Source organism: Streptomyces sp. NPDC051315, assembly GCF_044455165.1.
Taxonomy (GTDB): domain Bacteria; phylum Actinomycetota; class Actinomycetes; order Streptomycetales; family Streptomycetaceae; genus Streptomyces.
In genome coordinates, this window is record NZ_JBITEN010000024.1 from 57,672 (window position 1) to 113,361 (window position 55,690).

Consider the following 55,690-nt stretch of genomic DNA (forward strand, 5'->3'; position numbering starts at 1 on the left):
GAGATCGAGGAGGTGGCGGCCACCCGCCCGGAGGCCGTCGCCAAGACCCCGATCGACCCGATCGACGGTGTGGACGAGGCGAAGGCCCGCGAGATCGTCGAGGCCGCGAAGTTCCCGGCCGAGGTCGCCGACAAGGTCGTGAACGTCCTCGTCAAGCTGTGGGACACCTTCATCAAGTCGGACGCCCTCCTCGTCGAGGTCAACCCGCTGGCGAAGGTCGCCTCCGGTGACGTCCTCGCCCTCGACGGCAAGGTGTCGCTCGACGACAACGCCGAGTTCCGCCACCCCGAGTACGAGGAACTCCACGACAAGGCCGCGGCCAACCCCCTCGAGGCCGCCGCCAAGGAGAAGGGCCTCAACTACGTCAAGCTCGACGGCGAGGTCGGCATCATCGGCAACGGCGCGGGCCTGGTCATGTCGACCCTGGACGTCGTCGCGTACGCCGGTGAGAACCACGGCAACGTCAAGCCGGCCAACTTCCTGGACATCGGCGGTGGCGCCTCCGCCCAGGTCATGGCCAACGGCCTGGAGATCATCCTCGGCGACCCGGACGTCAAGTCCGTCTTCGTCAACGTCTTCGGCGGCATCACCGCCTGCGACGAGGTCGCCAACGGCATCGTCCAGGCACTGAAGCTCCTCGAGGACCGCGGCGAGGAAGTCACCAAGCCGCTCGTCGTCCGCCTCGACGGCAACAACGCCGAGCTCGGCCGGCAGATCCTCACCGACGCCAACCACCCGCTGGTCCAGCGCGTCGACACCATGGACGGCGCGGCCGACAAGGCCGCCGAGCTGGCCCACGCCGCCAAGTAAGCACTCAGGACGAGGACACCAACACACCATGGCTATCTGGCTCAACAAGGACAGCAAGGTCATCGTCCAGGGCATGACGGGCGCCACCGGCATGAAGCACACCAAGCTCATGCTCGGTGACGGCACCAACGTCGTGGGCGGCGTGAACCCGCGCAAGGCGGGTCAGACCGTGGACTTCGACGGCACCGAGGTACCCGTCTTCGGCACCGTCAAGGAGGCCATCGAGAAGACCGGCGCCAACGTCTCCGTCATCTTCGTGCCGGAGAAGTTCACCAAGGACGCGGTCGTCGAGGCCATCGACGCGGAGATCCCCCTCGCCGTCGTGATCACCGAGGGCATCGCCGTGCACGACTCGGCGTCGTTCTGGGCGTACGCCGGCAAGAAGGGCAACAAGACCCGGATCATCGGCCCGAACTGCCCCGGCATCATCACGCCCGGCCAGTCCAACGTCGGCATCATCCCGGGCGACATCACGAAGCCGGGCCGCATCGGCCTGGTCTCGAAGTCCGGCACGCTGACGTACCAGATGATGTACGAGCTGCGTGACATCGGCTTCTCGACCGCCGTCGGCATCGGTGGCGACCCGATCATCGGCACCACGCACATCGACGCGCTCGCCGCGTTCGAGGCCGACCCCGAGACCGACCTGATCGTCATGATCGGCGAGATCGGCGGCGACGCCGAGGAGCGGGCCGCGGACTTCATCGCGAAGAACGTGACCAAGCCGGTCGTCGGCTACGTCGCGGGCTTCACCGCGCCCGAGGGCAAGACCATGGGCCACGCCGGCGCCATCGTCTCCGGCTCGTCCGGCACCGCCCAGGCGAAGAAGGAGGCCCTCGAGGCCGCCGGCGTCAAGGTCGGCAAGACGCCGACCGAGACGGCGAAGCTGGCGCGGGAGATCCTCGCCGGCTGAGTCTCCCGGTCCGACACCGGTGGGCCCGTCCCCTCTGCGGGGGCGGGCCCACCGGCGTGTCCGGGGGTGCTCGGCGTGTCCGGGGCCGCCCGGCGTGTCCGGAGCGTGTCCGGTGTGTGCGGGGGCGCACCGTGCGACGACTGCGGCCGGCCCGCCGGAGGCCGGGTGTCACCGTGGTTCCGGCAGGAGCCTCTCCGGGCCGTGGGCCGTCTGCGAGCGCAGCCTCGCCCGCAGGGACAGTTCCGCGGCCGACAGCGGGCCCGGGGCCGCCTTCGGGGGAACTCCCCCCACCGTCGCGCCCGGGGGCACCGGGGGCTCGTACCGGGTGGGGGCGGTGTACAGGGTCAGGGAGATCGCGCCGATGAGGGCGACCGTGAAGGCGATGGCCGCCCGGGTCCAGAAGCGGGCACGGCGTTCGCCGTCCATGCGGACGGCGGGCGGCTTGGCGGCGCGCAGGCGTTCCGCGGAGGCCATCTGCGCCAGGCGGCGGTGCAGTTCCGCGGGGTCGGCGAGGGCGGGGAGGCGGGCGGCGACCGCCTCACGGGCGCGCAGCAGGCGGTTGGCCGCCGCCGGTGTGCTCGCCTCCGTCTCGGCCGCCGTCTCCGGCAGGTCGAGGCCGACCCCGTCGTACAGCACGAGGGTGCGGCGGTGGGGCGGCGGAAGGGCCAGCAGCGCGTCCAGCAGCGCGCGGTCGGCGGCGGAGGCGGGCGGGGGCTCCGGGTCGCGGTAGCGGGGGCGGAACCGGTGCCAGGGGGAGAGGGCGTAGTCGTGCGCCGCGGCCCGGACCCAGCTCGCGGGATCGGGGTCGACGGCCACCTCGGGCCAGCGATGCCAGGCGATCTGGAAGGCCCGCTCCACCGACTCGCGGGCGAGTTCGCGGCGGCCGGTGAGGAGGTAGGCCTGGCGTACGAGGGCGGGGGCGCAGAAGGCGTAGAGGGCGTCGAAGGCCTGAGCGGGGGACAGGTAGGGGGAACGGCGGGGGGAACGGCGGGGCGGGGGCGAGGCGCGTTCGGGTGCGCCGGGTGGCGCGGGGGCGGAGGCGGTCGTGAGGTGCCGCATGCGCTTCTCCGGACGGGCCGTCACCGCCGGTTCTCCCCCCGGCCGCGCCAGTGAGGCCAGCAGGGCCGCGTACGCCTCCCGGGCCCCGCCCTGGGGAGTCCTGCGGCCGGACTCCCACGTGCGCACCAACGCCCGGCTGACGCCCAGTCGCGCGGCCAGCTGAGCCTGCGTCAGCGAGGCCGCCTCCCGCAGGCGTCGGCGTTCCGCGGGCGGGGGGAGCGGGGTGTCGGGGTTGTGTGTCACCGGACACCCCTCCGGACGGAAAAGTACATAAACGTATATTGAGCGACACAGCGGAGCTTCGCCTGTTACGACGGAAAAGCGCGTGTCGTTGGCAGAGTGACGGGCGTGATCCAGATGACCGCTCGCCGACCGCCGTCGTCCCTGCTCACCCTGCTCACCCGGATGCGCGGCCCTTCGCCCGGACTGGGTTCCAGCCTCCTGGGCGGGGTGCTGGCGGCCGGGCTGGGGCTCGCTTCGTTCGCCGTGCTCGTCATGGTGATGTGGATCAGTTCGCCTTACCCCGACAGCGGCCCGGGGGGCGCGCTGCATGTCGCCGCCGCGCTCTGGCTGCTGGCCCACGGGGCGGAACTGGTGCGCACCGACACGTTGTCCGGGGTGCCGGCACCGGTCGGTGTCACGCCGCTGCTGCTGCTCGCCCTGCCGATGTGGCTGCTGCACCGGGCCGCGCGGGACGCGGTGTACGGCGGGAAGGAGGACGCTCCGCTGGTGGGCGTGCGGACGGCCTGGGCGGGGGTCGTGGTCGGGTATCTCGCCGTCGGCGTGGGGGCCGCGGTCCATGCGGCGGGGGGTGTGCTGCGGCCCTCGTGGGGGTGGACGGCTGTGTGTCTGCCGGTCGTCGCGGTGACGGCGGCCGGGGCCGGGGTGTGGACGGCGTACGGGCGGCCGCGCGGGCCCGGCGGCGGCGCGCTGCTGGTGCTGCCGCGGTGGGCGCGGCAGCTGGTCCTCGGCGCGCAGGGGCCGGAGTGGGCGGGGGCGGGGGCGCGGGCGGCGGCGGCCGGGGCGGCGGTGCTCGTCGGGGGCGGGGCGTTGCTGGTGGGGGTGTCCTCCCTGTGGCATCTGTGGGTGGCGCGGGAGGCGTTCCTGCACCTGACGGAGGGGTGGTCGGGCCGGTTCGCGGTGATGCTGCTGTGTGCCGCGCTCGTGCCCAATGCGGCGGTGTGGGGGGCGTCGTACGCGCTGGGCCCGGGGTTCGTGCTCGGCGCCGGGCATGTCGTGGGGCCGCTGGCGTCGGACCCGGCGCCGTTGTTGCCACCGTTTCCGCTGCTCGCGGCGGTGCCGGAAGCGGGTGCCGGGGGGCCGTGGAACTGGGCGGCCGGGGCGGTGCCGGTGGCGGCCGGCGTGGCGCTGGGCGCGTTCGTGGGGCGGGTGTCCGTGCGGCGGTCACCGTGGTGGGCCGTGGGGGTGGTGCTGCTCGCGGCGCTGCTGTGCGGCGGTCTGATGGGGGTGCTCGGGGAACTCGCGGGCGGCCCGTTGGGCGTGGCGGCGCTGGCCCGGTTCGGGCCGGTGGGCTGGCAGGTGGGGCTGGCTGCCGCGGCGTGGGCGGTGGCGGTGGGGGTGCCGGCGGTGCTGGCGGTCCGGGGGTGGCTGCGCCGGAGACCCGCAGGGGCGGAGCGGGAGGGCGTCGTCCCGGTGCCCCTGCCCGCGCCCGTGCAGGCACCCCCGGAGGACGACTTCGGATCCGAGCCGTACGACTTCGCGCGGGTGGAGGCCGAGGAGGCCACGAAGGCGGTGTGGTACCGCGACGAGGCGCGCGAGACCCGCTGGGCGGTCCTGCGGGAGGCGGCGGACCACGGCAAGGCGAACGAAGGGCAGGCGAACGAGGGGCAGGGGAACGAAGGAGAGGGGAACGAAGGGGAGGGGAACGAAGGGCAGGGGAACGACGCGAAGACCCCGGACGGCGACGGGGGTCAGGGCGGCGGGGAACCGAGGGAACGGGAACCGGGGTCGCGATGACCGGCGCGATGACCGGCGGTGGCTCACCGTCCCCGCCGGGCCCCGTCACCGACCCGCGCCGGACCGGGCTCTCGGCTCAGCCCTCCGGTACCCGCTCTCGCCCGTCACCGCCGGCTCAGCCCTCCGGTACCGGCTCGCGCCCGTCACTACCGGCTCAGCCGGCTCAGCCCTCCCGTACCGGCTCCCAGCCTCCGGTACCGGCCCCGGCCCTCAGCCCTCCACTCCCAGGACCCCTCGCAGCTCCTTCGGCAGCAGCTCGCTGCACGACTGCTTCGCCTCGTTCGTCAGCGCGTCGCTCGTGCACGTGTAGTAGTCCCGGTAGACCAGCTGGGCGGTGAAGGTCACCGCCACCAGGACCAGGGCCAGGGACGCCGTGACCAGGCCGCTGACGGCGGCGGTCGTCTGAGGGCGGCCGGTGGGCTCGGGGGCGGGCGGGCTGTCCGGGTCCGGGGTGCGGGGCTTGGCGCGCAGGGCGCTGATGCCCCAGTTGAGGGCCAGGGCGCCGAGCAGCAGGGCCACGTACGGCCAGCCGAAGAGGGCGAAGAAGAAGGCCCACATGCCGCACAGCAGCGCGTACCGGGCGCGACGCTGGGCGGGGTCCGTCGGGTCCCAGCGCGGCGGAGTCGGTCCGGGGCCGCCGGGGCCGCCGGGGCCGTTCTCCGGGCCGCCGCCGGGGCGCTCGCCGAACCCGCCGGGCTGGCGGCCTGGCTGCCGGTCGCTCCACTGGCTGCCCCAGGGGGAGCCGTCGCCACGGCCACCGCCGGAACCGCTGTCACCGGGGGACGGGTGACGGGGCTGCCACGGACGGTCGGGGGCCCCCTCGGGGGGCGGCGCGAAGGGGTTGTCGTCCCGCTGGTCGTCCCGCTCGTCGCCGTTCTCGCGGCCGGAGGGCGCGTCGGGCGGGGAGGCTGGGCGCTCCCGCAGCAGCACGGCGCCGCGCTCCCCTCCCTGCGGTGACTGCGGGGGGAGCGTGAGGAGTCGCAGACTGCGGTCCGGCATCAAATGAGCGTCTTCCCCTAAGTGATCACGGCGGTGATTCAACGGATACGGCTGTCTGGTGCGAGCGGTTGCTACGAGAACGCTCCGCGCAACGACCGCGTTCCCGACCCCGCTCGCCCCAGACGCTACCTTCCGGCCACGCCCCCGTCCCGTGGGGGCCGTCCGGTGTGCCGGTATCGTTGCTGACGGTCGGCCGCTTCGTAGACTTCCCCGTATCCCGGGGCGCGAAGCATTCGTATGAATGTACAAGCGGTGTGCGAGCGTGGTGCTAGGGCGCCGGCCGACGTAACAGAACGCTTCCCCGAGAAAGGGCCCCGCCGTGGCCGCCAAGCCCGTGGCCGAGCCGGTCAAGCGCCTCGTCGTGCTGGTCTCCGGATCCGGTACGAACCTTCAGGCGCTGCTGGACGAGATCGCCGCCACCGGAGCCGAGACCTACGGCGCCGAGGTCGTGGCCGTCGGCGCCGACCGCGAGGGCGTCGAGGGGCTCGCGCGGGCCGAGCGCGCCGGGATCCCCATCTTCGTGCGGAAGGTCAAGGACTACGGCACGCGTGAGGAGTGGGACGCGGCCCTCGCCGAGGCCGTCGCCGCCCACGAGCCCGACCTCGTCGTGTCCGCAGGGTTCATGAAGATCGTGGGCAAGGAGTTCCTGGCGCGGTTCGGCGGACGGTTCGTCAACACCCACCCCGCCCTGCTCCCCAGTTTTCCCGGTGCCCACGGCGTCCGTGACGCCCTCGCGTACGGCGCCAAGGTCACCGGCTGCACCGTCCACTTCGTCGACGACGGCGTCGACACCGGTCCGATCATCGCCCAGGGCGTGGTGGAGGTCCGGGACGAGGACGACGAGAGCGCACTGCACGAGCGCATCAAGGAAGTCGAGCGAAGGCTGCTCGTCGAGGTCGTGGGGCGGCTCGCCCGCAACGGCTATCGCATTGAGGGACGAAAGGTAGTTATCCAGTGACCGCCGACAGCACTGTCACGGCCGAGAGCACCCAGCGGGCCATCCGTCGCGCGCTCGTCAGCGTTTACGACAAGACCGGGCTCGAGGAGCTCGCGCGCGGGCTGCACGAGGCCGGTGTCCAGCTCGTCTCCACCGGCTCCACCGCCTCCCGCATCGCCGCCGCCGGCGTCCCCGTCACCAAGGTCGAGGAGCTCACCGGCTTCCCCGAGTGCCTGGACGGCCGCGTCAAGACCCTGCACCCCAAGGTCCACGCCGGGATCCTCGCCGACCTGCGGCTCCCCGAGCACCAGCGGCAGCTGGAGGAGCTCGGTGTCGAGCCGTTCGACCTCGTCGTCGTGAACCTCTACCCGTTCCGCGAGACCGTCGCCTCCGGCGCCTCGCCCGACGAGTGCGTCGAGCAGATCGACATCGGCGGTCCGTCCATGGTGCGCGCCGCCGCCAAGAACCACCCCTCGGTCGCCGTCGTCACCAGCCCCGAGCGCTACGGCGACGTCCTCGCCGCGGTCGAGGCCGGCGGCTTCGACCTGGCCACCCGCAAGCGCCTGGCCGCCGAGGCCTTCCAGCACACGGCCGCCTACGACGTGGCCGTCGCCTCCTGGTTCGCCTCCTCCTACGCCCCCGTCGACGAGTCGGGCTTCCCCGACTTCCTCGGCGCCACCTGGGAGCGCAAGAACACCCTCCGCTACGGCGAGAACCCCCACCAGCCCGCCGCCCTCTACGTGGACGGCACGGGCGGCGGCCTCGCCGAGGCCGAGCAGCTGCACGGCAAGGAGATGTCGTACAACAACTACACGGACACGGACGCCGCGCGCCGTGCCGCGTACGACCACGACGAGCCGGCCGTCGCGATCATCAAGCACGCGAACCCCTGTGGCATCGCGATCGGCGCGGACGTCGCCGAGGCGCACCGCAAGGCGCACGCCTGCGACCCGCTGTCGGCGTTCGGCGGCGTGATCGCCGTGAACCGGCCGGTCAGCAAGGAGATGGCGGAGCAGGTCGCCGAGATCTTCACCGAGGTCATCGTCGCGCCCGACTACGAGGACGGCGCCCTGGAGGCCCTCGCCAAGAAGAAGAACATCCGCGTGCTGAAGGCTCCGGGTGCCCCCGCCAACCCCGTCGAGGTCAAGCCCGTCGACGGCGGCGCGCTGCTCCAGGTCACCGACCGGCTCCAGGCCGACGGCGACGACCCCGCCACCTGGACCCTGGCCACCGGTGAGCCGCTCTCCGCCGACGAGCTGCGGGAGCTGGCCTTCGCCTGGAAGGCCTGCCGGGCCGTGAAGTCGAACGCGATCCTGCTCGCCAAAAACGGCGCCTCCGTAGGCGTCGGCATGGGCCAGGTCAACCGGGTCGACTCCTGCAAGCTCGCGGTGGAGCGGGCCGGCGAGGAGCGGGCCCGCGGCTCGTACGCCGCGTCGGACGCCTTCTTCCCGTTCCCGGACAACATCGACGTCCTCGGCGCGGCCGGGGTCAAGGCCATCGTCCAGCCCGGCGGCTCGGTCCGTGACGAGCTGGTCGTCGAGGCCGCGCGGAAGGCCGGCATCACGATGTACTTCACCGGGACCCGGCACTTCTTCCACTGAGCCACCCCGCCGACAGCGCAGGGCCGTGCCCCTTCCCCCTTCGGGGACGGGGCACGGCCCTGCTGTCGTGCGGGCGGGATCAGTGGCGCGGGCGGCGGAACCAGTCCGCGCTGACCCGTTTCGCGCAGAAGACGATCGCCACGACGGCGACCGCCATGAGGAGCAGGCCGAGACCCCAGTACGCGAGCATGAAGATGCCGGTGACGATCGCGAACGAGGCGTAGACGATCGAGCACACCCGCACCGCGTTGCCGCCCTTGGCGTACTGCAGCACCAGCACCACGCCGAGGACGGCGTACACACTGGCCAGGCAGAGGAAGAAAACGACGACGCCCTTGCCGAGGTCCGCCCACCTCTCCGCCTCCGCGTCGCCGGTGACGCCCGCCTCCTCCATCACCCTGTCCCACTGCGTCAGGTAGTAGAGGTACGACCCGGCGATGACGCCGTGGGCCAGGGCGATCACACCGACCAGGATCTGCGCGACCCGGGTCAGCCGCGGCATCTCCACCGGCCCGCCCGGATAGCCGCCCTGGAACTGCGGATCCCCACCCGGGTACTGCGGGTACGGCTGCTGCGGATAGGGCTGGTGCGGGTGCGGCTGCTGCGGGTACGGCGGGCCCTGCGGCGCGCCGTAGCCCTGCGGGGGCGCGCCCGGCGGCGGACCCTGCTGCGGGTAGCCGTATCCCGGGCCGGCCGGGGGCTGCGGGGGCGCCGGGGGCTGCTGGGGCGGCGGCCCGTAGGGGTTGTGCGGCTCGCCGAAACTCATGGCGGTCCTTCCTCCGTTGGGTTCGAGTGCGGGGACGACGCGCGGCACGGTGCGGAGGAAGTGTGTGTACAGATGCGGTCCGTCCCCCCGGTACTGCCCGCGGCACTGTGCGCCAATCGTTCTTCAGTGGCCGGTTTGTTGTCCAGCCGCTTTCGGCACGAAGTTGTGCAGGTGCAATCCCGCCGGTCGCACCCGGAACGGGCATCGGGCCGGGCCGGGCGGGGGCCTCGGCGCCGGGGTCACCCGGATTGGAACCGGGAGGCCGTCATCCGGGAGGATGGGTCCATGACCGCCCAGATTCTCGATGGCAAGGCCACCGCAGCCGAGATCAAGTCGGATCTGACCGCCCGCGTGGCGGCGCTGAAGGAGAAGGGCGTCACGCCCGGCCTCGGCACGATCCTCGTCGGGGACGACCCCGGCAGTCAGAAGTACGTCGCCGGCAAGCACCGCGACTGCGCGGAGGTCGGCATCGCCTCCCTCCAGCGCGAGCTGCCCGGCACGGCCACGCAGGAGGAGATCGAGGCGGTCGTACGCGAGCTGAACGAGGATCCCGCCTGCACCGGTTACATCGTCCAGCTGCCGCTGCCCAAGGGCATCGACGAGAACCGCGTCCTGGAACTGATGGACCCGGACAAGGACGCCGACGGCCTCCACCCGATGAACCTCGGCCGGCTCGTGCTCAACGAACCCGCGCCGCTGCCCTGCACTCCCAACGGCGTGCTGACGCTGCTGCGCCGCCACGGCGTCGAGATCAAGGGCGCCGAGGTCGTCGTCGTCGGCCGGGGCGTGACCATCGGCCGCCCGATGCCGCTGCTGCTGACCCGGCGCAGCGAGAACGCCACGGTGACCCAGTGCCACACGGGCACCCGGGACCTCTCCGCGCACCTGAAGCGGGCGGACATCGTCGTCGCCGCCGCCGGTTCGGCCCATCTGATCCGGGCCGAGGACATCAAGCCGGGCGCGGCCGTCCTCGACGTCGGCGTCTCGCGCAGCGCGGAGGGGAAGATCGTGGGCGACGTCCACCCGGACGTCCGCGAGGTCGCCGGCTGGATCTCCCCCAACCCGGGCGGGGTCGGCCCGATGACCCGCGCGCAACTGCTCGTCAACGTGGTCGAGGCGGCGGAGCGCAGTGTCGGCTGAGCCCCGGGAGATCCCCGGCGAGAGCGAGGAGATCGAGGTACGCGACCCGGTCAGCGCGCCCGACGTCGACGGGGTGCCGCGCCGCGCCACGCGCCGCTTCCCGCTGTTCACCCGGGACACCGCGCGTCCCGAGGGCGGCGGCCGGGCCGCGCCCGGTGACGCCCCGGCGCCCGCCCGCCAGTGGCCGGTGCTCGCCGTCCTGGGCGTGGTCGCGCTCGGCCTGCTGCTGACCGCGTTGGACCAGTTCCGGATCGGCACCATCCTGATCGGCGCCGGCCTGCTCGCCGGCGCGGTCCTGCGCTGGCTGCTGCCCGGCGTCGGCCTGCTCGCCGTCCGCTCCCGCTTCACCGACATAGCGACCTACGGCGTGCTGGGCGCCGCGATCGTCCTGCTGGCGCTGATGGCCCAGCCGGACCCGTGGCTGCAGATCCCGTTCCTGAAGGACACCCTGCACTTCACGGTCGACAGCTGACCGCACGGCACGACCGGCGGCCCGTCCTCTCCCCCGAGCCAGGACGGGCCGCCGACGCGTTCCACGCTCCCGCACGGCCGACGGCCTGTTCAACGGCTGTCCGCCCGCTGTGGCACAGCGGTGACCGTTCCGCCACCGTGTACGCGCCCGGCCACAGTCCCCGCCCGCCCGGGAACCGGCCGCCCGCCGGACGTCGTCCCCCGAACGGGCGAAGGGGAGGACCGAAGGGAAGCCGAGTGATGGGGACGTGGCAGCCGCTGCCGGACGACCTGCCGTCGGAGGTACGGCACTTCGTGGAGCAGCTGCGGCAGCTGAAGGACACCACGGGCCTCAGCCTGGCCGCGCTCGGCGCCCGCACCGCGTACAGCAAGTCCTCCTGGCAGCGCTACCTCAACGCCGTCCAGCCGCCGCCCCGGCAGGCCGTCGCCGCGCTGTGCCGGGTCGCGGGCCTGGCGGGCGCGGACGCCGAACGCCACGGCGTGCGCTGGGAACTGGCCGTCGAGGCCTGGCCCAGGCCCGCGCCACCGCCCCCGACGGCCGCGGCGGATTCGGGGTCGACGGGGGCCGCCGAGGACTACGAGGACGACCCCACGCTCCCCTGGTGGGACCGTCCGGAGGAACCACCACCGCACCGGCCCGCCGGACGGCGGCTCCTGCTCTGCGCGGTCCTGCTGCTGCTCCTCCTGCTGGCCGCCGCGGTCGGGGCGGCCGTGGCGTCCGGCTGAGCGCTAACGTGGCCGAAGGGGACGCGGCGGAGGAAGGGGGGATCGATGCCTCGCTGGAAGGACCTGCCGGACGAACTCGACCCGCGGGTCGGGGAGTTCGCCGGTCAACTGCGCCAGGTCGTGGACCGCGCCGGCCTCACCCTCGCGCAGCTCGCCGACCGCACGCACTACGGCAGGGCGTCCTGGGAGCGGTACCTCAACGGCCGGCTCCTCGCCCCCAAGGGCGCGGTCGTCGCCCTCGCCGAGGTCACCGGCACCGACCCCGCCTCCCTGGTCACCCTGTGGGAACTGGCCGAGCGTGCCTGGAGCCGCGCGGAACTCCGGCACGACCTGGCGTCGGAGGCCGTACGCCTCTCCCGCGCGCGGACGGTGACGGCCCCCGGGCCCGGCGTCGCGGGCGCCGCGGGCGGGTCCCCGACGCTGCCGCCGGTGCCGGGGGACCCCGGCGGGGCTCCCCCGGAGGAGGCCGGTCCGCCCGTGCGCCGCCACGCGCGGCGACCGGCGCTGTTCCTCGCCGGCGTGGTCGGCGTGGTGATCGCCGCCTGGGGCGCCTTCCTCCTCACCGACGGCGGCACCCCGAGGGAGAGCCGGACCGCCGCCGAGCCCTCCCCGTCCGCCACCCCCGGCCCTTCGCTGCCGCCCGGCGTGCTGTGCGGCGGCGTCGACTGCACCGGCCAGGACGCGGAGCGGATGGGGTGCGGCGGCGACCTCGTGACCACCGCCGCGAGCGTGACCGTCGGCACGACCCTCCTCGAGGTCCGCTACAGCAGCACGTGCGGCGCGGCCTGGGGCCGGATCACCGGGGCCGGTAGGGGCGACATGGTCCGGGTGACGGCGGGGGCGGTCCGCCACAGCGGTGACATCACGACCGCCGGCGACACGATCGCGTACACCCCGATGGTCGCGGTGAGGGAACCGGGGGAGGCGCGGGCCTGCGCGGTGCTGGCGTCGGGACGGCAGGGCTGCACGCCGTGACGAGCGGGGCCGTGCGCCCTGACGACAGGACGAGCGAAAAAAACCGGCGTGCACAGGAATACCGTCCCGTGGTGCGGGCACGCGAACCGTACCCCCACGGGAGTCCGGCAAGACCCGGCACCCCCACCCGGCGGCCGCCCGTTCCCCCTCTCCCGGATCGGCGGCCGCCGCTTCGTGTGCGAGGGAGCCGTCCGCGTCGCCCCCTCTGTGGGGCGGACCACACCTCACCCCGGACGTCCGTGATCCCGGATGCGCGATAGCCTGACCGCTGGATGGATCTCTTGGCATCAAGAGATCGATCAAACGTCCGGGGCAGGGACGCCCCACCGCCAGCTGTCATACGGAGAACGCCATGACCCGCACTCCCGTGAACGTCACCGTCACCGGCGCGGCCGGCCAGATCGGTTACGCCCTGCTCTTCCGCATCGCCTCCGGCCAGCTGCTCGGCGCGGACGTGCCGGTCAAGCTGCGCCTGCTGGAGATCACCCCGGCGCTGAAGGCCGCCGAGGGCACGGCCATGGAGCTGGACGACTGCGCGTTCCCGCTGCTCCAGGGCATCGACATCAGCGACGACCCGAACGTCGCCTTCGACGGCGCCAACGTCGCCCTCCTCGTGGGCGCCCGCCCCCGCACCAAGGGCATGGAGCGCGGTGACCTCCTCGAGGCCAACGGCGGCATCTTCAAGCCGCAGGGCAAGGCCATCAACGACCACGCCGCGGACGACATCAAGGTCCTCGTCGTCGGCAACCCGGCCAACACCAACGCCCTGATCGCCCAGGCCGCCGCGCCGGACGTACCGGCCGAGCGCTTCACCGCGATGACCCGCCTCGACCACAACCGCGCGCTGACCCAGCTCGCGAAGAAGACGGGCTCGACGGTCGCCGACATCAAGCGCCTGACCATCTGGGGCAACCACTCCGCCACCCAGTACCCGGACATCTTCCACGCCACGGTCGCCGGCAAGAACGCCGCCGAGGTCGTCAACGACGAGAAGTGGCTGGCCGAGGACTTCATCCCGACCGTCGCCAAGCGCGGTGCCGCGATCATCGAGGCCCGTGGCGCGTCCTCCGCGGCCTCCGCCGCCAACGCCGCCATCGACCACGTCCACTCCTGGGTCAACGGCACCCCCGAGGGCGACTGGGTCTCCATGGGCATCCCGTCCGACGGCTCCTACGGCGTCCCCGAGGGCCTGATCTCCTCCTTCCCGGTCACCACCAAGGACGGCAAGTACGAGATCGTCCAGGGCCTGGAGATCAACGAGTTCTCCCGCGCCCGGATCGACGCCTCCGTGAAGGAGCTCGAGGAGGAGCGCGAGGCGGTCCGCTCGCTCGGCCTCATCTGAGTCCTCCCCCTCCGGTCCCCGGGCGGCACCCGCCGCCCGGGGACCGGTGCGTTTCCGGCGCCTGCCGACCCCTACGGGCCGGCCACCACCTTCTCCGCCAGGTCGAGGAACGCGGTCAGCGTGGCCCCCCGCAGCCGGCTCAGCTCACGGAACCGCGGCGAGGCCAGCGCCTTGTCGAAGGGGACCGGCACCACCTGGTTGACGCTGACGCCGAGGTGCCCGGCGAGGGCGAGCGGCACCCGGCGGGCCGAGGGACCCTCCACCTCGGTGACCACGATGATCGCCTCGTCGGCGAGCCGCCAGCGCCGGGCGTCGCGCAGCCGCTGGAGCACCCGCCGGGCCGCGGCGAGGAACCAGTCGGCGGTGCCGCAGCACAGGATCAGCCGGTCGGTCAGGTCCAGGACGGTGTCGGCGGAGGCGTCGAGCCGCTGGGGCGCCCAGTCGGTGAGGACGAACGAGTAGTAGGGCTCGGTGCGGGCGAGGACGTGCTCGTAGGCCTGGGCGTGGACGAGGTTCGGGTTGGAGTGGCCCGAGGGGTGGGCGGCGACTTCGAGGCCGGAGGGCAGGCGGGTGGTGAGGGACCGGACCTCCGCGTAGGAGGGGTCGGCGGGGAGGCCCGCGAGATCCCGCACGGTGGCCGGGTTGCGGTGGGTGAGGAAGCGGTCGAGGCCGCCCTCGTGGGCCGCTCCGTCGAGGGCCAGGACGGGTTCGCCCCGGACGGCGGCGAGGAGCGTGCCGAGGACCATCGTCGTCGTGGCCCGGCCGCCGTAGTGGTAGGCGCCGACGAGGGTGAGGCGCTTGCCGTGGCGCAGCGGGGCGCGCAGCCGGGCCAGGCGGGCCTCCGCCTCGCGGCGGGCGCCGCCGAACCGGGGCAGCGGCAGGTCGCGGATGCCGGAGGGCGTGACGGCCGGCGGGAGGGCGAGCGGGACGCGTTCCGTGGGCCGCGCGGTGACCGAGGACGTCGGCGGTACGGTGCGTTCGACGCGGGACTGGGCTATGTAGCGGGCGAGCACGTCGGCGACGTCGCCCGCGCTGGGACGTGCGGCCGGGTCCGGGGCGAGGCAGCGCAGGACGAGCTGCCGCAGCCGGGTCCAGGTGTCGCCCTGCCAAAGGTGCATGCCCTCGGGGCGGCCCGGCATTTCCCAGCCCGCCTTGCTGCTGACCAGCTGGAGCAGTTCACCGAGCGCGCGCACGTTGTCCTCGGGTGTCGGCAGAGGCCCCGCCCCCGCGTACGACCCGTCCACGGCGCAGTCGGACAGGTCGGCCAGGACCACCGAGCGGCGCAGTACGACGATGTTCTCGGCGTTGAGGTCGGCGGGCACGAGCCCGTGCAGGTGGCACAGGGCGAGGGCGCTCGCGAGGTGCCAGCCGACGACCAGCGCGGTGATCTTGTCGAAGGGCGCGGCGCCCTCCGCGTGGGCGGTGTTGAAGATGTCCGCGAGCCGGGGCGGCCGGGGCTGTCCGCCGGGCGCGCCGACCGGGGCCGCCGCCAGCCAGGGCGGGTCGTCCCGGACCCCGGTGGCGAGCAGCGCGGACGCGTACTGCCCGCCGAGCCGGCGCAGCGCCTCGGCCTCGACGTCGATCAACAGGGCGTTGTCGGCGGGCAGATCGGGGCGCGGAGTCCGCACCAGGGCGAGGGAGCCCTGCTCGTCGACGCCGTCGTACTCCATCAGGCGGCGCAGGCGCCGACGGCGGCGCAGCCGGTACGGGCCCAGCCGCCGGGGGTCGCCGTCGGTGAGCGGGCCCCAGCCGTCCGAGGGCGCGAGGCCGTGGTCCCGGCCGCTCTCCAAGCCCTGGGTCTCCCGGTCGAAGGAGACCCCGAAGCGGGTGAGGAGCCTGCGCTCCACACTGGTGAACGGCCGACTCGAGCCGAAGAGCCGCGCCGGGCCGTCCGGGTGGGCCAGCCACGCCGGGAAGTCGGGGGAGCGGCCCGCGAGTTGCTCCAGCCGACGGCCGATCCGGCGACTGGTCCGCAGGAGTTCGGCCTGCGGGACCGCGTCCAGGAGCACCAGCCGGGACGCGTCCGAGAAGTCGAAGACCTGGTGCTTGGCGGGGAGTGGACCGGGCACCGGCGCGGGATGCGGCCGCATCAGGCCGCCGAGGAACACCTCCGCGAGATGGGAGGTCCGGGCCCGCCACGGGACCGCCGTCTGCACGAGCCGCATGACCGGCACGGTGAGCGGCGACACGGCCGCCAGATGGGCGGCGAGACGGTACGCCTCCGGGGTCGCCGCGTCCCGGAAGTGCTGGGCGTCGCCCGGCTCGCCGGCCGGGTCACCGGGCCCGTAGCGGCCGGGCCGGCCCAGCAGGGGCAGGGAGACGGTGGCACCGGGGGAGGCCAGGAGGTGGGCCCAGTCACGCAGGGAGGCGGGTGTCGGTTCCAGGACCGGGACCGGGACGCCGTCGAAGGCGGCGAGGTCGGCGGGCAGCACCGGGTCGGTGATGTCCCAGGAGGCGTTGGCGCCGCCGATGCGCCGGGTGGTGGCCTGCCAGCGTTCGGCGTGGATGCCGGAGCCCTCCCACAGGTCGGGCGGCAGGGTGTGCAGGACGGCGGTGGGCCCGCGCGAGGCCCACAGGGACAGCAGCCGGTGCAGGGCACCGCTGCGCCAGGCGGCTCCCATACCGTCGCTGACGACGAACACGAGGGTGTGCCCGGAGGGGTCGCTGACCGTGCTCAGCGGCACGGGCGTGCTGTCCTGCCGGAAGGGACGGGCGTGCAGCCGCGGTTCGTGCGCGTCGCGGGTGTCGAGGCCGAGGACACGGCTGGTGGCGAAGGCGCCCAGTCGCTCCAGGAGAGTGCGCAGTTCGGCGCCGAGGCGGTGCCACAGGAGCATCGACAGGCCGTCGTCGACGAGCAGCACCAGATGCAGCCAGCGCTCCTGCACCGGCCGTTGCACCACGTCGGGCAGCTGGGTCTCGGCGAGTTCGGCGGCGGTGCGCTCCTCGTCGATCTCCATGCGGTGCGGGCTGGCGCGGCGCCGCCTGAGCGGCCGCAGCGCCCGGCCGAGGACGAGCTCCCCCGCGAGGGCCTTGTCCTCGGGGATGCGGACCGGCATCGCCCGGCCCGGGTCGGGGGCCTGCCGCAGCCGGATGTCGGGCATCGAGGCCGCCGGTGTCTGCCGGGCCGCCGCGTACAGGGAGGGCGCGGTGAGGTCGGGCAGGTCGGGGTCGTCGGGTTCCGGCACGGGTGGTGACGGGTCGGCCGGGTCCGGCGCGGGCTCGGTCGGCTGCGCGGCCGCCGGCGGTTCCGCGAACCCGGCCCGGTTGAGCGGGGCGGCCGGTCCGGCGGGCAGCCGCCGGGCCAGCCACAGCACGTCGAGCACCTGGTCGGCATCCAGGTCCTGCCCGCACGCGCGCAGCACCCGCAGCGCCTCCGCGAGCCGCGCCCCACCGCCGCCCCGGCCCCCGGTTCCCGGCCCCCCGCGCCCGTTCATGGCCTCACATGGCCCCGGTGAGCTGGTGCAGTACGGCGTCCAGCAGACCCTCGGCGTCCAGGTCGACACCGCCGGTGCGCAGGAAAACGGCGTTCAGGAGCTGGTCGGTGGCGAGTTCGCCGGGGGCGCGGCGGCGCAGGAACGCGTCGATCAGGTCGTCGGCCTCGCGCAGTGCCTCCTCGCCGAGGTGGGCGCTGACGATGGCCCGCAGCCGTGCCTCGTCGGGGACGGGCAGGTCGAGGCGGACGCAGCGGCGCAGGAAGGCGGGCGGGAAGTCGCGCTCGCCGTTGCTGGTGATGACGACCACCGGGAACTCGGCGCACTGGACCCGCCCCTGGTGGACGGTCACGGCTCCCCGGTGGTCGGCGGTCTGCACGTCGACGTCGGCCATCTCCTCGGGCAGCCGGGTCAGTTCGGGGATGTCGAAGTAGCCCTCCTCGAAGACGGTCAGCAGGTCGTTGGGCAGGTCGACGTCGCCCTTGTCCATCTCGTCGATGAGCAGGGCGCGCGGGGTGGCGGACGGGACCAGTGCGGTGCCGAGCGGGCCGAGCCGGATGAACGTGCCGATGGACGGCTCGCCCTCGCCCCGGTCGCGGCTGAGGGTCGTCTCGCGCAGTCGGCCGATGGCGTCGTACTGGTAGAGCGCCTCGCGGACGGTGGAGCGGCTGTTGATGGACCAGCGCAGCAGCTCGCCCAGCCGCAGTTCGTGGGCGACGGCGCGGGCGAGGGAGGACTTGCCGGTGCCCGCCGGGCCGGTGACCAGCAGGGGGCGGCGCAGGTGGAGGGCGGCGTTGACGACGTCGGCGTGCTGCGGCTCGATCAGGTACGGCAGTTCGGGGCGGACGGCCGGAGTGGGGCTGAAGCGGCGCCACGGCGGGGCCGAGGGCAGGTCGACGGCGCGCGGGACGCCGTCGCCGCGGAAGAGGCGCCAGCCGGCCTCGGGTGCGGAGGTCATGCGCTCTCCTGGGGTTCGGTCAGGTGCAGCCGGGGCACCGTGCGATCGGCGTCCGCCCAGGCGAGGACCGGGCGGCCGGGGAACTCCGGAGCGCGTGTCCCCCTGGCGTTGGCCCGGTAGACGCGGACTCCGTCGGGCAGTTCACGGGTGGCGACCTGCGCCATGTGCTGGACCACGTGCGAGGACGTGGCCGTTGTGTCGCGTCCGCGGTCCCACACCACCACCGGTATGCCCACGGCGAGACAGATCTGAACGATGGCGTCGCGCGGGCCCGGGGGCACGTCGACGGAGACGCGGACCGTGTCGAGCCGGCCCATCAGCTCGTAGTACACCTGGTGCGGGTCCTGGGCCGGATCGGACACGATCAGCGTCTCCCCCGAGTCGAGCTGCCTCCACCGCTCACGCCAGTCGGGGAGAAAACGCTCGTGCCGGTGCAGGAGTTCCGGGCAGTGCACGACCAGCGGGAACTCGACGCCGAGAACACCGGGCACGACCTCGCCGGGGGCCTGCGCGGCCCACTCGTCGACGGGCAGATCGAGGTCGGCACGGTCCACCAGCACCTCCACCAGTGGCCGGCCGCCGTCCGACGCCGTGGGGGAGAGGGTCTCCAGGACCCGCAGGAGTTCGCGGGCCGCCTCCGACGCCGAGTAGGTGGCGGAACTGTCACTGGACACCTGGCGGGGCCCGGTGCCCTCGTCGCACCACACCCGCAGCCGGTGCCGCCCCCGCTCGGCGCGCGTCACCCGGGCCAGGACCCGCACCCGCCGGTCCCCGGCCCGCAGCAGCCGGGCCCAATCCTGCGCGTCGGAGCGCCGCTCACGCAGTGCCGCGAGGGGGATTCCGAGCCGCCCGGCCACACCGTCCGACCACAGCCGCAGGTCCGCCTGCCGGGGCACCGGGCACAGCGCGGCCACGTACTCGACGACCCGCAGCAGCACCGGCACCCGGGGCCCGCCGTCGTCGGAGTGGCCGTCGCCGGGCAGGGTCTCCAGTCGGTCGAGCAGGACGTCCAGGGTCTCCCCGTCGTACGGCGCCGCGACCCGCTTCGTGGCCTCGCGCACCGCCTCCGGCACCCGCGCGAGCACCGGCCGCTCGACCCGGCGCAGCAACTGGTGCAGCCGCCGGTGTTCGCGCGGCGACAGCAGCAGCGGCGTGTCGGACAGCCGTCCGGCGACCAGCACGCGGTCGGCGGCGCGAGGGTCCCCGGGCCGCAGGAGCTCGGAGAGGGCGGCCAGGGCACGCGGCTGGGCCAGCAGGAAGTCCGCGAACTCCTCCACCGTCGGCGGTGTCACCGGGCTGCCCGGCGCGACCCCGCACGCGTGGGCGAGCCGGCGGGCGGTGTCACCGAGGGTGTACGGCGACGGAAGGGCGTTGCGGATCGCCGACCCGAGCATGGCGTGGGCGGGATCGTCCGACTCCTCCGCTCCGGCCGTGTCCCCGGCATCCAGGGCGCCCACGGAGCGCAGCTCGGCCGCCACCCGCTGCCAGGGGATGCCCCAGCTGCGCCGGATCAGGTGCTGCGGATGGTGCGGCACCGGATCCCCGCCGGGCCCGCACTCCGGCATGAAGTGCGCCGCGACCAGCCCCACGACGGCCCCTTCTTCCTCCGACCACAGGGGACCACCGCTGTAGCCGGGGCCGACCGCCATTCCGGTGCTCTTGCCGTCGAGGTAGCCGATCGGCCCGTCCAGCGCGGCGACGTGGAGATCGGCGAAGGTCGCGCCGCGCCCGCTGCCGTGCCAGGCCCGCACCTTCTGCCCCGGCGCCATGGCCGTACGGCGATGCGGCGCGGGCACGCTGCCGGGCGGGGCGTCGACCCGCAGCACGGCGAGGTCGCCGAGCCATTCGTCGTCGCCGTCCCGTACCGGTCCGCCGTCACGCGCGCGGGGCGCGATCCAGTGCACGACGCGCGCGGGGAACCGCTCGCTCCGCCACGGCCCCTGCAGGTCGACCAGCACCTCGTCGAGCCGGGGCACCCGCGGCTCGAACATGGGTCTGCCCAGGGCGTCGTTGACGACGTGTGCGCACGTCAGCACGGTGTCGACGGCGAGGACGATCGCCCCGCCCGCCGTCCGGCCGTCGCCGGACCGGCGTACGGAGGCGACGCACGGCCCCGTCCCGTCGCCGTCGGGGGCCTCCACGGGCCTGAACCACCCCACGGTTCACTCCGCGCCGGACGCCGGTTTCCAACTGGCGGTCACGGTGAGGTGCGCCTGCCCGTTGCCGCCGACGATCCCCAGCCGGAGGTCCTGCCCGACCTGCACGCCGAACGTGACACTCAGCTCGTCCGGCGGGTCCGGCACGCCCCGCACGGAGTCGTGCACCTCCTGGAGCAGCGGCCCGAGCGGTCTGAGCGCCCCGCGCAGCGCCCCGGCCGCGAGACTGGCGACGGCTCCGCCGCCCGCCGCCACGGGGACGGCTCTGCCCATTCCCTCCGGGCGGTCGTCGTCCCGGGGCGCGGGGGCGCCCGCGCCGGGCGCGAGGAGGAACCTGACGGGCGTGCCGTCCTCTAACTCTGTGTTCATAGCGGTGGACACGACAGCATTCTGATCGACGTCACGGGGGCGAACCAGGCCTTCGCCGAAGAAGGTGACGTGTCCGGCGCCGGCGAGCCCCCGCCACGGGATCCGGGCACCGGGCGTCCGCCGTGGCGGAACGGCCCGTGTCACGCCACGGGCTCCCCCGGGAGCTCCGACGGGCCTGGCCGTGGGGCGCTGACGGGCGTGGCGGTGGGCCGCTGCCGGGCGTGGTCGTGGGCGTGCCGACCGCGTCTTCGACGGGCCTGGCCGTGGGCCCCTGACAGGCCCGAATGTGGGTCTTCGACGGGCCCGGCCGTGGGCCCCTGACAGGCCCGACCATGGGCCGTTACAGGCCCGACCGCGGCCGCTGCAGGCCCGGCCGTGGGCCTGCGGCGGCCCGGTCGTGGTGGGCCTCAGCCGCCCAGCAGCTTTTCTTCGATCTTCTCGATGTCCACCGTCTCGTCCGCCGACGGCGTCTGTGACGGAACCGGCTCGTCGTAGTCCGTGATGGTCAGCCTCCTGTCGGTGCCGTCCACCCTCTGCGCGGCACCGACGAGGCGGTGCGGGGAGTCCGAGGTGACGTACAGCGTCGTCGGCCTGCCGTCCTCCTCGCCTTTCAGCGGGATCACCTCCGTGCCGTCGAGCGTCGTCTCCTCGCCCTTGGTCATGGACGCGCCGTCGGACGACAGACCGGACGAGTCCAGTTCCTCCTGAACAGAGTCCAGGTCGCACATGCCGGCCGTGTCCTCGAGCGCGGCGTCCCGGGTGGAGGCGTGGACATAGCGGTTCTTCACGAGTTCGGCCACCTCCTCGCCCTGGCCGCCGGGGAGGTGCGACGTCCAGAACGCGGTGTCCGGCTTCACCCACACCTCTTCGCCGCGCTTGACGATCTGGAGGCTGCCGCCGTTCGAGCCCATCTCCACCGTGCCGACGCAGTTGCCGTCCCGGTCGAGGAACAGGTCCATCCCCGTCGGCTCGGTCCTGCTGCCGGTCGCGTCCGCGCCGCGGTCCGCCACCCTCAGCCGGGCGGACTCCGCGTCGGCCAGGCTGTCCCCGGCCCGCTCCGCCAGCTCCCGGGCGGTCAGATCGTCGGCGTCGCTCGCCGCCGCCGGGGCGGGGCAGAGGAGAAGCGCGGCGCTCGCCGTCGCGCAGATCAGCGTCTTCCCGGGCATGACGTCACCTCCGGAGGTGAGGATCATTCCTCAGCCTACGAATCGCCCCATGTGTCCGCATGCTCAGTGACGCGGGGCACTTTCGGCCACCGATTGCGCATGCAATCGAGGTCCGGGGGCAGGTGCTCACGATCCCGATGAGTGACACCCGTGTGACACAGGGGCACTGAACAGGAACGGAAGGCAAAGCCCGATCATGGCGGACACAGCAGAACTCCAGGCGCGGAAGACCATCCACGCGGACGGGGAATGGCGCGAAGCCGTCTCCGGCGCCACGCGCGAGATCCTCGACCCCGCGGACGCCGTGCCGTTCGCCGTGGTCGCCGAGGGTGACGAGAAGGACACCGATCTGGCGGTCGCGGCGGCCCGCCGGGCCTTCGACCACGGCCCGTGGCCCCACACCCCGGCCGCCGACCGGGCGGCCCTGCTGCGCCGCGTCGCCGACCTCCTCACCCGTGACCGCGAGCGGCTCGGGCTGCTGGAGAGCCGGGACGCGGGCAAGACCGTCGAGGAGGGCCGCGTCGACATCGACTGTGTCGCCGACGCCTTCCGCTACTTCGCCGACCTCGTCGCCGCGGAGGCCCCCGGCCGGGTCGTCGACGCGGGCTCGCCCGACGTCCACAGCGTCGTCGTGCACGAGCCGGTGGGTGTCTGCGCGCTGATCACACCCTGGAACTACCCCCTGCTCCAGGCCAGTTGGAAGATCGCGCCGGCCCTCGCGGCAGGCAACACCTTCGTCGTCAAGCCGAGCGAGATCACCCCCCTGACCACGATCGCGCTCATCGACCTGCTGGCCGAGGCCGGGCTGCCCGCCGGGGTGGCCAACATCGTCACCGGCCCGGGGCACTCGGTCGGAGCCCGCCTCGCCGAGCACCCCGACGTCGACCTCGTCTCCTTCACCGGCGGCCTGGTCAGCGGCACCAAGGTCGCCCAGGCGGCCGCCCCCACCGTCAAGAAGGTCGCCCTCGAACTCGGCGGCAAGAACCCCAACGTCGTCTTCGCCGACGCCTGTGCCACGGAGGAGGGCTTCGACACCGCCGTCGACCAGGCCCTCAACGCGGCCTTCATCCACAGCGGCCAGGTCTGCTCGGCGGGCGCCCGTCTGATCGTCGAGGAGTCCGTGCGGGATCGTTTCGTCGCCGAACTCGCCCGCCGGGCGGGCCGTATCCGCCTCGGCCGCGGCACCGAGGACGGCGTCGAGTGCGGCCCGCTCGTCTCCGAGCAGCAGCGCGCCAAGGTCGAGGCGTACGTCGAGTCCGCCCTCGAGGAGGGCGCGGTCCTGCGCTCCGGCGGCAGGCGCCCCGAACCCTCCGCGCAGCGGCCCGCCACCGGCTACTTCTACGAGCCGACCGTCCTCGACCACTGCCACCGCGAGATGAGGGTCGTACGGGAAGAGGTGTTCGGACCGGTCCTCACCGTCGAGACCTTCCGCACCGAGGACGAGGCGGTGGCACTCGCCAACGACACCGAGTACGGCCTCGCGGGCGCCGTCTGGACCGCCGACGCGGGCCGCGCCCGCCGGGTCGCCGGCCGCCTGCGCCACGGCACCGTCTGGATCAACGACTTCCACCCCTACCTGCCGCAGGCGGAGTGGGGTGGCTTCGGCAAGAGCGGAGTGGGCCGCGAACTGGGCCCCGCCGGACTCGCCGAGTACCGCGAGACCAAGCACGTCTACCAGAACCTCGCCCCCCAGCCGGTCCGCTGGTTCGCCGGCTGATTCCCCTCGTCCCCCCTCACCTCATGTCCCAGCGCCGGCCCCACCTGGAGTTCCCCCCATGTCCCACAACAATCACGTCTACGACTATGTCGTGATCGGCGGCGGCACCGCCGGCTCCGTCATAGCCTCCCGTCTCACCGAGAACCCCGACGTCACGGTCGCCGTCATCGAGGGCGGCCCCAGCGACGTCGGCCGCGACGACGTGCTCACCCTGCGCCGCTGGATGGGCCTGCTCGGCGGTGAGCTGGACTACGACTACCCGACCACCGAGCAGCCGCGCGGCAACTCCCACATCCGGCACAGCCGGGCCCGCGTCCTCGGCGGCTGTTCCTCCCACAACACCCTCATCGCCTTCAAGCCGCTCCCGTCCGACTGGGACGAGTGGGAGGCGGCCGGCGCCGAGGGCTGGGGCGCGGTCCCCATGGAGGCGTACTACGCCCGGCTCCGCAACAACATCGTCCCGGTCGACGAGAAGGACCGGAACGCCATCGCCCGCGACTTCGTCGACGCGGCGCAGGCGGCGCTCGGCGTCCCCCGCGTCGAGGGCTTCAACAAGAAGCCGTTCGACGACGGCGTCGGCTTCTTCGACCTCGCCTACCACCCCGAGAACAACAAGCGGTCGAGCGCCTCGGTGGCCTACCTGCACCCGGTGATGGACGAACGCCCCAACCTCCGCATCCTGCTGGAGACCTGGGCGTACCGGCTGGAGCTGGACGGCACGAGGGCGCGGGGCGTGCACGTCCGCGCCAAGGACGGCGAGGAGTTCGTCGTACGGGCCCGCAACGAGGTGGTGCTGTGCGCGGGCGCCGTCGACTCGCCCCGGCTGCTGCTGCACTCCGGCATCGGTCCCAAGGCCGACCTGGACGCGCTCGGCATCCCCGTCGTCCACGACCTGCCCGGCGTCGGCGAGAACCTCCTCGACCACCCCGAGTCGGTGATCGTCTGGGAGACCCACGGCCCGATCCCCGAGAACTCCGCGATGGACTCCGACGCGGGCCTCTTCGTGCGCCGCGACCCCGAACACGCGGGCCCCGACCTGATGTTCCACTTCTACCAGATCCCCTTCACGGACAACCCGGAGCGCCTCGGCTACGAGCGGCCCGAGTTCGGCGTCTCCATGACCCCGAACATCCCCAAGCCGAAGAGCCGTGGCCGGCTGTACCTGACCAGTGCCGACCCGTCCGTCAAGCCCGCCCTCGACTTCCGCTACTTCACCGACGAGGACGACTACGACGGCCGCACCCTCGTCGACGGGATCCGCATCGCCCGCCAGATCGCCAGGACCGAGCCGCTGGCGAACTGGCTGAAGCGCGAGGTGTGTCCCGGCCCGGACGTCACCGGCGACGAGGAGCTGAGCGAGTACGCCCGCAAGGTCGCCCACACCGTGTACCACCCGGCGGGCACCTGCCGCATGGGCGCGGCGGACGACGAACTCGCCGTGGTCGACCCGCGGTTGCGCGTGCGCGGCCTGGAGGGTCTGCGTATCGCCGACGCCTCCGTGTTCCCGACCATGACCGCCGTGAACCCGATGATCGGGGTGCTGATGGTCGGGGAGAGGGCGGTCGATCTCATCACGGAAGGGTCCGCCGGCCCGGTGGGGGGTGGCGCGCGATGACCACCCTCCCCAACGCCCCGGTGTTCTCCGTCGAGGGCCTGTGGAAGGTCTTCGGCCCCAAACCCGAACGCGTCCCCGTGGACCCGGAGCTGGCCGCCCTCCCGGCCGCCGAACTCCGCGCCCGCACCGGCTGCACGGCCGCCGTCCGGGACGTCTCCTTCGACGTGCGCAGGGGCGAGGTCTTCGTCGTGATGGGCCTGTCCGGCTCGGGCAAGTCCACGCTGGTGCGCTGTCTGACCCGGTTGATCGAGCCGACGGCCGGCATGATCGCCGTCGACGGCGAGGACGTCCGCGCCATGGACCGCACCCGGCTGCGTGAACTGCGCCGCCACCGCGCCGCCATGGTCTTCCAGCACTTCGGCCTCCTCCCGCACCGGACGGTCCTCGACAACGTCGCCTACGGCCTGGAGATCCAGGGCGTCGGCAGGTCCGAACGCCGGGCGCGGGCCCAGGAGGTCGTCGCCAAGGTCGGCCTGGAGGGCATGGAACAGCGCCGCCCCGGCCAGCTGTCCGGCGGCCAGCGCCAGCGGGTGGGCCTCGCCCGCGCCCTGGCCGTCGACCCCGAGGTCCTCCTCTTCGACGAGCCGTTCAGCGCCCTCGACCCGCTCATCCGGCGGGACATGCAGGAGGAGGTGGTCCGCCTCCACCGCGAGGAGGGCCGCACCATGGTCTTCATCACCCACGACCTCAACGAGGCGCTCAAGCTCGGCGACCGCATCGCCCTGATGCGCGACGGGCGGGTCGTCCAGCTCGGCACCCCGGAGGAGATCGTCGGCTCGCCCGCCGACGACTACGTCCGCGAGTTCGTCCGTGACGTCCCCCGCGAGCAGGTCATGACGGTCCGCACGGCCATGCGCCTCCCCGCCCCCGAGGAGGCGGCCACCGGCCCGGCGGTCTCACCCGACGCCACGGTCTCCCAGGCCATCGAGGCCGTCGCCAGGGCGGGCACCCCGGCCCGTGTGGTGGACCAGGGCCGCTGCGTGGGCGTGGTGGACTCGGACGCCCTCCTCGGCGTCGTCGCCGGAACCCAGCCGGACATCCCCGCTGCCGGAACCCAGCCCGACCCGCCCGCTGCCGGGAGCCGGTCCGGTGACACCCGTGCTGCCGGGACGGAGCCCGGCGACGCCGCGGCCCCCGGAACGGAGCCCCGCAAGGAGGTGGTCTGATGGCCACCGTCACCGCTCCCGCCGTCCGTGTCTCCCTGCCCGGTTTCCTGAAACACCGCGCCGTCCACAAGCTCCTGGTGCTCGCGGTCGTCGCGGCGGTCCTCGTGCCGGTGGTCACCGCCCGCTGGGCCGGGGCCGCCTGGCCGGACGCCCTCACCGTCGACCTGTCCGACCCCCTCACCCGGGTCAGCGACTGGATCATCGACAACCGGGACAGCCACCCCCTGTTCGTCTACTTCCTCGGCCACGTCAGCAACGCCGTCGTCCTCTCCGTACGCGCCGTCTACCTGCTCCTGCTCGCCGTGGGCTGGGCCGGCGTCACCGCGCTCGGCGCGCTCGTCGCCTGGCGGGTCGCCGGGGCGCGGCTCGCGGCGGGCACGGCCGCCGCGTTCCTGGCCTGCGGCCTGCTCGGCATGTGGGTGCCGACGATGCAGACGCTCGCCCTGATGACCGTGGCGGTCCTCGCCTCCGTCGTCGTGGGCGCGCTCCTCGGCCTCGCCGCAGGCCTGTCCGACCGGATGGACCGCGCCCTGCGCCCCGTCCTGGACACCATGCAGGTGCTGCCGGCGTTCGCCTATCTCCTCCCCGTCGTCCTGGTCTTCGGCATCGGCGTCCCGGCGGCCGTGCTGGCCACCGTCGTATACGCCGCCCCGCCCATGGCCCGCCTCACCGCCCTCGGTCTGCGCGGCGCCGACAGGGAGGTCCTGGAAGCCGTCGAGTCGCTCGGCGCCACCGCCCGCCAGCGGCTGGTGACCGCCCGTATCCCGCTGGCCCGCAGGGAACTCCTCCTCGGCCTCAACCAGACGATCATGATGGCGCTGTCCATGGCGGTCATCGCCTCGGTGATCGGCGCGGGCGGTCTCGGCGACCGCGTCTACCAGGCGCTGGCCTCGGTCGACGTGGGCGCGGCCCTCGCGGCCGGCATCCCGATCGTGCTGCTCGCGGTCGTCCTGGACCGGGTGACGGCCGCCGCCGGGCAGCTCGGCGACGGCGGCCCGGGGGCCCACCGGCGGCCCGCGTACTGGCTGTACGCCCTGCTCGGCACCGTCGCCGTGGCCCTCGCGGGCCGGCTGACCGGCCGTCTGGAGTGGCCCGACGCCTGGACGGTCGCCATCGCCGAGCCGGTCAACCGGGTCGTCGACTGGATGACCGACCACCTCTACTCCGGTGTCCCCGTCGTCGGCGGCACCGCCGACTGGGCGGGCCGCTTCACCACCTGGGTCCTCGACCCCCTCCGCGACGGCCTGCAGTGGCTGCCCTGGTGGGCGGTGCTGCTGCTGGTGGCCGCGGCGGCCTGGCTGATCGGCACCTGGCGCACCGCGCTCACCGCGGTCCTCGCCATGGCCGCGATCGGTGTGCTCGGCGTGTGGGAGCCGAGCCTGGACACGCTGTCCCAGGTGCTCGCCGCCGTCGCCGTCACCCTCGTCCTGGGCTTCGCGACCGGTATCGCGGCGGCGCGCAGCGACCGCTTCGAGCGGATGCTCCGCCCCGTCCTGGACGTCTTCCAGACGATGCCGCAGTTCGTGTACCTGATCCCGGTCGTCGCGCTGTTCGGCGTGGGCCGTGCCCCGGCGGTCGCCGCGGCCGTCGTCTACGCCCTGCCCGCCGTCGTCCGCATCACCACCCAGGGCCTGCGCCAGGTCGACCCGGCCGCCCTGGAGTCGGCGCGTTCGCTCGGCGCGACCGGCGGCCAGCAGCTGCGCCAGGTCCAGCTGCCGCTCGCCCGCCCGGCGTTGCTGCTCGCCCTGAACCAGGGCGTGGTGCTGGTCCTCGCCGTCGTCATCATCGGTGGCCTGGTCGGCGGCGGAGCCCTCGGCTACGACGTCGTCTTCGGCCTGGCCCAGGGCGACCTCGCGACCGGTCTGGTGGCCGGCGCCGCCATCGTCTGCCTCGGTCTGATGCTCGACCGGGTGACCCAGCCGGCCGACCGGCGCGCGAAGAAGGGAGCGTGACATGCGACTTCGCACCACCGCCGTGGCGGCGGGACTCGTGCTGCTGACCGGCTGCGGCGCCGCCGACATGACCAAGCAGGCCTCGCCCTTCGCCAACGCGCAGGGCGCGAAGACCGTGACCCTGTCCGTGCAGTCCTGGGTGGGGGCGCAGGCCAACGTCGCCGTCGCCCAGTACCTGCTGGAGCACGAGCTCGGCTACCGCGTCGACACCGTCCAGGTCGACGAGGTGCCCGCCTGGGACGCGCTCAGCCAGGGCCGCGTCGACGCCATCATGGAGGACTGGGGCCACCCCGAGCAGGAGCAGCGCTACGTCGACGACAAGAAGACCATCGCGCGCGGCGGCGACCTCGGGGTGACCGGGCACATCGGCTGGTACGTCCCGACCTACCTGGCCGAGCAGCACCCGGACATCACCGACTGGAAGAACCTGAACAAGTACGCGTCGCTCTTCCGCACCGCCGAGAGCGGCGGCAAGGGCCAGCTGATGGACGGCTCCCCGTCCTACGTCACCAACGACAAGGCGCTGGTGAAGAACCTGAAGCTGGACTACCAGGTGGTGTTCGCCGGCTCTGAGGCCGCGCAGATCACCCAGATCAGGCAGTTCGCCAAGGAGAAGAAGCCCTTCCTGACGTACTGGTACGCCCCGCAGTGGCTGTTCGAGAAGGTCCCGATGACGGAGGTGAAGCTGCCCGCCCACAAGGAGGGCTGCGACGCCGACCCGGAGAAGGTGGCCTGCGCCTATCCGCACACCCCGCTGGAGAAGTACCTCAACGCGGACTTCGCGAGGACCGGCGGCAGGGCGGCCGCGTTCCTGAAGAAGTTCCGGTGGACCACCGAGGACCAGAACGAGGTCTCCCTGATGATCGCCGACCAGAAGCTCACCCCCGAGGAGGCGGCGAAGAAGTGGGTGGACAGCCACCCGTCCACGTGGAAGGCGTGGCTGTCCTGACCCCTACCCCAGCCGTGCGGCGATCTCCCCGAGCGCCGCGGCCGCCCGGCGCTGGAGCCCCGGTCCGAAGGTGACCCGGGTGGCCCCTCGCGCGCCCAGCTCGGCGGGCGAGGGGCCCTCACCCACCGTCGCGAACACGTTCACCGGCCCCTGGATCCCGGACCGCAGCAACGGCAGCACGGCGGCCGGGGCGCCGATCGGGTACACGCAGTCGGCGCCGGCGGCGACGTAGAGCGCGGCCCGCTCGATGGCCCGTTCCGGGTCGGTGACGCCCCGGACGAAGGTGTCGACGCGCGCGTTCACGAACAGCTGGTCCGCGGCCGCCGACCGCACCTCGGCGAGCCAGTCGGCGTGGGCCCGCGCGTCCTTGAGGACACCCCCCTGGGAGTCCTCCAGGTTGCAGCCCACGGCCCCCGCCTCCAGCAGCCGTTCGACCAGCTCCTTCGGCGGCAGGCCGTAACCGTCCTCGACGTCCGCCGACACCGGTACGTCCACGGCCCGCGCGATCCGCGCGACCGCCGCGAACATCTCCGCCGCCGGGGTCTGTCCGTCCGCGTACCCGAGGGAGGCGGCGACCCCCGCGCTGGGCGTGGCCAGCGCGGGGAAACCGGCGTCGGCGAGGACCCGGGCGCTGGCCGCGTCCCAGGGGCCCGGTAGGACCAGCGGATCCTCGGGGGAGGGACGGCGGTGCAGGGCACGGAACGTCTCGGCCTTGCTCATGGACGGTGACCTCCCGGCGGGATCCGGCGCGAGACCATCACCCGGTTCCAGTTGTTGATGGCGGTGATCAGGGCGACGAGGTGGGCGAGCCGGACCCCGTCGAAGTGCCGGGCGGCCTCCTCGTACACCGCGTCCGGCACGAACCCTCCCCCGGACTCCGTCGGGGAGGTGCCCCCGGTCAGGACCGTCACCGCCTCCGTCAGCGCGAGCGCCGCCCGCTCCCGCCCGTCGAAGACGTCCCCGGCCTCCTCCCAGACGCTCACCAGGTCGAGCTGCTTCTGGCTCACCCCGTGCTCGCGGGCGAGGGCGAGGTGCATGTCGAGGCAGAAGGCGCAGCGGTTGAGCTGCGAGGCCCGGATCACGACCAGCTCGGCGAGGCCGGGATCACCGAGGCCCTTCTTGGCGGCGGCGCTGAGCGCGGACATGGCCCGCGCGACGTCCGGGTCGAGCAGCGCGGTACGCGGCATCGTCACGCGTGCTGCCCCGGCTCGTAGTGTCCCGGCACCAGCCGGCAGGTCACCCCGAACCGGTTCCACGCGTTGATCACCGTGATCGACGCGATCAGCTGCGCCAGTTCGGCCTCCTCGAAGTGCTTCGCCGCCTTCTCGTACACCGCGTCCGGCACGAACCCGTCGGTCAGGACGGTCACCGCCTCCGTCAGCGCCAGCGCCGCCAGCTCCTTCCCGGTGTAGAAGTGCCCGGACTCCTCCCACGCGTTGAGCTGGACGATCCGCTCGACGCTCTCGCCCGCCGCGAGGGCGTCCTTGCTGTGCATGTCGACGCAGAGCGCGCAGCGGTTGATCTGCGAGGCGCGGATCCTCACCAGCTCCAGCAGCTTCGGGTCGAGGCCCTTCCGGGCGGCGGCGTCGAGCCGGATCATCGCCTTGAAGACGTCGGGGGCCAGCTCGGCCCAGGCCAGGCGGGGGGTGTGTTCGGGGGCGTACTCCACGGTCGTCGCGGTGGCGTCGTTCGTCGTCATACCGTCGACCCTAGGAGCGAGGCAGCCCACGGGTATGGTCCATTTCCATGGCGAAACCATGGGCCACTCTGGGGGTCGACCTGCACGTGGAACCGACCGGTCCCGGGCTGCGCCGAGGCCTGACCGACGCCCTGCGCGAGGCGGTCCGCAGCGGCCGCCTGGCCCCCGGCACCCGGCTGCCCTCCTCCCGCGCCCTCGCCGCCGACCTCGGCATCGCCCGCAACACGGTCGCCGACTCCTACGCCGACCTGGTCGCCGAGGGCTGGCTCACCGCCCGGCAGGGCTCCGGAACCCGGGTCGCCGAACGCGCGGTCGTCCCGCCCGCCGGCGCGGCCCCCCGGCGCCGTGAGTTGCACCGGCCGGCGTACGACCTGCGTCCCGGCTTCCCCGACCTCGCCTCCTTCCCGCGGGCGGAGTGGGCCAGGGCCGCCCGCCGCGCCCTCGCCGCGGCCCCGAACGAGGCGTTCGGCTACGGCGACCCGCGCGGCCGCCTCGAACTGCGCACCGCGCTCGCCGGCTACCTCTCCCGGGTACGGGGCGTGCGCGCCGCCCCCGACCGGATCGTGGTGTGCGCCGGGTTCTCGCAGGGCCTGAGGATCCTCGGCACGGTCCTGAGGGCGCGCGGTGTCCGCACCGTCGCCGTCGAGTCGTACGGCCTCGACGTCCACTGGACGCTGCTGAGCCGGGCCGGGCTGCGCACCCTCCCGCTGCCCTTCGACCACCTGGGCACGGATCCCGCGCCGTTGACGGACGAGGGGGCCGTCCTGCTCACCCCCGCCCACCAGTTCCCGATGGGTGTGCCCCTGCACCGCGACCGGCGGGCGGCCGTCGTGGACTGGGCGCGGCGCACCGGCGGACTGGTCCTGGAGGACGACTACGACGGCGAGTTCCGCTACGACCGCCAGCCCGTCGGCGCCCTCCAGGGCCTCGACCCCGACCGCGTCGTCCACCTGGGCACCGCCAGCAAGTCCCTCGCCCCCGGCCTGCGGCTGGCCTGGATGGTGCTGCCGCCCGGGCTCGTCGAGGAGGCCGCGGCGGCCAAGGGCGGCATCGACACCTGTGGCGTCGTCGACCAGCTGACGCTCGCCGAGTTCATCGTCTCCGGCGCCTACGACCGCCACGTCCGCTCCGCGCGCCTGCGGTACCGCCGCCGGCGCGACGCCCTCGTCGCGGCCCTCGCCGAGCGCGCTCCCGCGGTGCGGGCCACCGGCGTCGCCGCCGGACTGCACGCCGTGCTGCGGCTGCCGTCCGGCACCGAGCGCCAGGTGCTCCGGGCAGCCACCTGGCAGGGCCTGGCGGTCGACGGCATCGTCCGCTACCGCCACGCCGACGCGGACGTCGAGCCGATGGACGCCCTCGTGGTCGGGTACGGGACACCGCCGGACCACGCGTGGACGGGCGCCCTGGACGCGTTGTGCGCGGCACTCCCCGAATGATCGCTCCGTGCACGGCGGCCGCGTCCCGGACGAGGTCCGCGCCGGGGCGGCGCCGGTCCTCCCCGCACACGCTCCCGCGGCCGGACGGCACCGTGCCCCGGCCATGGGAGCGCGGCCGTCCGGGGGCCCCGTGCACGCGCCCTCCCACCCCTCTCTAGGCTGACCGCCGGAAACACGCACCTGGCGACGGTGACGACGGGGAACGGGGAGACGGGTACATGGCGGACACAGGACGGCGACTGCGCTCCAGCACGGTCGTGCTCGGCGGAATGGGCGTCGTCGCGGCGACCCTCACCTCCTGCGGCTCCGACCCCGACCGCCGCTGCGTGGACCGCGACAGCTACGACTACGTCTACGGCTACAAGATCGTCGCCGACAAGAACTGCTCGTCGTCCGGCTCGAGTTCGTCGAGCGGCGGCCGCAGGAAGACCGGCACCGGCACGAGCGGGACCATGGACGCCGCCTGGTACTACGACGCCGACGTCAGCTCCGGCTACGCCGACGACGGCACCTTCAGCCGCAGCGAGGCCGTCGACCGCGGCGGCTTCGGCTGCTCGGGCTCCGGCAGCGGCGGCGGCTGAGCGGCCCCCGGGACGTACGCCATGGAACGCCGCACCATCGAGCCCCGCCCGGACTGGCAGCGGACCGTCGAGGAACAGGGCCTGATCTACCCCCTCACCCGCCACCCCGACGGCACCCTGCGGCCCTACTGGGACGAGAGCGCCCACTACGTCTTCACCCTCGACGAGGTCGAGGCGCTGGAGGAGACCGTCGAGGAACTCCACCGCATGTGCCTCGCCGCGGCCGCCCACATCGTCGAGACCGACCGCCTCGCCGACCTCGGCATCACCGACCCGCGGGTCGCCGCGGCGGTCACCGAGGCCTGGCGCCGCCGCGCCGAACTCCCCTCCCTCTACGGCCGGTTCGACCTGCGCTACGACGGCGGCGGCCCGGCCAAGCTGCTGGAGTACAACGCCGACACCCCCACCTCCCTGGTCGAGGCGGCGAGCCCCCAGTGGTTCTGGATGGAGGAACGGTTCCCCGGCGCCGACCAGTGGAACTCCCTCCACGAACGCCTCGTCGACGCCTGGCGCAAGCAGGCCCGCCTCCTCCCGCCCGGCACGCCCCTGTACTTCGCGCACTCCACCGCCGACGAACTCGGCGAGGACCTGATGACGGTCGCCTACCTCAAGGAGACCGCCGAGCAGGCCGGCCTGGACACCGCCTGGATCCCCATGGAGGACATCGGCTGGGACCGCCTCTCCGGCCGCTTCGTCGACCACCGGCTGCGCTTCATCCGCAGCTGCTTCAAGCTCTATCCCTGGGAGTGGCTGACCACCGACCGCTTCGCCGGGCACGTCCTCGACACCCTCGACAACGGCGGCGGCACCGGCACCACCCTGTGGATCGAACCGGCCTGGAAGATGCTGCTGAGCAACAAGGCCCTGCTGGCGATCCTGTGGGAACTGTTCCCGGAGCACCCCAACCTCCTCCCCGCCTACCTCGACGGCCCCCGGGAACTGGCCACGACCACCGGTTACGTGGCCAAGCCCCTGCTCGGCCGCGAGGGCGCGGGCGTCACCGTCCACGAACCCGGCACCGCCCCGGTCCCGCGCCAGGAGCCCTGCTGCTACCAGGAGCTGGCCCCGCTGCCCGCCTTCGACGGCAACCACGTCGTCCTCGGCGCCTGGGTGGTGGAGAACGAGTCCGCCGGCCTCGGCCTGCGCGAGTCCTCCGGCCTGATCACCGACGAGTACGCCCGCTTCCTGCCGCACGTGATCCTGTAGGGGCGCCGAAGCTCCCGGAGCGGGTGGTCCGTCGACGGCGAGGCCCCCCGGAGCTGGTGGTCCGCCGGCGGCCGCAGCCCAGCGAGCCGGTGGCCCGCCGCAGCCCACCTGAGCACATGCTCCTCCGCACGATCCGCCGGGCCGACAGGCGCCCCGGATCGACGGGCGCCCCGGTCCGGCGGGCGATCCCCCCGGCCGACGGGCCGCCCCCCGCCGTCCTCCACCGGCCCGGCCCCTCAGAGACCGAGGACGGACCGCAGCTGGTCCAGCCCCCAGTCCAGGTCCTCCTTCGAGATCACCAGCGGCGGCGCGATCCGGATCGTCGGCCCGTGGGTGTCCTTCACCAGCACCCGCCGGTCCACCAGCCGCTCGGAGACCTCACGCCCGGTCCCGAGAGCGGGCGCGATGTCGACGCCCGCCCACAGCCCGCGCCCCCGCACCCCCGTCACCCGTCCGGTCCCGGCCAGCGCCCCCAGCTCCCGCAGCAGGTGCTCCCCGAGCTCCGCCGCCCGCGCCTGGAACTCGCCCGACCGCAGCATCGCGATCACCTCCAGCGCCACCGCGCACGCCAGCGGATTCCCGCCGAACGTCGACCCGTGCTCCCCGGGCCGGAAGACGCCGAGGACGTCGGCGCGCGACACCACCGCCGACACCGGCACGATCCCCCCGCCCAGCGCCTTCCCCAGCACGTACACGTCCGGCACGACCCCCTCGTGCTCGCACGCGAACGTCCGCCCGGTCCGGCCCAGCCCCGACTGGATCTCGTCGGCGACGAACAGCACGTTCCGCTCCCGCGTCACCTCCCGCACCGCCGGCAGATAACCCGCGGGCGGCACCAGCACCCCCGCCTCGCCCTGGATCGGCTCCAGCAGCACCGCCACCGTGTTCTCGCTCACCGCCGCCCGCAGCGCCGTCACGTCCCCGTACGGCACGATCTCGAAGCCCGGCGTGTACGGCCCGTAGTCCGCCCGCGCCTCGGGGTCGGTGGAGAAGCTGATGAGCGTCGTCGTACGGCCGTGGAAGTTGTGGGCCGCGACGACGATCTTCGCCATCTCCGCGGGCACGCCCTTCACCCGGTAGCCCCACTTCCGGGCCGTCTTCACCGCCGTCTCCACCGCCTCGGCGCCGGTGTTCATCGGCAGCACCATCTCCATCCCGCACAGCTCGGCCAGCTCCGCGCAGAACGCGGCGAACCGGTCGTGGTGGAAGGCCCGGGACGTCAGCGTCACCCGCTCCAGCTGGGCCTTCGCCGCCTGGATCAGCCGCCGGTTGCCGTGTCCGAAGTTCAGCGCCGAGTAGCCCGCGAGCAGATCCAGGTACCGCCTCCCCTCCACGTCCGTCATCCAGGCGCCGTCCGCGGTGGCGACGACCACCGGGAGCGGGTGATAGGTGTGCGCGCTGTGCTGCTCGGCGGCGGCGATCAGGGTTTCCGTGGCGCTCACGGGGCCTCCAGGAGTGCGGCTGAGGTGCGGCTGCGGTGCTGCCGTCCTCCCTTCCTAGCGTCGCTCGCATGGTGGACGCGGCACCTTCGCCGTTCGGCGCGCCCGGTAGGCTTTCGGCAGGCCGTGACTGGCGCGCTGGGATGGGACGGACCATCGGGGAGCGGCCTGGAGTGACGAGTGCCGTGCGCCTGGGCCAGACCGAGAACCGTGACCGCTCGCACGCCACGCCACCGGAGGCCGACGACATGTCAGAGCAGCAGCCCCTCTCCACCGAGTCCACCGCCTTCCGCGCCGCCCTCGACGTGATCCGCGCGGTCGAGCCGCGCGTCGCCGACGCGATCGGGCAGGAGGTCGCCGACCAGCGCGAGATGCTCAAGCTGATCGCCTCCGAGAACTACGCCTCCCCGGCCACCCTGCTGGCGATGGGCAACTGGTTCAGCGACAAGTACGCCGAGGGCACCGTCGGCCGCCGCTTCTACGCCGGCTGCCGCAACGTCGACACCGTCGAGTCCCTCGCCGCCGAGCACGCCAAGGAGCTCTTCGGCGCCCGCCACGCCTACGTCCAGCCGCACTCCGGCATCGACGCCAACCTCGTCGCCTTCTGGTCCGTGCTCGCCCAGCGCGTCGAGGCCCCGGCCCTGGAGAAGGCCGGCGTGCGCCAGGTCAACGAGCTCTCCGACGCCGACTGGGCCGAGCTGCGCAGCGCCTTCGGCAACCAGCGCATGCTCGGCATGTCCCTGGACGCCGGCGGCCACCTCACCCACGGCTTCCGCCCGAACATCTCAGGAAAGATGTTCGACCAGCGCTCCTACGGCACCGACCCGGCCACCGGCCTCATCGACTACGAGGCCCTGCGCGTGTCCGCCCGCGAGTTCAAGCCGCTGATCCTCGTCGCCGGCTACTCCGCCTACCCCCGCCTGGTGAACTTCCGGATCATGCGCGAGATCGCCGACGAGGTCGGCGCGACGCTCATGGTCGACATGGCGCACTTCGCGGGCCTCGTCGCGGGCAAGGTGCTGACCGGCGACTTCGACCCGGTCCCGCACGCCCAGATCGTCACCACCACCACCCACAAGTCCCTGCGCGGCCCGCGCGGCGGCATGGTCCTGTGCGACGACTCCCTCAAGGACCAGGTCGACCGCGGCTGCCCGATGGTCCTCGGCGGCCCGCTCCCGCACGTGATGGCCGCCAAGGCCGTCGCGTTCGCCGAGGCGCGGCAGCCCTCCTTCCAGGACTACGCCCAGCGCATCGTCGACAACTCCCGCGCCCTCGCCGAGGGCCTGATGCGCCGCGGCGCCACGCTGGTCACCGGCGGCACGGACAACCACCTCAACCTGATCGACGTGGCCACGTCGTACGGCCTGACCGGCCGGCAGGCCGAGGCGGCCCTGCTGGAGTCCGGCATCGTCACCAACCGCAACGCGATCCCGGCCGACCCCAACGGCGCCTGGTACACCTCCGGCATCCGCATCGGCACCCCGGCCCTGACCACCCGCGGTCTGGGCACGGCGGAGATGGACGAGGTCGCGGGACTGATCGACCGCGTCCTGACCACGGCCGAGCCGGGCACCACCAAGTCGGGCGCGCCCTCCAAGGCCGCGCACGTCCTGGACCCGAAGATCGCCGACGAGATCGGCCGCCGGGCGACCGACCTGGTGGCGGGCTTCCCGCTGTACCCGGAGATCGACCTCGGCTGACCTGCCGCGGGCGCGGGGGCCGACCGCCGTGCGGCCCCCGCGGGCGGGCGCCACCGGCCCCGCCGGCCGGCGGTTCCCCGCGCACCGGACCCACCCCCCACCCTCTGCGACAATGATGTGCATGGCTTCTGACCGACCCCGCGTGCTCTCCGGAATCCAGCCCACCGCAGGCTCGTTCCACCTCGGCAACTACCTGGGCGCCGTCCGCCAGTGGGTGGCCCTGCAGGAGTCCCACGACGCGTTCTACATGGTCGTCGACCTGCACGCGATCACGGTCCCGCAGAACCCGGGGGAGCTCACCGCCAACACCCGGCTGGCCGTCGCGCAGCTCCTCGCGGCCGGGCTCGACCCGGACCGCTGCACCCTCTTCGTCCAGAGCCACGTCCCCGAGCACGCGCAGCTCGCCTGGATCATGAACTGCCTGACCGGTTTCGGCGAGGCGTCCCGCATGACGCAGTTCAAGGACAAGTCCGCCAAGCAGGGCGCCGACCGCGCGAGCGTCGGCCTGTTCACGTACCCGATCCTCCAGGTCGCCGACATCCTGCTCTACCAGGCCCACGAGGTCCCCGTCGGCGAGGACCAGCGCCAGCACATCGAGCTGACCCGCGACCTCGCCGAGCGCTTCAACGGCCGCTTCGGCGAGACCTTCACGATCCCGAAGCCGTACATCCTCAAGGAGACGGCGAAGATCTACGACCTCCAGGAGCCGTCGATCAAGATGAGCAAGTCGGCGTCCACGCCGAAGGGGCTCATCAACCTGCTCGACGAGCCGAAGGCCACCGCGAAGAAGGTCAGGAGCGCGGTCACCGACACCGACACGGTCATCCGCTACGACGCCGAGAACAAGCCGGGCGTGAGCAACCTGCTCACCATCTACTCGACGCTGACCGGCACGAGCATCCCGGAGCTGGAGCGGCGGTACGAGGGCAAGCTCTACGGCGCGCTCAAGACGGACCTCGCCGAGGTCGTCGTCGAGTTCGTGACGCCGTTCAGGGACCGCACCCAGCAGTACCTCGACGACCCCGAGACGCTGGACTCGATCCTGGCCAAGGGGGCCGAGAAGGCGCGTGCCGTGGCCGCGGAGACGCTCTCCCAGGCGTACGGGAGGGTGGGCTTCCTGCCCGCCAAGCACTGAGGCGCACCACCGCACACAAGTCCACCGGCAGAGCGCTGCACATCACTTCCGCTGCGCCTGCCCACAGCACAGCCGTGGCCGTACAGTCGATAGCCGTACGACTGCGTACGAGGGAGCGCGGTGGAGTGCGGGCGAGCACGAAACCGGACAGCACATTCGGCACGACGACAGGAGACGACGTGGGGACCGTAACGATCGGCGTGTCGATCGCGGTCCCGGAGCCCCACGGCAGCCTGCTCCAGGAGCGGCGCGCGGGCTTCGGCGACGCCGCGGCTCACGGTATCCCCACGCACGTCACCCTGCTCCCGCCGACCGAGATCGACCACACCGACCTGCCGGCCGTCGAGGCGCACCTCACCGAGGTCGCCTCGGCGGGCCGCCCGTTCCCCATGCGCCTGTCCGGCACGGGCACCTTCCGGCCCCTGTCGCCGGTCGTGTACGTGCGGATCGTCGAGGGCGCCGAGGCCTGCACCTGGCTCCAGCAGCAGGTCCGCCACCCCTCCGGGCCCGTCGCGCGCGAGCTGCAGTTCCCCTACCACCCGCACGTCACCGTGGCGCACGGCATCGACGACGCGGCGATGGACCGCGCGTTCGAGGAGCTCGCCGACTACGAGGCCGAGTGGTCCTGCACCGGCTTCGCCCTCTACGAGCAGGGCCCCGACGGCGTCTGGCGCAAGCTGCGCGAGTACGCCTTCGGAGGCCCGGTGGTGCCCCCGCAGGCCGCCCACGCGGACCGCGGCTCCCTGCCGACGCGATAGCCGCCTACACCGGCAGCTTGCGGAACAGCCCCCGCGGCATGTGCCGCAGCACCGACATGACCACGCGCAGCAGCCCGGGCACCCACACCGTCTCCGAGCGGCGGCGCAGGCCCAGCTCGATGGCCGTGGCGACGGTCTCCGGCGTGGTGGCGAAGGGCGGCTCGTCCAGTTCGGCGGTCATCTCCGAACGGACGAAGCCGGGCCGTACGACCATGACGTGGACGCCGGTGCCGTGCAGCGCGTCGCCCAGGCCCTGGGCGAAGGCGTCCAGGCCGGCCTTGCTGGAGCCGTAGATGAAGTTGGCGCGGCGGGCGCGTTCGCCGGCGACGGAGGACAGGACGACCAGGGAGCCGTGGCCCTGGGCCTGAAGGGCGCGGGCGGCGACCAGACCGGAGGAGACCGCGCCCGTGTAGTTGGTCTGCGCGACGCGGACGGCGGCCACCGGATCGCGCTCGTCGTGGGCCTGGTCGCCGAGGACCCCGAAGGCGAGCAGCACCATGTCGACGTCGCCCTCCGCGAACACCTTGCCGAGCACGGCCTCGTGGGACTCGGGGTCGAGGGCGTCGAAGGCGACGACGCGCACGTCGGCGCCCAGGTCGCGCAGCTCGCAGGCGGCCGACTCCAAGGCGGTCGAGGGGCGACCGGCCAGCCACACCGTGCGGGTGCGGCGGACGATCAGGCGGCGCGCGGTGGCCAGCGCGATCTCGGACGAACCGCCGAGGACGAGGAGGGACTGGGGGAGGCCGAAGGCATCCTTCACGACAGCTCCTGGAGAGTGCTCAGAGGGAGAGGCGGCGGGCGAGATCCGAGGTGAACACCCCGCGCGGGTCCAGCTGCGCGCGCAGGGCGCGGAAGTCGTCCAGCCGCGGGTACATCGAGGCGAGCAGCTCCGGCCGCAGCCGGGAGTCCTTGGCGAGGTAGACGCGGCCGCCGGCGCCGGCGACGTCCTCGTCCAGCTTGTCGAGGAGGGTGACGAGGCCCGGCATGCCGGTGGGGATGTCCAGGGCCAGCGTCCAGCCCGGCCGGGGGAAGGAGAGCCAGCCGGGGTCGGCCTCCCCGAAGCGCTTGAGGACGGCCAGGAAGGACGGGCACCCGCGCCGCGCGATCCGGCGCACGATCCGGCGCAGGGTGTTCTCCTCGCCGTGACCGACGACGAACTGGTACTGCACGAAGCCGCCGCGGCCGTACACGCGGTTCCAGTGGGGGACGCCGTCGAGGGGGTGGAAGAACGCGGTGAGCTTCTGGAGTTCGCCGGTGCGCGCGCGGGGGGCCTTGCGGTACCAGAGGTCGTTGAACAGGCCCACGGTCCGGCGGTTGAGGAGTCTCCCGGGGACGAAGGCGGGGGCCGGCGGGAGCCGGGAGGGGCGGAAGGAGAGCGGGGCTCTGCGCGCGCGTGCGGGCAGCGCGGTGAGGGGGGCGTGGTCGCCGCGGGTCAGGACGGCGCGTCCGGTGGCCGCTCCGCGCGCGAGGAGGTCGATCCAGGCGACCGAGTACCGGTAGCGGTGGTCGGTGGCCGTCAGCCGGGCCATCAGGTCGTCGAGGTCGCTCGCGCGCTCGGTGTCGACCGTCATCAACGTCGTCTCGACCGGCTGGAGACGGAGGGTGGCCGTGAGGATGACCCCGGTCAGGCCCATGCCGCCGGCGGTGGCGTCGAACAGGGGGGTGCCGCGGCCGACCGTGCGGACCGAGCCGTCGGCGGTGAGCAGCTCCAGTGACAGGACGTGGCGGGAGAAGGAGCCGGACACGTGGTGGTTCTTGCCGTGGATGTCGGCGCCGATCGCGCCGCCCACGGTGACGTAGCGGGTGCCGGGGGTCACCGGCACGAACCAGCCCAGCGGCAGCAGCACCTCCATGAGGCGGTGCAGGGAGACGCCCGCGTCGCACAGGACGGTCCCGCCGGCGGCGTCGATGGCGTGGATCCGGTCCATGCCCGTCATGTCGAGCACGGCCCCGCCGGCGTTCTGCGCCGCGTCCCCGTACGCCCGCCCCAGACCCCGGGGGACGGCCCCGCGCGCCCCGCACTCCCGGACGGCGGCCACGGCCTCCTCGTACGTCCGCGGGCGGACCAGGCGGGCGGCGGTGGGAGCGGTGCGTCCCCATCCCGTGACGGAGACGATCTCGGAGCCGGTCGGGGAAGGCGTCTCGGAGACGGTCTCGGAAGCGGTCTCGGCAGGCATATAGGTGACCGTATCGTCCCTTTATGGGCGACTGGTTTTAAAACATCCCACTCTCCCCGAAATGGGTGATTAATGGGATGTCGCTCAATATTGCCGTAGTTCCGGCGGGGCCGACGTGAACAGTGAGTCCACATGGACCACCACACGGATGACATCCCGGATGACATCGACCACCGCATCCTTGCGGCGCTCCGCGCGCGTGGTGCGGATCCTCGCGTGGCGGGCGCCGCGCGCACCCTGTCGTGGGCCGGAGAGCACGGCGCCCTGTGGCTCGCGGCGGGGCTCGTGGGGGCCGCCGTGGACGGCTCACGGCGCGGCGCCTGGCTGCGGGCGACGGCGCTCACCGCGGGCGCGCACGTCGCCAGCATGGGCGTGAAGCGGATCGTGCGCCGTCCCCGTCCCGCGCATGTCGCACCTCTGGTGCGGACCGCCGGCCGGCACTCGTTCCCCAGCTCGCACGCGACCTCCGCGGCGGCCGCGGCCGTCGCCTACGGCACCCTCGGAGCCCATGTCGTTCCCCCGCTCGCCGCCGCGGTGTGCCTCTCGCGCCTGGTCGTCGGCGTCCACTACCCCTCCGACGTGGCGGCGGGCGCGGCCCTGGGGGCGCTCGCGGCGCGCATCGGAGCGCGCTGGATGAGAGAGGGAGCACGAGGTGGGCACAGGGGCGCTCGAGGGGGCGTGCATGACTGAGGCCGCGCCCCTCACCAACACCCCACACCCTGCCGGGCACGCCTCCTCGAAAGAGCCCGCTCCCTCGAAAGAGCCCGCTCCCTCGGGGGAGCACGTCCCATCGGGGGAGCACGCCCCTTCCGAAGAGCGCACCCCCGCCCACCACGCCGCCCCGCACGGCACCGGCGACGCACCGGGCGCACCCCCCACCCGCCCCGGCTCCCTCCTCACCGGCCTCGTCCGCACCGCCCGCCCCAAACAGTGGGTCAAGAACACCCTCGTCGCCGCCGCCCCCGCGGCCGCCGGACGGCTCTTCTCCTGGCCCACCCTCACCGAACTCGCCCTCGTCTTCACGCTGTTCACCGCCTGCGCCGCCGCCGTCTACCTGATCAACGACGCCCGTGACGCCGACGCCGACCGCGTCCACCCCACCAAGCGGCACCGCCCGGTCGCCGCCGGACAGGTTCCGGTGCCGATCGCCTACGCCGTCGGAGGCGTGCTGGCGGTCCTCGCGCCCGCCGCCGCGGCCTGGCTGACCTCGCCCCCCGTCGCGGCCCTCCTGACGGCGTACCTCGGCATGCAACTGGCGTACTGCGTCAGCCTCAAGCACGTCCTGGTCGTCGACCTCGTCGTCGTGACGACCGGGTTCCTGATGCGGGCCGTGGTCGGCGGCCTCGCGCTCGGTATCCCGCTCTCCCGCTGGTTCCTGATCACCACCGGGTTCGGGGCGCTGTTCATGGTGTCGGCCAAGCGCTACTCCGAGGCCGTGCAGATGGCCGGCGCGGAGGGCGCCACGCGCGCGCTGCTCACCGAGTACACCACCGGCTACCTGCGCTTCGTGTGGCAACTGGCCGCCGGGGTCGCGGTTCTCGGCTACTGCCTGTGGGCCCTGGAGGAGGGCGGTCTCCCGCACACGAGCGTGCTGCCCTGGCGCCAGCTGTCGATGATCGCCTTCATCCTGGCCGTCCTGCGCTACGCCGTCTTCGCCGACCGCGGCACCGCCGGCGAACCCGAGGAGGTCGTCCTCGGGGACCGCGCCCTCACCCTGATCGGAGCCGCCTGGCTGACCATGTACGGGTTGGCGGTGGCCAACTGGTGAGCACGCGCGCGTGGCCGCCCCGCCGCGGCGAGGTGCTGTCCTTCGCCGCCGTCGGCCTCCTCGCCTACGCCGTCGACCTCGCCGTGTTCACCTGCCTGCGCGGCCCGGCCGGCGTCGGCCCGCTCACCGCCAAGGCCGTGTCGTTCCTGGCCGGTTGCGCCGTCGCCTACACGGGCAACGCCCTCGGCACCTACCGGCACGCGCGCGTGCGGGGACCGCGCCCCTGCGCCGTCTTCCTCGCGGTGAACGCCGCCGGCGCCCTAGTCCAGCTCCTCTGTCTCGCCGTCAGCCACTACGGCCTCGGCCTCACCTCGCAGCGCGCGGACACCGTCTCCGGCGCCGTGATCGGCATGGCGCTCGCCACCGTCCTGCGCTTCTGGGGAACCCGCACCCTGGTCTTCCGAGTCATCCGCCGCGAGGAGGGCAGAGTCGGTTCATGGACTGGCTGAAAAGGCTCCCCGGAATCGGGCCGTACGCCACGCGTCTGATGGCCACGCACGCGTGGCGGTCGTTCGAACGGCTGGACCGGGTGAAGTGGACGCGGCTGGCCGCCGCGATGACGTTCACCAGTTTCGTCGCGCTCTTCCCGCTGCTCACCCTGTCCGCCGCGATCGCCGCCGTCACCCTGAGCACCGAGCGGCAGAACACCCTCGAGGACAAGCTCGCCGACCAGGTGCCCGGCATCGCCGACCAGCTGGACATCGACGGCCTGGTGCAGAACGCCGGCACCGTCGGACTCATCGCCGGCGCAGCCCTGCTGTTCACCGGCGTCAACTGGGCGGGCTCCACCCGCGAATGCCTGCGGGCGGTGTGGGAGCTGCCCGACGAGGAGGAGAACCCGGTCCTGCGCAAGGCCAAGGACGCCGGCATCCTCCTGGGGCTGGGCGGCGCCGTCCTCGTCACCCTCGCCGCCTCCACCGTCGCCTCCGCGATGGCCGGCTGGATCACCGGACGGCTCGGCGTCGACGAGGGCGGCCGGGGCGGTGTCCTGCTGTGGATCGCGGCGTTCACCGTCGCGGTCCTCACCGACTTCCTGCTGCTCCTCTACGTCCTGACGCTCCTGCCGGGCGTCGAGCCGACCCGCCACCGCCTGATCGTGGCCGCGCTGACCGGCGCGGTCGGCTTCGAACTGCTGAAGCTGCTGCTCAGCGGCTACATGCAGGGCGTGGCCACGAAGAGCATGTACGGCGCGTTCGGCGTGCCCATCGCCCTGCTGCTGTGGATCAACTTCACCTCGAAGCTCGTCCTGTTCTGCGCCGCGTGGACGGCGACGGGCAGCGCGCGGGACGCGCCGGACACGGACGTCAGCGACGACGGCGTACCAGATCCGGCAACGGCCAGCGGCGGTTGATCAGGAACGCGGCGCCCGCGAGCAGCACCAGCGCGCCGCCGGTGATGGCCAGCGCCGTGCCCATGCCGCCGACGGCGTTCCCGGTCACCGTGCTCGCCACGGGCTTCTCGGACACGTTCCCGGAGCCGCCCGCCTCGCCGGACGCGTCGCTCCCGTCGGGCGAGTCGTTGCTGCCGGGCTGTGCGCCGGCCTGGGCGGCACCCTTCGGCGGGACCAGCTCGCCCACCGGGCGCACCTTGCCGGCGGCCTGGAAGCCCCAGTCGAACAGGGCGGCGGTCTCCTTGTAGACCTCGTTGTGGTCCGTCTTCTCCGGGTTCATCACCGTGACGAGCAGCACCCGGCCGTCGCGCTCGGCGACGCCGGTGAAGGTGGCGCCCGCGTTGGTGGTGTTGCCGTTCTTGACCCCCGCGATGCCCTGGTACTGGCTTATGTCGTAGTCGCCGGTCAGCAGCCGGTTGGTGTTCTGGATCTCGAAGGTCCCGCGGACCGTCTTGCCCTTCTTGTTCTTCTTCGTCTCGCCCGGGAACTTCGCCGTCAGCGTCGAGCAGTACTCGCGGAAGTCCGCCTTCTGCAGCCCGGAGCGGGCGATCAGCGTCAGGTCGTACGCCGAGGAGACCTGGCCGGAGGCGTCGTAACCGTCGGGGGAGACCACACTGGTGTCGAGGGCCTGGAGCTCCTCGGCGTGCTCGTTCATCTCCGTCACCGTCTTGCCTATGCCGCCGTTCATCGACGACAGCACGTGCACCGCGTCGTTGCCGGAGCGCAGGAAGACGCCCAGCCACAGGTCGTGGACGGAGTAGGTCTCGCCCTCCTTTATGCCGACCATGCTGGAGCCGGAACCTATGCCCTCCAGGTCCTTCGTCTCGACCTTGTACTGCGTGGTCTTGGGGAAGCGCGGCAGCAAGGTGTCGGCGAAGAGCATCTTCAGGGTGCTCGCCGGGGGCAGCCGCCAGTGCGCGTTGTGCGCGGCGAGCACGTCGCCGGACTCGGCGTCCGCGACGATCCAGGACCGGGCGGTCAGGTCCTTCGGCAGCACCGGCGCGCCGCCCGCGAGGTCCACCTGCGTCCCGGCCTGCCCGAGACGGGCGCCGCCGACGGTCGACATGTTCGCCGGGGGAGTCACCGACGGCTTGGCCGAAGCCGAAGCCGAAGCCGAAGCCGAAGTCGAAGCCGACGCGGAAGCCGAAGCCGAGGCCGACGGTGAGGCCGAGGCCGACGGTGAGGCCGAGGCCGACGGTGACGGTGACGGGGCCGCCAGGGACACGGGCGCGGTGAGCGCGAGGGACGCGAGGGACGCGGAGGTGACCAGCAGGGATCGCCTGGCGGTCTGCTTCAAGGGTGCGGGCACGACGGAGAAAGTACCTGGCAGACGACGGGAAGTCGCCTCCCCCTCCCCACCCCCGTCATGGAACCGGACACCGGGCGGCGATACTGAACGCATGAAGCTCAGCCGCCCGGTGTCCTGGTTCCTGCTCGCCTTCGGGGTGTGGAGCTGGGTCATCTGGGTCACCTTCGTCAAGAACCTGATCAAGGACAGCAGCGGTCTCGCCTTCGAGGACGGCGACCCCACCGCGTACTTCTGGGTCCACCTGACCCTCGCTGTCGTCTCTTTCGTATGGGGGACGGTCATCGGGGTCATCGGGTTGCGCGGACTGCGCGCACTGCGCCGAACGTCATAGCCGAACCGCCGGACCTCACGGCCGGACCACCGATCCGACAACGGGGATTACGACACCGTGGCCATCCTTTTCGTGCTGCTCGTCCTGGCCGTCCTGGTGACGGCCAACTGGTACCTGTGGCGCCGCCTGTTCCGCGACACCACCCGCGCCCCGGGACGGGTACGGCGCGGCGGCGCGGTGCTGATCGCGGGCGGCTGGACGCTGGCCGTCGGTGCCCTGGTCGCCGAGCGTACGGGCGCCCCCTTCTGGCTCCAGCGCGTCCTGGCCTGGCCCGGCTTCCTCTGGCTGGCGCTCTCGATCTACCTGCTCCTGGCGGTCGTCGCGGGAGAGGCCGTACGGCCTCTGCTGCGCCGCCGGCTGGAGCGGCGCAGGCCGGCCGCGGTGACCGCGCCGCGCCCGCACCCGGCGCCGGAGGGCGCGCCGTCCGAGGAGGCGGAGCCCGTGACCACGGGCGGCTCCCGTGAGCGGACGGCGTCCGGAGCGGCCGGGCCGTCGGGGGAGACCGTTTCCGCGGGCGCGGTGGGCGAGGGATCCCCGGGCACTGCGTCCGCGGAAGCCGACACCCCGGGCGCGGCACCCGAGAGCCCGCGCGGCCCGGCGAGCGCCGACCCCGCCGCCGATTCCCCCGCCGGTTCCTCCCCGCTCGTCGCAGCCCCCTCCCGCCGCCTGTTCGTCTCCCGCGTCCTCGCCGGCGCCGCGGCCGCGGCCGCCGCCGGGACGGTCGGCTACGGCACGTACGGCGTCCTGAACGGGCCGACGGTCAAGCGCGTGACGGTCCCGCTGGCCAAGCTGCCCCGCGCGGCGCACGGCTACCGGATCGCCGTCGTCAGCGACATCCATCTGGGCCCGGTCCTCGGCCGGGGGTTCGCCCAGCGGGTCGTCGACACCATCAACGGCACCCAGCCGGACCTGATCGCGGTCGTCGGCGACCTGGTCGACGGCAGCGTGAAGGACCTGGGCCCGGCGGCGGCCCCGCTCGCCGGGCTGAAGGCGCGGCACGGCAGCTTCTTCGTCACCGGCAACCACGAGTACTTCTCCGGCGCCGCACAGTGGGTCGAGGAGGTGCGGCGGCTCGGCCTGCGCCCGCTGGAGAACGCGCGCACGGAACTGCCCTGGTTCGACCTGGCGGGCGTCAACGACGTCGCGGGCGAGAGCGAGGGCCAGGGCCCCGACTTCGCGAAGGCGCTCGGCGACCGGGACACCACGCGCGCGTGCGTGCTCCTCGCCCACCAGCCCGTCCAGATCCACGACGCCGTCGACCACGGCGTCGACCTCCAGCTCTCCGGTCACACCCACGGCGGCCAGCTCTGGCCCGGCAACCTCCTCGCCGCCGCCGCGAACCCGACCGTGGCGGGCCTGGAGCACTACGGCGACACCCAGCTGTACGTCTCCCGGGGCGCCGGCGCCTGGGGGCCGCCCACGCGCGTGGGCGCCCCGTCGGACATCACGGTGATCGAGCTGGCCTCGACGCGCGCCTGACGAAACGATTCGGGCCGGTCCGGGCATGCGCCCGCGTGCCACCGGGCAGTCACCCGACGGGGCTTCATGCGGCGGAGGTGTGCACGGGGTGAGGAGCAGACGTGTTGAGACGCAACTCCTTCCGGCTGCCCCGGCACCCGGCGTCGGTCGGTCTCGCCCGGCGCCGGGTGCGGGACCATCTCGCCGACTGGGGCCACGGCCCCGGCGACGCGGCCCTGGAGGACGCGGTCCTGGTCGTGTCCGAGCTGGCCACCAACGTCGTACGGCACGGGCCCCTGCGGGAGTGCGAGTTCGAGGTGGCCGTCACCGCCCTCGGTGACGGCTCCTGCCTCATCGAGGTCTCCGACGAGAGCCGGCACGAACCCCGGCCACGGGCCGTCTCCGAGTGGGACGAACACGGCCGCGGCCTGCACCTCGTGGAGACCGTCGCCGCCGCCTGGGGCGTCTGGAACAGGGGCCGGCACGGCAAGACGGTCTGGGCCCTGCTGACCACCGCGCACGCGTCCTAGGCAGCGTCTTCAGCCGCACCCCTCCGCCCTCGCCGGCAGTTCCACCGTCACCGTCAGCCCCTCGCCCGGGGCCGTGCGGACCGTCACCTCGCCGCCGTGCGCGTGCACCACGCCCTGCACGATCGCGAGGCCCAGGCCGCTGCCCGCGCCGCCGCCGGCCCGGAAGAACCGGTCGAAGACGCGCGCCGCGTCCTCCGGGGCCAGCCCCGGCCCCTTGTCCTCCACGAGCAGCCGTACGACGCCGTCGGCGCGCCGCACACCGAGCCGCACCGGCACGTCGGCGGGCGTGTGCGTGCGGACGTTGGCCAGGAGGTTGGCGAGGACCTGACGCAGGCCCGACTCGTCGGCCCGCACCAGGACGGCGCCGTCGGCGTCCACGGTGAGCGGCCGGCCGGGCTGCTGGGCCCGCAGGTCCTCGGCCGCGTCCCGCACCAGCCGGCTCACGTCGACGTTGCGCAGCCGCAGTTCGGGCCGCTGGTCGAGGCGGGCCAGCGTGAGCAGCTCGTCGACGAGCCGCCCCATGCGGTCCACCTCGCCGTTCATCCGGTCCCAGGCCCGCCGCCGCTCCTGCGGCGCGCGCAGCATTCCCTGGTCGTACAGCTGGAGGTAGCCGCGGATCGCGGAGAGCGGGGTGCGCAGCTCGTGCGAGGCGTCGGCGACGAAGCGGCGCAGCTGGGCCGCGCTGTGCTCGCGCGTGCGGTACGCCGTCTCCACCTGGTGCAGCATGGAGTTCAGCGCGAGTCGCAGCTGTTCGACCTCCCGGGTGGAGTGGTGGCTGGAGGGCACCCGCCGGGTGAGGTCGCCCTCGGCGATCGCCGACGAGGTCTCCACCATGTCCTCCAGCGGCCGCATCCGCCGCCGCACGCTGAACAGCGTCAGACAGGCGAGCAGCGCCAGCAGCAGCGTGCCGACGGCGAGGTCGAGCCGGAGGGCCTTGGTCATGCCCTTGTGCAGGGCGTCGGTGGAGGTGGCGAGCAGGATGTAGGGCCCGTCGGCGAGCCGGGTCGCGGTCACCCGGTACGTGGCGCCGTTCACCGTGACGTCGTGCGGCGCCGGGTCCCCGGCGAGGGCCCGAGGGTCGTCCACCGCCGCCGCGAGGCCGCGCTGGGCGACGGTGGGCCTGACGTCGAAGAGGGTGAGGGCCGCGCCCCGGCCGTCGACGGCGGTGAAGATCGAGTCCGGGGCGGGCCGTGTGTCCGCGCCCGTGGGCATGATCCGGTCGCGGACGACGCCCAGCACGCTCAGCGAGTCGATCTGACGCATGGTCAGCCGCGAACTGCCCAGCGACGAGCGCATCTTGAGCAGCTCGGAGTCCATCTGGCCGAGCAGGTAGTGCCGCATGCCCATCAGGCTGACGGCGGTCGCCACGACGATGCCGAGGGCGAGCAGCACCACGTTCGCCAGCGTCAGCTGCACGCGCAGGGAGTGGATGCCGCGCCGGCCGTGGAGGAACGTCATGCCAGCCCGTACCCCACGCCCCGCCGGGTGGTGATCACCGGCGGACCCAGCGCGTCCAGCTTGCGCCGCAGATAGCTGATGTAGGTCTCGACGACGGTCGACTCGGGCGGGGTGTGCTCGTACTGCCAGACGTGGCGCAGGAGCTGCTCCTTGGGCACGATCCGGCCGCCGTTGCGCACCAGGAAACGCAGCAGCGCGTACTCGGTGGGGGTGAGCTCGACCGTGCGGCCCGCGCGGTGCACGCTGTAGGTCGTCTCGTCCAGCTCCAGGTCGCCGTAGCGCAGCGGCGGCCGCTGCGGGAGGACGTCGGCCGGCCGGGTACGGCGCAGGACGGCCGTCACGCGGGCGACGACCACCTCGATGTCGAACGGCTTGGTGATGTAGTCGTCGCCGAAGGCCAGCGCGCCGACGATCTCCGCGGGCGCGTCGCGCGCGGTGAGGAAGACCAGTCCCAACCGCGGTTCCATGTCCCGTAGTTGCCTGCCCAGCGCCCGCCCGTCGCCGTCCGGCAGCATCACGTCCAGCAGGGCCGCGTCGGGCCGGGTGCGGGCGGTCAGGGCGAGGGCCTCGCGGACGGTGCCCGCGGTCATGACCTCGAAGCGGTGGTAGCGCAGGGCGATGGCGAGGACGTCCGCGATGCTCGGTTCGTCCTCCACGACCAGCACGGTGCCGGGGGCCGTCGTCATGCTCCCAGTATCGGCGGGACCACCGACGACCGGGCCGGTTCGCGCTTTGGAGTTCCTTGAGAGTCATGGCCGTTGGTCTCCCCGCGCGCGTGCCGCCGCCGATCCTGGTGCCCGGGACCTCGGGGGGACCGACCGGCCGATCGGGCCGTCGGCCGGCGGACACCGCCGCCGGCGACCGTCGGCCTTCGACGAAGGAGCTTGAGCGTGGCGGCATTGGCGCGATGGTGCTATCGGCACCGGCTGGTGGTCCTGTTGCTGTGGGTGGGGGCACTGTTCGGCCTGGGCTTCACGGCCTCGACGGCGGGCACGGACTACGCGAACGTCTTCTCCCTCCCCGACACGGACTCCAAGAAGGCGTACGACCTGATGGAGAAGGCGTTCCCGGCGCGCGCGGGCGACACCGACACCGTGGTGTGGAAGGTCGCCGAGGGCTCGGTCCGCGACGAGGACGTACGGTCCCGGATCCAGCCCGCGCTGGACGAGATAGCGGGGATGAAGGGCGTCGGCAGCGTCGCCGGCCCCTACGCGGGACCCGAGGGCGCGGCGCAGGTCAGTCGCGACGGGCGGATCGCGTACGCCCAGGTCACCTTCACCGACCAGGCGAACGCGGTCCCGAAGGAGCTCGTCGAGGACGTCGTCGACACCGCGCGGGCCGCCGAACGCGACGGTCTGGAGGTCGAGTTGGGCGGTCAGGCGATCCAGCGTGTGCAGGAGCCGCCCACCGGCCTGGCCGAGATGGTCGGCCTGGCCGCCGCCGCGATCGTCCTGTTCCTCGCCTTCGGTTCCGTCTTCGCGATGCTGCTGCCCATCGCCGTGGCGGTCTTCGGCGTGGGGACGGGTCTGTTCGGCACCCAGCTCCTCAGCCACGTCACCGACGTCCCCGACCTGGCCCCGCTGCTCGCCTCCCTGATCGGCCTCGGCGTCGGCATCGACTACGCCCTGTTCATCGTCACCCGGCACCGCAAGGGCGTCCTGCGGGGCGTCGACCCGCAGGAGTCGGCGGTCACCGCCCTCAACACCTCCGGCCGGGCCGTCCTGTTCGCCGGCGGCACGGTGTGCATCGCGCTCGCCGGGATGCTGGTGACGAACCTGCGCTTCCTGGACGGGGTGGTCATCGGGACCTCCCTGACGGTTGTGCTGAGCGTGCTGGCGGCCACGACCCTGCTCCCCGCGCTGCTCGGCTTCCTGGGCCCGCGCGTGCTCAGCCGCCGGCAGCGGCGCCGGCTCGCCGCCGAGGGCCCGGAGGAGGAGAGGACGAGCGGTCCGGCGGCCCGCTGGTCGGCGGGCGTGCAGCGCCGGCCCCGTACGGTCGCCGTGCTCGCGCTGGCCGTCATGGCCGTGCTCGCGCTGCCCGTGCTCTCCCTGCGCCTCGGCGCCACCGACCAGGGCAACGACGACACCACGACGACCACCCGGCAGGCCTACGACCTGCTCGCCGAGGGCTTCGGGCCGGGCTTCAACGGCCCCCTCCAGGTGGTCGTGTCGGACGGCGACCCCGCGGCCGTGGTCCAGGGCATCGAGAGCACCTCGGGTGTCGCCCGGGTCGCCGCGCTGCCGCCCGCCGGAGGCGTCACCGTCATCCAGGTGATCCCGACGACCTCGCCCCAGTCCGAGGAGACGGACGCCCTCATCGACCGCCTGCGTGACGACGTCATCCCGGGGGCCGGGGCCGAGGCGCACGTCGGCGGCGTCACCGCCGTCTCCAAGGACTTCGCGACCGTCACCGGGGACCGCCTGCCCCTGTTCATCGCGACGATCATCGGCCTGGGCTTCCTGCTGCTGCTGGTCGCCTTCCGCTCCCTGGTGGTGCCGCTGACGGCCGCCGTGATGAACCTGATCGCGGCGGCGGCCTCCTTCGGCGTCCTGGTCGCGATCTTCCAGTGGGGCTGGGGCCTGGAGCTGCTCGGTCTCGGCAAGGAGGGCCCGATCAACGCCTTCCTCCCGGTCATCATGCTCTCGCTCCTCTTCGGCCTGTCCATGGACTACCAGGTCTTCCTGGTGAGCCGGATGCACGAGGAGTGGGTGCACACCCGGGACAACGCGCGAGCGGTCCGGGTGGGCCTCGCGGAGACGAGCAGGGTCATCAACAGCGCGGCCCTGATCATGGTCTGCGTCTTCCTGGCGTTCGTCCTCAGCGGCGACTCCGGCGCGGCGATGGCGGGCGTGGGCCTGGCCGCGGCGGTCGCCCTGGACGCGTTCGTGCTGCGCACGGCCCTGGTCCCGGCCGCGATGCACCTGCTCGGCACCTCCAACTGGTGGCTGCCGGCCTGGCTGGAGAAGCGGCTGCCGCACCTGGCGGTGGAACCGAAGGAGGAGGACGTGGCACCGGCGGAGCAGGGCGGCCCCGCCTCCGTGGTCCACGGCTTCGTACGGGACCGGGCGGGCGACCCCGTCGAGGGCGCGGCGGTCACCCTGATGTCCAAGGGCGGCCGCGGGCTGGACCGCGTCACCTCCCTCGCCGACGGCTCCTACATCCTCTCGGTCCCGGCACCGGGGACGTACCTGCTGTCCACCACGGCCCCCTCGTACGCCTCCCGCGCGCGCCAGCTGATGGTCGCGGACGAGCCGCTGGTGTACGACGTGGAGCTGACGGAGCTCTCGGGCGACGAGGTGGACGCGGTCAACTAGCCCCGAAGCCTCGACCGCGGGAGTCCCGACGGTCGGAGTCCCGGCCGCCGGGCTGCGGGTCGCCGGAGTCCCCGCCGCCGGAGCTCGGGCCCTCGGCCTCCTCGCCCGCGGACTCCCCGCCCGTCGTTTCCCCGTCCCGGTCCGCCGAACCCGGCGCGCTCTTCCTCCTCGCCGGGTCCGGCAGGGCCTTCGTCATGCCGGGCAGGAAGTCCGTGAACAGCTCGTGCACCTCGTGGACGAGGGGCCGCAGCACCCGGAAGCGGGACAGCGCCACACCGCGCGCGGTCAGGCGCGCGCCCCGCTCGGCGAGCCGGTAGCTGCGCTCACGGCCCTCCGTACGGTCGAAGATCCAGTAGAGGACGAGCCCCATCTGGGAGAGCCACATCAACTCGGGCAGCACGTCCCGCAACTCCTCCGGGACCTTCGCCCTGGAGCCGGCCAGCACCTCCCGGTGGACGCCGATCGCCTCCACGCGCGCGTGCTCCGACTCCGGGGAGAAGGGGCTGAGCGGGCTGTCCGGGTCGGCGGCGTTCTTGAAGAACTGCACCGCGAACTCGTGGTACGGCGTGGCCACGTCCAGCCAGGTCCGCAGCACGCCCGCCAGCCGCGCCTCCAGGCCCGTCTCCCGCGCCAGCACCTCCCGGACCGCCTCCCGGTGCTCGGCGGCGAGCCGGTCGTAGAAGCCCTGGATCAGGTGCTCCTTGCCGGCGAAGTAGTAGTACGCGTTGCCGACCGACACCCCGGCTTCCTGGGCGATGGCCCGCATCGTCGTCCTGTCGTACCCGCGCTCCTGGAACAGCCGCATGGCCGTCTCCAGGATCAGCGCCCGGGTCTGCTCGGACTTGGACCGTGCGGCGGCCCCGGGGGACCCGGGCGGGGGAGTGGCCTCGGCGGGGCCGTCGTTGTTCGCGGACACGGGAACAGAGCCTAACCAGTGGCGCAGGCGTCACCGTCACACGCGGGCGGGGTGTGGCTCCAGCCCCGCCCCGGGTCGTACGCCCATCCGTCGGTCCGCCGGTACGCGGATCCACCCCACCGCGCCCCCGCCCCCCGGCCTCGGTGCCATTGCGCCCCGCGCCACTTGGCGGCGGCGAGGACGGCGGCCCGGGCGAGCGGCGCGCCGGCGGGGTTGCTCAGACGGTGGGCGAGCGGGCGGTGTTCGCGCAGGGCCCACAGGATGACGATCCAGGCGGCCGTGGAGCGGTAGACCTGGCCGGCGTCGCCGACGACGGTGATCTCGTCGAGGGTGGCGCGGTGGTCGAGGCCGGGGAAGCGGGCGGCCGCCTCGGCGGAGCCCGCCGGGACCGCTTCCAGGGGCACCAGTTGCGGCCGGCGGCTCAGCCAGTCGCGCAGGAAGACGCACAGCGGGCAGTCGGCGTCGTAGAGGACGGTGAGCCGGCGGACCGGGACGCGGGCGGCGTCCCGGCCGGCGGCGGGGGCCTGGGCCCCCGGGGTGACCTCCACGGTGCTCACGCCCCGGCCGTGGGGGCGACCCAGCCCTGCGGGGCGACCGGCGGGACCTGCCCCCGCTCCATGACCCCGCGCCGCCGGATCCGGTTGAGCACGTACACGTTGCCCAGGTGCATGACCCCGAGCACCAGCAGCACCACGCCCAGCTTGGCCGACAGGGCCTCGAAGACGCCCCGGGTGTCGTGGATCGTCTCGTCCCCGCTCAGGTACAGCGCGACGAAGCCGAGGTTGACGAGGTAGAAGCCGACCACCAGGAGGTGGTTGACGGCGTCGGCGAGCTTCTCGTTCCCGTGCAGGACGTCGGCGAGGAAGACCCGGCCGTTGCGGCTGAGCGTCCGGGCCACCCAGACCGTCAGTCCGATGCTGACGACCAGGTAGATGACGTAGGCGATGACCGTGCGGTCCATGCTCCCCACCCTTTCTGAACGCGTTCAAAACGCTGTCGTGAGACGACTGTAGACCTGTCTTTGAACGTGTTCAACTCCTGGGCGGGGAACCGGGTCTGATCACCCGCCACCCCCGGCCGGCCGCCCGGCCGCCGCCACCCGTGCCCGCCCCAGCTCCGGGCGCTTGGAGTAGTCGGTGAACCCCAGGACGTTCCCCCACGGGTCGGTGACCTCGACGGTCCACCCGGTGGCCACGGAGAACGGCTCGTCGAGCGGTGGGATCCCGGCGGCCGCCAGCCGCCGGGCCGCCGCCCGCGCGTCCGGCACCTCCAGCCAGACCCGCGGGGAGGTCCACGGCGGCGGCTGGTGCCTCAGCGCCTCCTCCTCCCGCAGCAGGATCCCGGGCGTCTCGCCCCCGACCCTCAGCAGCGCGATCCCGCCCTCGTCGAACCGGAACGCCACCGCGAACCCGGCCCGTTCGTAGAACCCGAGGGCCTCGCCGAGGTCCCCGACCGGCAGCAGTACGTTGTCGAACCCGAGCAGCTCGTAGGACAACTGGTCATCATCTGACATACCGTCAGAATAGGTGCCCACCGGGCGCCGGGCCGTGATTGCCGGGGGTGCTCCGCGCCGTCGTCGGCGGGGACGAGGCCCCGCGGCCGCCGGGTGGTCACGCTCCCGTACTCCGCCCTCACCCGGTCGGCGGAACCCCGCCCGACCGGCCCCTGACTTCTCCGGCACCGGATTCTTCGGGCAAGATGACCTGAACTCATGTGTGTGTCCCATCCGATCATCTGGTCTCGGGGAGAGAAGTCACCGTGTCCGAACAGCCGCAGCAGCCGCAGCAGCCCCCTCAGCCGGGGTACGGGTATCCGAACGCCGGGCAAGGGCCGTACGCGGGCGGCCAGGCCGGCCCCTACGGCTATCCCCAGGACGCCTACCAGCAGCAG

At 73.4% G+C, this 55,690-nt stretch carries 51 protein-coding genes and 1 riboswitch (2 of these 52 only partly in view); of the genes, 30 read left to right on the forward strand and 21 right to left on the reverse strand.

What is annotated here, in order from left to right; translation table 11 throughout:
* Together sucC and sucD are read left to right on the forward strand one after the other, a co-directional pair.
* Window positions 1-810, forward strand: the 3' portion of a protein-coding gene (sucC, locus tag ACIBBD_RS33915) for an ADP-forming succinate--CoA ligase subunit beta (RefSeq protein WP_399423417.1). Its footprint begins 372 nt before the window's first position; 810 of the gene's 1,182 nt are visible here — the last part of the coding sequence; its start codon lies off the left edge, out of view; it ends in the stop codon at window positions 808-810.
* A gap of 28 nt (window positions 811-838) precedes the next feature.
* Window positions 839-1,723 (forward strand): succinate--CoA ligase subunit alpha, encoded by an 885-nt coding sequence (gene sucD, locus ACIBBD_RS33920; RefSeq protein ID WP_324939438.1) that lies wholly within the window; start codon window positions 839-841, stop codon window positions 1,721-1,723.
* Between the two features lie 168 nt (window positions 1,724-1,891).
* Here the strand turns inward: sucD and ACIBBD_RS33925 are convergent, their stop codons facing one another.
* Window positions 1,892-3,025, reverse strand: coding sequence for a sigma factor-like helix-turn-helix DNA-binding protein (locus ACIBBD_RS33925; RefSeq protein ID WP_399423418.1), 1,134 nt, complete (start codon window positions 3,023-3,025; stop codon window positions 1,892-1,894).
* A gap of 114 nt (window positions 3,026-3,139) precedes the next feature.
* Between ACIBBD_RS33925 and ACIBBD_RS33930 the strand changes: the two genes are divergently transcribed.
* Window positions 3,140-4,759 (forward strand): DUF6350 family protein, encoded by a 1,620-nt coding sequence (locus ACIBBD_RS33930; protein WP_399423483.1) that lies wholly within the window; start codon window positions 3,140-3,142, stop codon window positions 4,757-4,759.
* Between the two features lie 210 nt (window positions 4,760-4,969).
* Here the strand turns inward: ACIBBD_RS33930 and ACIBBD_RS33935 are convergent, their stop codons facing one another.
* Window positions 4,970-5,758 carry a hypothetical protein gene (locus tag ACIBBD_RS33935; protein ID WP_399423419.1) on the reverse strand — a complete coding sequence of 263 codons (789 nt, stop codon included), beginning with the start codon at window positions 5,756-5,758 and terminating at the stop codon, window positions 4,970-4,972.
* Between the two features lie 319 nt (window positions 5,759-6,077).
* On the opposite strand from ACIBBD_RS33935, the gene purN reads away from it, so the two are divergent.
* Both purN and purH read left to right on the forward strand, forming a co-directional pair.
* Complete coding sequence (purN, locus tag ACIBBD_RS33940; protein ID WP_399423420.1) at window positions 6,078-6,716, forward strand: phosphoribosylglycinamide formyltransferase; 639 nt, start codon at window positions 6,078-6,080, stop codon at window positions 6,714-6,716.
* Window positions 6,713-8,296, forward strand: a complete 1,584-nt coding sequence (gene purH / locus ACIBBD_RS33945; protein WP_399423421.1) for a bifunctional phosphoribosylaminoimidazolecarboxamide formyltransferase/IMP cyclohydrolase — start codon at window positions 6,713-6,715, stop codon at window positions 8,294-8,296. The genes purN and purH overlap by 4 nt, the downstream gene beginning before the upstream one ends.
* A 79-nt stretch (window positions 8,297-8,375) precedes the next feature.
* Here purH and ACIBBD_RS33950 read toward each other — a convergent pair whose 3' ends face one another.
* Window positions 8,376-9,062 (reverse strand): hypothetical protein, encoded by a 687-nt coding sequence (locus ACIBBD_RS33950; protein WP_399423422.1) that lies wholly within the window; start codon window positions 9,060-9,062, stop codon window positions 8,376-8,378.
* 285 nt (window positions 9,063-9,347) lie between these two features.
* Between ACIBBD_RS33950 and ACIBBD_RS33955 the strand changes: the two genes are divergently transcribed.
* The 5 genes from ACIBBD_RS33955 to ACIBBD_RS33975 all read left to right on the forward strand — a co-directional run bounded on the left by ACIBBD_RS33955 (window position 9,348) and on the right by ACIBBD_RS33975 (window position 13,716).
* A complete protein-coding gene (locus tag ACIBBD_RS33955; protein WP_399423423.1) occupies window positions 9,348-10,202 on the forward strand; it encodes a bifunctional methylenetetrahydrofolate dehydrogenase/methenyltetrahydrofolate cyclohydrolase in 855 nt (284 codons plus the stop codon).
* Window positions 10,192-10,674: a DUF3017 domain-containing protein gene (locus tag ACIBBD_RS33960; protein WP_399423424.1), complete on the forward strand. Its 483-nt coding sequence runs from the start codon at window positions 10,192-10,194 to the stop codon at window positions 10,672-10,674. The genes ACIBBD_RS33955 and ACIBBD_RS33960 overlap by 11 nt, the downstream gene beginning before the upstream one ends.
* 239 nt (window positions 10,675-10,913) lie before the next feature.
* Window positions 10,914-11,399, forward strand: coding sequence for a helix-turn-helix domain-containing protein (locus ACIBBD_RS33965; protein ID WP_399423425.1), 486 nt, complete (start codon window positions 10,914-10,916; stop codon window positions 11,397-11,399).
* 45 nt (window positions 11,400-11,444) lie between these two features.
* Window positions 11,445-12,374: a helix-turn-helix domain-containing protein gene (locus ACIBBD_RS33970; RefSeq protein WP_399423426.1), complete on the forward strand. Its 930-nt coding sequence runs from the start codon at window positions 11,445-11,447 to the stop codon at window positions 12,372-12,374.
* Between the two features lie 352 nt (window positions 12,375-12,726).
* Window positions 12,727-13,716 (forward strand): malate dehydrogenase, encoded by a 990-nt coding sequence (locus ACIBBD_RS33975; protein ID WP_399423427.1) that lies wholly within the window; start codon window positions 12,727-12,729, stop codon window positions 13,714-13,716.
* Window positions 13,717-13,787: 71 nt separating this feature from the next.
* Here ACIBBD_RS33975 and ACIBBD_RS33980 read toward each other — a convergent pair whose 3' ends face one another.
* The 5 genes from ACIBBD_RS33980 to ACIBBD_RS34000 all read right to left on the reverse strand — a co-directional run bounded on the left by ACIBBD_RS33980 (window position 13,788) and on the right by ACIBBD_RS34000 (window position 21,796).
* A complete protein-coding gene (locus ACIBBD_RS33980; RefSeq protein WP_399423428.1) occupies window positions 13,788-17,150 on the reverse strand; it encodes an SAV_2336 N-terminal domain-related protein in 3,363 nt (1,120 codons plus the stop codon).
* A 4-nt stretch (window positions 17,151-17,154) separates the two neighbouring features.
* Window positions 17,155-18,105, reverse strand: a complete 951-nt coding sequence (locus ACIBBD_RS33985) for an AAA family ATPase (RefSeq protein WP_399423429.1) — start codon at window positions 18,103-18,105, stop codon at window positions 17,155-17,157.
* Window positions 18,102-20,264 carry a trypsin-like peptidase domain-containing protein gene (locus ACIBBD_RS33990; protein ID WP_399423430.1) on the reverse strand — a complete coding sequence of 721 codons (2,163 nt, stop codon included), beginning with the start codon at window positions 20,262-20,264 and terminating at the stop codon, window positions 18,102-18,104. Before ACIBBD_RS33990 ends, ACIBBD_RS33985 begins: the two co-directional genes overlap by 4 nt.
* A gap of 3 nt (window positions 20,265-20,267) precedes the next feature.
* On the reverse strand, window positions 20,268-20,630 hold the full coding sequence (locus tag ACIBBD_RS33995; RefSeq protein ID WP_399423431.1) for a CU044_2847 family protein: 363 nt from the start codon (window positions 20,628-20,630) through the stop codon (window positions 20,268-20,270).
* A gap of 407 nt (window positions 20,631-21,037) precedes the next feature.
* Complete coding sequence (locus tag ACIBBD_RS34000) at window positions 21,038-21,796, reverse strand: hypothetical protein (protein ID WP_399423432.1); 759 nt, start codon at window positions 21,794-21,796, stop codon at window positions 21,038-21,040.
* Window positions 21,797-21,992: 196 nt separating this feature from the next.
* On the opposite strand from ACIBBD_RS34000, the gene ACIBBD_RS34005 reads away from it, so the two are divergent.
* Genes ACIBBD_RS34005 through ACIBBD_RS34025 form a run of 5 tightly spaced genes read left to right on the forward strand, consistent with a single transcriptional unit; the run spans window position 21,993 to window position 29,195 of the window.
* Entirely contained in the window at window positions 21,993-23,513 is a 1,521-nt protein-coding gene (locus ACIBBD_RS34005; protein ID WP_399423433.1) for an aldehyde dehydrogenase family protein, read from the forward strand.
* 58 nt (window positions 23,514-23,571) lie between these two features.
* Window positions 23,572-25,128 carry a GMC family oxidoreductase gene (locus tag ACIBBD_RS34010; RefSeq protein ID WP_399423434.1) on the forward strand — a complete coding sequence of 519 codons (1,557 nt, stop codon included), beginning with the start codon at window positions 23,572-23,574 and terminating at the stop codon, window positions 25,126-25,128.
* Window positions 25,125-26,294: a glycine betaine/L-proline ABC transporter ATP-binding protein gene (locus tag ACIBBD_RS34015; protein WP_399423435.1), complete on the forward strand. Its 1,170-nt coding sequence runs from the start codon at window positions 25,125-25,127 to the stop codon at window positions 26,292-26,294. Before ACIBBD_RS34010 ends, ACIBBD_RS34015 begins: the two co-directional genes overlap by 4 nt.
* Window positions 26,294-28,246, forward strand: coding sequence for an ABC transporter permease (locus ACIBBD_RS34020; protein WP_399423436.1), 1,953 nt, complete (start codon window positions 26,294-26,296; stop codon window positions 28,244-28,246). Before ACIBBD_RS34015 ends, ACIBBD_RS34020 begins: the two co-directional genes overlap by 1 nt.
* A 1-nt stretch (window position 28,247) precedes the next feature.
* Window positions 28,248-29,195, forward strand: coding sequence for an ABC transporter substrate-binding protein (locus ACIBBD_RS34025; protein ID WP_399423437.1), 948 nt, complete (start codon window positions 28,248-28,250; stop codon window positions 29,193-29,195).
* A gap of 3 nt (window positions 29,196-29,198) precedes the next feature.
* On the opposite strand, the gene ACIBBD_RS34030 is transcribed toward ACIBBD_RS34025, so the two are convergent.
* From ACIBBD_RS34030 to ACIBBD_RS34040, 3 genes are read right to left on the reverse strand one after another with little or no spacing between them, the layout of a single operon-like run.
* On the reverse strand, window positions 29,199-29,915 hold the full coding sequence (locus ACIBBD_RS34030; protein ID WP_399423438.1) for an isocitrate lyase/phosphoenolpyruvate mutase family protein: 717 nt from the start codon (window positions 29,913-29,915) through the stop codon (window positions 29,199-29,201).
* Window positions 29,912-30,382: a carboxymuconolactone decarboxylase family protein gene (locus ACIBBD_RS34035; RefSeq protein WP_399423484.1), complete on the reverse strand. Its 471-nt coding sequence runs from the start codon at window positions 30,380-30,382 to the stop codon at window positions 29,912-29,914. Before ACIBBD_RS34035 ends, ACIBBD_RS34030 begins: the two co-directional genes overlap by 4 nt.
* A 2-nt stretch (window positions 30,383-30,384) precedes the next feature.
* Complete coding sequence (locus tag ACIBBD_RS34040) at window positions 30,385-30,894, reverse strand: carboxymuconolactone decarboxylase family protein (RefSeq protein ID WP_399423439.1); 510 nt, start codon at window positions 30,892-30,894, stop codon at window positions 30,385-30,387.
* Between the two features lie 47 nt (window positions 30,895-30,941).
* Here ACIBBD_RS34040 and ACIBBD_RS34045 point away from each other — a divergent pair, with 47 nt between their 5' ends.
* The 3 genes from ACIBBD_RS34045 (at window position 30,942) to ACIBBD_RS34055 (ending at window position 34,117) form a co-directional block, all read left to right on the forward strand.
* Window positions 30,942-32,330 carry a PLP-dependent aminotransferase family protein gene (locus ACIBBD_RS34045; RefSeq protein ID WP_399423440.1) on the forward strand — a complete coding sequence of 463 codons (1,389 nt, stop codon included), beginning with the start codon at window positions 30,942-30,944 and terminating at the stop codon, window positions 32,328-32,330.
* Window positions 32,331-32,548: 218 nt separating this feature from the next.
* Window positions 32,549-32,911 (forward strand): hypothetical protein, encoded by a 363-nt coding sequence (locus tag ACIBBD_RS34050; protein ID WP_399423441.1) that lies wholly within the window; start codon window positions 32,549-32,551, stop codon window positions 32,909-32,911.
* 21 nt (window positions 32,912-32,932) lie between these two features.
* Complete coding sequence (locus ACIBBD_RS34055; RefSeq protein WP_399423442.1) at window positions 32,933-34,117, forward strand: glutathionylspermidine synthase family protein; 1,185 nt, start codon at window positions 32,933-32,935, stop codon at window positions 34,115-34,117.
* A 236-nt stretch (window positions 34,118-34,353) separates the two neighbouring features.
* Here the strand turns inward: ACIBBD_RS34055 and rocD are convergent, their stop codons facing one another.
* A complete protein-coding gene (rocD, locus tag ACIBBD_RS34060) occupies window positions 34,354-35,559 on the reverse strand; it encodes an ornithine--oxo-acid transaminase (protein ID WP_399423443.1) in 1,206 nt (401 codons plus the stop codon).
* A gap of 113 nt (window positions 35,560-35,672) precedes the next feature.
* Window positions 35,673-35,760, forward strand: a riboswitch (ZMP/ZTP riboswitch).
* A gap of 44 nt (window positions 35,761-35,804) precedes the next feature.
* Between rocD and ACIBBD_RS34065 the strand changes: the two genes are divergently transcribed.
* From ACIBBD_RS34065 to ACIBBD_RS34075, 3 genes are all read left to right on the forward strand, one after another.
* Window positions 35,805-37,256 (forward strand): glycine hydroxymethyltransferase, encoded by a 1,452-nt coding sequence (locus tag ACIBBD_RS34065; RefSeq protein ID WP_399423485.1) that lies wholly within the window; start codon window positions 35,805-35,807, stop codon window positions 37,254-37,256.
* 121 nt (window positions 37,257-37,377) lie between these two features.
* Window positions 37,378-38,391 (forward strand): tryptophan--tRNA ligase, encoded by a 1,014-nt coding sequence (gene trpS, locus ACIBBD_RS34070; RefSeq protein WP_399423444.1) that lies wholly within the window; start codon window positions 37,378-37,380, stop codon window positions 38,389-38,391.
* Window positions 38,392-38,570: 179 nt separating this feature from the next.
* Window positions 38,571-39,149: a 2'-5' RNA ligase family protein gene (locus ACIBBD_RS34075; RefSeq protein ID WP_399423445.1), complete on the forward strand. Its 579-nt coding sequence runs from the start codon at window positions 38,571-38,573 to the stop codon at window positions 39,147-39,149.
* A gap of 4 nt (window positions 39,150-39,153) precedes the next feature.
* Here the strand turns inward: ACIBBD_RS34075 and ACIBBD_RS34080 are convergent, their stop codons facing one another.
* The gene (locus ACIBBD_RS34080; protein WP_399423446.1) at window positions 39,154-39,909 is read right to left on the reverse strand and encodes a decaprenylphospho-beta-D-erythro-pentofuranosid-2-ulose 2-reductase; all 756 of its coding nucleotides are present in this window, start codon (window positions 39,907-39,909) and stop codon (window positions 39,154-39,156) included.
* Between the two features lie 19 nt (window positions 39,910-39,928).
* A complete protein-coding gene (locus tag ACIBBD_RS34085) occupies window positions 39,929-41,326 on the reverse strand; it encodes an FAD-binding protein (RefSeq protein ID WP_399423447.1) in 1,398 nt (465 codons plus the stop codon).
* Between the two features lie 132 nt (window positions 41,327-41,458).
* Between ACIBBD_RS34085 and ACIBBD_RS34090 the strand changes: the two genes are divergently transcribed.
* Genes ACIBBD_RS34090 through ACIBBD_RS34105 form a run of 4 tightly spaced genes read left to right on the forward strand, consistent with a single transcriptional unit; the run spans window position 41,459 to window position 44,445 of the window.
* Window positions 41,459-42,016: a phosphatase PAP2 family protein gene (locus tag ACIBBD_RS34090; protein ID WP_399423448.1), complete on the forward strand. Its 558-nt coding sequence runs from the start codon at window positions 41,459-41,461 to the stop codon at window positions 42,014-42,016.
* Window positions 42,009-43,094 (forward strand): decaprenyl-phosphate phosphoribosyltransferase, encoded by a 1,086-nt coding sequence (locus ACIBBD_RS34095; protein ID WP_399423449.1) that lies wholly within the window; start codon window positions 42,009-42,011, stop codon window positions 43,092-43,094. The genes ACIBBD_RS34090 and ACIBBD_RS34095 overlap by 8 nt, the downstream gene beginning before the upstream one ends.
* A complete protein-coding gene (locus tag ACIBBD_RS34100; RefSeq protein WP_399423450.1) occupies window positions 43,091-43,543 on the forward strand; it encodes a GtrA family protein in 453 nt (150 codons plus the stop codon). The genes ACIBBD_RS34095 and ACIBBD_RS34100 overlap by 4 nt, the downstream gene beginning before the upstream one ends.
* Window positions 43,531-44,445, forward strand: a complete 915-nt coding sequence (locus tag ACIBBD_RS34105; protein ID WP_399423451.1) for a YihY/virulence factor BrkB family protein — start codon at window positions 43,531-43,533, stop codon at window positions 44,443-44,445. The genes ACIBBD_RS34100 and ACIBBD_RS34105 overlap by 13 nt, the downstream gene beginning before the upstream one ends.
* Here the strand turns inward: ACIBBD_RS34105 and ACIBBD_RS34110 are convergent.
* Entirely contained in the window at window positions 44,399-45,793 is a 1,395-nt protein-coding gene (locus ACIBBD_RS34110; protein WP_399423452.1) for a D-alanyl-D-alanine carboxypeptidase family protein, read from the reverse strand. The two genes, ACIBBD_RS34105 and ACIBBD_RS34110, sit on opposite strands and share 47 nt — an antisense overlap.
* Window positions 45,794-45,884: 91 nt before the next feature.
* On the opposite strand from ACIBBD_RS34110, the gene ACIBBD_RS34115 reads away from it, so the two are divergent.
* The 3 genes from ACIBBD_RS34115 to ACIBBD_RS34125 all read left to right on the forward strand — a co-directional run bounded on the left by ACIBBD_RS34115 (window position 45,885) and on the right by ACIBBD_RS34125 (window position 48,112).
* On the forward strand, window positions 45,885-46,124 hold the full coding sequence (locus ACIBBD_RS34115; protein WP_399423453.1) for an SCO4848 family membrane protein: 240 nt from the start codon (window positions 45,885-45,887) through the stop codon (window positions 46,122-46,124).
* Between the two features lie 57 nt (window positions 46,125-46,181).
* A complete protein-coding gene (locus tag ACIBBD_RS34120) occupies window positions 46,182-47,603 on the forward strand; it encodes a metallophosphoesterase (protein WP_399423454.1) in 1,422 nt (473 codons plus the stop codon).
* Window positions 47,604-47,704: 101 nt separating this feature from the next.
* Window positions 47,705-48,112 (forward strand): ATP-binding protein, encoded by a 408-nt coding sequence (locus tag ACIBBD_RS34125; RefSeq protein WP_399423455.1) that lies wholly within the window; start codon window positions 47,705-47,707, stop codon window positions 48,110-48,112.
* A gap of 9 nt (window positions 48,113-48,121) precedes the next feature.
* On the opposite strand, the gene ACIBBD_RS34130 is transcribed toward ACIBBD_RS34125, so the two are convergent.
* Window positions 48,122-49,570, reverse strand: coding sequence for an ATP-binding protein (locus ACIBBD_RS34130; RefSeq protein ID WP_399423456.1), 1,449 nt, complete (start codon window positions 49,568-49,570; stop codon window positions 48,122-48,124).
* Entirely contained in the window at window positions 49,567-50,256 is a 690-nt protein-coding gene (locus ACIBBD_RS34135; RefSeq protein ID WP_399423457.1) for a response regulator transcription factor, read from the reverse strand. Before ACIBBD_RS34135 ends, ACIBBD_RS34130 begins: the two co-directional genes overlap by 4 nt.
* 213 nt (window positions 50,257-50,469) lie before the next feature.
* Between ACIBBD_RS34135 and ACIBBD_RS34140 the strand changes: the two genes are divergently transcribed.
* Window positions 50,470-52,884, forward strand: a complete 2,415-nt coding sequence (locus ACIBBD_RS34140; protein ID WP_399423486.1) for an MMPL family transporter — start codon at window positions 50,470-50,472, stop codon at window positions 52,882-52,884.
* On the opposite strand, the gene ACIBBD_RS34145 is transcribed toward ACIBBD_RS34140, so the two are convergent.
* The 4 genes from ACIBBD_RS34145 to ACIBBD_RS34160 form a co-directional block, all read right to left on the reverse strand.
* Window positions 52,877-53,800, reverse strand: coding sequence for a TetR/AcrR family transcriptional regulator (locus tag ACIBBD_RS34145; RefSeq protein WP_399423458.1), 924 nt, complete (start codon window positions 53,798-53,800; stop codon window positions 52,877-52,879). The genes ACIBBD_RS34140 and ACIBBD_RS34145 overlap by 8 nt on opposite strands.
* A gap of 11 nt (window positions 53,801-53,811) precedes the next feature.
* Complete coding sequence (locus tag ACIBBD_RS34150; RefSeq protein ID WP_399423459.1) at window positions 53,812-54,357, reverse strand: thiol-disulfide oxidoreductase DCC family protein; 546 nt, start codon at window positions 54,355-54,357, stop codon at window positions 53,812-53,814.
* A complete protein-coding gene (locus ACIBBD_RS34155; protein ID WP_399423460.1) occupies window positions 54,354-54,761 on the reverse strand; it encodes a hypothetical protein in 408 nt (135 codons plus the stop codon). Before ACIBBD_RS34155 ends, ACIBBD_RS34150 begins: the two co-directional genes overlap by 4 nt.
* A 99-nt stretch (window positions 54,762-54,860) precedes the next feature.
* Complete coding sequence (locus ACIBBD_RS34160; protein WP_399423461.1) at window positions 54,861-55,313, reverse strand: VOC family protein; 453 nt, start codon at window positions 55,311-55,313, stop codon at window positions 54,861-54,863.
* 245 nt (window positions 55,314-55,558) lie between these two features.
* Here ACIBBD_RS34160 and ACIBBD_RS34165 point away from each other — a divergent pair, with 245 nt between their 5' ends.
* Window positions 55,559-55,690, forward strand: partial view of a TM2 domain-containing protein gene (locus ACIBBD_RS34165; protein WP_399423462.1) — the 5' portion only. The gene runs 309 nt beyond the window's last position; the window shows 132 of its 441 coding nt (coding positions 1-132); it begins with the start codon at window positions 55,559-55,561; its stop codon lies beyond the right edge, outside the window.

Excerpts from the sequence above, each read along its gene's own strand:
- sucD (WP_324939438.1), top strand. The coding sequence starts at position 839 with ATGGCTATCTGGCTCAACAAGGACAGCAAGGTCATCGTCCAGGGCATG.
- ACIBBD_RS33930 (WP_399423483.1), top strand. The coding sequence starts at position 3,140 with ATGACCGCTCGCCGACCGCCGTCGTCCCTGCTCACCCTGCTCACCCGG.
- ACIBBD_RS33935 (WP_399423419.1), bottom strand. The coding sequence starts at position 5,758 with ATGCCGGACCGCAGTCTGCGACTCCTCACGCTCCCCCCGCAGTCACCG.
- ACIBBD_RS33950 (WP_399423422.1), bottom strand. The coding sequence starts at position 9,062 with ATGAGTTTCGGCGAGCCGCACAACCCCTACGGGCCGCCGCCCCAGCAG.
- ACIBBD_RS33955 (WP_399423423.1), top strand. The coding sequence starts at position 9,348 with ATGACCGCCCAGATTCTCGATGGCAAGGCCACCGCAGCCGAGATCAAG.
- ACIBBD_RS33965 (WP_399423425.1), top strand. The coding sequence starts at position 10,914 with ATGGGGACGTGGCAGCCGCTGCCGGACGACCTGCCGTCGGAGGTACGG.
- ACIBBD_RS33970 (WP_399423426.1), top strand. The coding sequence starts at position 11,445 with ATGCCTCGCTGGAAGGACCTGCCGGACGAACTCGACCCGCGGGTCGGG.
- ACIBBD_RS33975 (WP_399423427.1), top strand. The coding sequence starts at position 12,727 with ATGACCCGCACTCCCGTGAACGTCACCGTCACCGGCGCGGCCGGCCAG.
- ACIBBD_RS33980 (WP_399423428.1), bottom strand. The coding sequence starts at position 17,150 with ATGAACGGGCGCGGGGGGCCGGGAACCGGGGGCCGGGGCGGCGGTGGG.
- ACIBBD_RS33985 (WP_399423429.1), bottom strand. The coding sequence starts at position 18,105 with ATGACCTCCGCACCCGAGGCCGGCTGGCGCCTCTTCCGCGGCGACGGC.
- ACIBBD_RS33995 (WP_399423431.1), bottom strand. The coding sequence starts at position 20,630 with ATGAACACAGAGTTAGAGGACGGCACGCCCGTCAGGTTCCTCCTCGCG.
- ACIBBD_RS34000 (WP_399423432.1), bottom strand. The coding sequence starts at position 21,796 with ATGCCCGGGAAGACGCTGATCTGCGCGACGGCGAGCGCCGCGCTTCTC.
- ACIBBD_RS34005 (WP_399423433.1), top strand. The coding sequence starts at position 21,993 with ATGGCGGACACAGCAGAACTCCAGGCGCGGAAGACCATCCACGCGGAC.
- ACIBBD_RS34010 (WP_399423434.1), top strand. The coding sequence starts at position 23,572 with ATGTCCCACAACAATCACGTCTACGACTATGTCGTGATCGGCGGCGGC.
- ACIBBD_RS34015 (WP_399423435.1), top strand. The coding sequence starts at position 25,125 with ATGACCACCCTCCCCAACGCCCCGGTGTTCTCCGTCGAGGGCCTGTGG.
- ACIBBD_RS34020 (WP_399423436.1), top strand. The coding sequence starts at position 26,294 with ATGGCCACCGTCACCGCTCCCGCCGTCCGTGTCTCCCTGCCCGGTTTC.
- ACIBBD_RS34025 (WP_399423437.1), top strand. The coding sequence starts at position 28,248 with ATGCGACTTCGCACCACCGCCGTGGCGGCGGGACTCGTGCTGCTGACC.
- ACIBBD_RS34030 (WP_399423438.1), bottom strand. The coding sequence starts at position 29,915 with ATGAGCAAGGCCGAGACGTTCCGTGCCCTGCACCGCCGTCCCTCCCCC.
- ACIBBD_RS34035 (WP_399423484.1), bottom strand. The coding sequence starts at position 30,382 with ATGCCGCGTACCGCGCTGCTCGACCCGGACGTCGCGCGGGCCATGTCC.
- ACIBBD_RS34040 (WP_399423439.1), bottom strand. The coding sequence starts at position 30,894 with ATGACGACGAACGACGCCACCGCGACGACCGTGGAGTACGCCCCCGAA.
- ACIBBD_RS34045 (WP_399423440.1), top strand. The coding sequence starts at position 30,942 with ATGGCGAAACCATGGGCCACTCTGGGGGTCGACCTGCACGTGGAACCG.
- ACIBBD_RS34050 (WP_399423441.1), top strand. The coding sequence starts at position 32,549 with ATGGCGGACACAGGACGGCGACTGCGCTCCAGCACGGTCGTGCTCGGC.
- ACIBBD_RS34055 (WP_399423442.1), top strand. The coding sequence starts at position 32,933 with ATGGAACGCCGCACCATCGAGCCCCGCCCGGACTGGCAGCGGACCGTC.
- ACIBBD_RS34065 (WP_399423485.1), top strand. The coding sequence starts at position 35,805 with ATGTCAGAGCAGCAGCCCCTCTCCACCGAGTCCACCGCCTTCCGCGCC.
- trpS (WP_399423444.1), top strand. The coding sequence starts at position 37,378 with ATGGCTTCTGACCGACCCCGCGTGCTCTCCGGAATCCAGCCCACCGCA.
- ACIBBD_RS34085 (WP_399423447.1), bottom strand. The coding sequence starts at position 41,326 with ATGCCTGCCGAGACCGCTTCCGAGACCGTCTCCGAGACGCCTTCCCCG.
- ACIBBD_RS34090 (WP_399423448.1), top strand. The coding sequence starts at position 41,459 with ATGGACCACCACACGGATGACATCCCGGATGACATCGACCACCGCATC.
- ACIBBD_RS34095 (WP_399423449.1), top strand. The coding sequence starts at position 42,009 with ATGACTGAGGCCGCGCCCCTCACCAACACCCCACACCCTGCCGGGCAC.
- ACIBBD_RS34105 (WP_399423451.1), top strand. The coding sequence starts at position 43,531 with ATGGACTGGCTGAAAAGGCTCCCCGGAATCGGGCCGTACGCCACGCGT.
- ACIBBD_RS34115 (WP_399423453.1), top strand. The coding sequence starts at position 45,885 with ATGAAGCTCAGCCGCCCGGTGTCCTGGTTCCTGCTCGCCTTCGGGGTG.
- ACIBBD_RS34130 (WP_399423456.1), bottom strand. The coding sequence starts at position 49,570 with ATGACGTTCCTCCACGGCCGGCGCGGCATCCACTCCCTGCGCGTGCAG.
- ACIBBD_RS34135 (WP_399423457.1), bottom strand. The coding sequence starts at position 50,256 with ATGACGACGGCCCCCGGCACCGTGCTGGTCGTGGAGGACGAACCGAGC.
- ACIBBD_RS34155 (WP_399423460.1), bottom strand. The coding sequence starts at position 54,761 with ATGGACCGCACGGTCATCGCCTACGTCATCTACCTGGTCGTCAGCATC.
- ACIBBD_RS34160 (WP_399423461.1), bottom strand. The coding sequence starts at position 55,313 with ATGTCAGATGATGACCAGTTGTCCTACGAGCTGCTCGGGTTCGACAAC.